Source organism: uncultured Pelagibacterium sp. (assembly GCF_963972885.1).
GTDB classification, from domain to species: domain Bacteria; phylum Pseudomonadota; class Alphaproteobacteria; order Rhizobiales; family Devosiaceae; genus Pelagibacterium; species Pelagibacterium nitratireducens.
Genome location: NZ_CAXAXY010000018.1, coordinates 1 through 40,670, shown reverse-complemented (window position 1 = coordinate 40,670; position 40,670 = coordinate 1). Strand labels below are relative to the sequence as shown.

Annotated in this window: 38 protein-coding genes and 1 pseudogene; 21 read left to right on the top strand and 18 right to left on the bottom strand. The window is 59.5% G+C overall.

Annotated features, from left to right (window positions below; genetic code table 11):
• Positions 1–591, top strand: a pseudogene (locus AACZ55_RS05235) (DNA primase small subunit domain-containing protein); the annotation flags it as partial.
• A 1-nt stretch (position 592) separates the two neighbouring features.
• On the opposite strand, the gene AACZ55_RS05230 reads toward AACZ55_RS05235, so the two are convergent.
• Together AACZ55_RS05230 and AACZ55_RS05225 are read right to left on the bottom strand one after the other, a co-directional pair.
• Positions 593–1,261 carry a Crp/Fnr family transcriptional regulator gene (locus AACZ55_RS05230; RefSeq protein WP_339643859.1) on the bottom strand — a complete coding sequence of 223 codons (669 nt, stop codon included), beginning with the start codon at positions 1,259–1,261 and terminating at the stop codon, positions 593–595.
• 88 nt (positions 1,262–1,349) lie between these two features.
• Positions 1,350–1,970 carry an NAD(P)H-dependent oxidoreductase gene (locus tag AACZ55_RS05225; RefSeq protein ID WP_339643857.1) on the bottom strand — a complete coding sequence of 207 codons (621 nt, stop codon included), beginning with the start codon at positions 1,968–1,970 and terminating at the stop codon, positions 1,350–1,352.
• 264 nt (positions 1,971–2,234) lie between these two features.
• Between AACZ55_RS05225 and AACZ55_RS05220 the strand changes: the two genes are divergently transcribed.
• From AACZ55_RS05220 to AACZ55_RS05205, 4 genes are read left to right on the top strand one after another with little or no spacing between them, the layout of a single operon-like run.
• On the top strand, positions 2,235–2,594 hold the full coding sequence (locus AACZ55_RS05220) for a response regulator (protein ID WP_339643855.1): 360 nt from the start codon (positions 2,235–2,237) through the stop codon (positions 2,592–2,594).
• A complete protein-coding gene (locus tag AACZ55_RS05215) occupies positions 2,591–3,097 on the top strand; it encodes a hypothetical protein (protein ID WP_339643852.1) in 507 nt (168 codons plus the stop codon). Before AACZ55_RS05220 ends, AACZ55_RS05215 begins: the two co-directional genes overlap by 4 nt.
• An 18-nt stretch (positions 3,098–3,115) precedes the next feature.
• Positions 3,116–4,534 (top strand): PAS domain S-box protein, encoded by a 1,419-nt coding sequence (locus AACZ55_RS05210; RefSeq protein ID WP_338610342.1) that lies wholly within the window; start codon positions 3,116–3,118, stop codon positions 4,532–4,534.
• Between the two features lie 55 nt (positions 4,535–4,589).
• Positions 4,590–5,096 (top strand): DUF2231 domain-containing protein, encoded by a 507-nt coding sequence (locus AACZ55_RS05205; protein WP_338610344.1) that lies wholly within the window; start codon positions 4,590–4,592, stop codon positions 5,094–5,096.
• On the opposite strand, the gene AACZ55_RS05200 is transcribed toward AACZ55_RS05205, so the two are convergent.
• The 6 genes from AACZ55_RS05200 to pobA form a co-directional block, all read right to left on the bottom strand.
• Positions 5,097–5,438 (bottom strand): hypothetical protein, encoded by a 342-nt coding sequence (locus AACZ55_RS05200; RefSeq protein WP_338610346.1) that lies wholly within the window; start codon positions 5,436–5,438, stop codon positions 5,097–5,099.
• Positions 5,438–7,960, bottom strand: a complete 2,523-nt coding sequence (gene ctaD, locus AACZ55_RS05195; RefSeq protein WP_339643847.1) for a cytochrome c oxidase subunit I — start codon at positions 7,958–7,960, stop codon at positions 5,438–5,440. Before ctaD ends, AACZ55_RS05200 begins: the two co-directional genes overlap by 1 nt.
• Positions 7,953–8,636 carry a cytochrome c oxidase subunit II gene (gene coxB / locus AACZ55_RS05190; RefSeq protein WP_339643844.1) on the bottom strand — a complete coding sequence of 228 codons (684 nt, stop codon included), beginning with the start codon at positions 8,634–8,636 and terminating at the stop codon, positions 7,953–7,955. The genes ctaD and coxB overlap by 8 nt, the downstream gene beginning before the upstream one ends.
• Positions 8,633–9,136 carry a CopD family protein gene (locus tag AACZ55_RS05185; RefSeq protein WP_339643841.1) on the bottom strand — a complete coding sequence of 168 codons (504 nt, stop codon included), beginning with the start codon at positions 9,134–9,136 and terminating at the stop codon, positions 8,633–8,635. The genes coxB and AACZ55_RS05185 overlap by 4 nt, the downstream gene beginning before the upstream one ends.
• Entirely contained in the window at positions 9,133–9,882 is a 750-nt protein-coding gene (locus tag AACZ55_RS05180) for a cytochrome c oxidase assembly protein (RefSeq protein ID WP_339643838.1), read from the bottom strand. Before AACZ55_RS05180 ends, AACZ55_RS05185 begins: the two co-directional genes overlap by 4 nt.
• 113 nt (positions 9,883–9,995) lie before the next feature.
• Positions 9,996–11,165 carry a 4-hydroxybenzoate 3-monooxygenase gene (pobA, locus tag AACZ55_RS05175; protein ID WP_339643835.1) on the bottom strand — a complete coding sequence of 390 codons (1,170 nt, stop codon included), beginning with the start codon at positions 11,163–11,165 and terminating at the stop codon, positions 9,996–9,998.
• A 108-nt stretch (positions 11,166–11,273) separates the two neighbouring features.
• Between pobA and AACZ55_RS05170 the strand changes: the two genes are divergently transcribed.
• On the top strand, positions 11,274–12,158 hold the full coding sequence (locus AACZ55_RS05170) for a helix-turn-helix domain-containing protein (protein ID WP_339643832.1): 885 nt from the start codon (positions 11,274–11,276) through the stop codon (positions 12,156–12,158).
• Here AACZ55_RS05170 and pcaQ read toward each other — a convergent pair.
• Positions 12,136–13,050: a pca operon transcription factor PcaQ gene (gene pcaQ / locus AACZ55_RS05165; RefSeq protein ID WP_338610356.1), complete on the bottom strand. Its 915-nt coding sequence runs from the start codon at positions 13,048–13,050 to the stop codon at positions 12,136–12,138. The genes AACZ55_RS05170 and pcaQ overlap by 23 nt on opposite strands.
• Before the next feature lie 96 nt (positions 13,051–13,146).
• Between pcaQ and pcaD the strand changes: the two genes are divergently transcribed.
• From pcaD to panC, 7 genes are all read left to right on the top strand, one after another.
• A complete protein-coding gene (gene pcaD, locus AACZ55_RS05160) occupies positions 13,147–13,956 on the top strand; it encodes a 3-oxoadipate enol-lactonase (protein ID WP_339643828.1) in 810 nt (269 codons plus the stop codon).
• Positions 13,953–14,357, top strand: coding sequence for a 4-carboxymuconolactone decarboxylase (gene pcaC, locus AACZ55_RS05155; protein ID WP_339643825.1), 405 nt, complete (start codon positions 13,953–13,955; stop codon positions 14,355–14,357). Before pcaD ends, pcaC begins: the two co-directional genes overlap by 4 nt.
• The gene (gene pcaH, locus AACZ55_RS05150; RefSeq protein WP_338610358.1) at positions 14,350–15,102 is read left to right on the top strand and encodes a protocatechuate 3,4-dioxygenase subunit beta; all 753 of its coding nucleotides are present in this window, start codon (positions 14,350–14,352) and stop codon (positions 15,100–15,102) included. The genes pcaC and pcaH overlap by 8 nt, the downstream gene beginning before the upstream one ends.
• Positions 15,102–15,713, top strand: coding sequence for a protocatechuate 3,4-dioxygenase subunit alpha (gene pcaG / locus AACZ55_RS05145; protein ID WP_339643822.1), 612 nt, complete (start codon positions 15,102–15,104; stop codon positions 15,711–15,713). The genes pcaH and pcaG overlap by 1 nt, the downstream gene beginning before the upstream one ends.
• Positions 15,713–16,774, top strand: a complete 1,062-nt coding sequence (locus AACZ55_RS05140; protein ID WP_339643819.1) for a 3-carboxy-cis,cis-muconate cycloisomerase — start codon at positions 15,713–15,715, stop codon at positions 16,772–16,774. The genes pcaG and AACZ55_RS05140 overlap by 1 nt, the downstream gene beginning before the upstream one ends.
• Before the next feature lie 165 nt (positions 16,775–16,939).
• Positions 16,940–17,782 (top strand): 3-methyl-2-oxobutanoate hydroxymethyltransferase, encoded by an 843-nt coding sequence (panB, locus tag AACZ55_RS05135; RefSeq protein WP_339643816.1) that lies wholly within the window; start codon positions 16,940–16,942, stop codon positions 17,780–17,782.
• Complete coding sequence (gene panC, locus AACZ55_RS05130) at positions 17,779–18,633, top strand: pantoate--beta-alanine ligase (protein WP_339643813.1); 855 nt, start codon at positions 17,779–17,781, stop codon at positions 18,631–18,633. The genes panB and panC overlap by 4 nt, the downstream gene beginning before the upstream one ends.
• A 5-nt stretch (positions 18,634–18,638) precedes the next feature.
• Here panC and AACZ55_RS05125 read toward each other — a convergent pair whose 3' ends face one another.
• From AACZ55_RS05125 to AACZ55_RS05110, 4 genes are all read right to left on the bottom strand, one after another.
• A complete protein-coding gene (locus AACZ55_RS05125; protein WP_339643810.1) occupies positions 18,639–21,368 on the bottom strand; it encodes a sensor histidine kinase in 2,730 nt (909 codons plus the stop codon).
• A complete protein-coding gene (locus tag AACZ55_RS05120) occupies positions 21,365–21,598 on the bottom strand; it encodes a hypothetical protein (RefSeq protein ID WP_338610368.1) in 234 nt (77 codons plus the stop codon). The genes AACZ55_RS05125 and AACZ55_RS05120 overlap by 4 nt, the downstream gene beginning before the upstream one ends.
• A 12-nt stretch (positions 21,599–21,610) precedes the next feature.
• Positions 21,611–22,003, bottom strand: coding sequence for a response regulator (locus tag AACZ55_RS05115; protein WP_338610370.1), 393 nt, complete (start codon positions 22,001–22,003; stop codon positions 21,611–21,613).
• Between the two features lie 88 nt (positions 22,004–22,091).
• Positions 22,092–23,672, bottom strand: coding sequence for a short-chain fatty acyl-CoA regulator family protein (locus AACZ55_RS05110; protein WP_339643806.1), 1,581 nt, complete (start codon positions 23,670–23,672; stop codon positions 22,092–22,094).
• 174 nt (positions 23,673–23,846) lie between these two features.
• Between AACZ55_RS05110 and AACZ55_RS05105 the strand changes: the two genes are divergently transcribed.
• The 6 genes from AACZ55_RS05105 (at position 23,847) to acs (ending at position 30,925) form a co-directional block, all read left to right on the top strand.
• The gene (locus AACZ55_RS05105) at positions 23,847–25,199 is read left to right on the top strand and encodes a substrate-binding protein (protein WP_339643804.1); all 1,353 of its coding nucleotides are present in this window, start codon (positions 23,847–23,849) and stop codon (positions 25,197–25,199) included.
• A 72-nt stretch (positions 25,200–25,271) separates the two neighbouring features.
• Positions 25,272–26,300 (top strand): branched-chain amino acid ABC transporter permease, encoded by a 1,029-nt coding sequence (locus tag AACZ55_RS05100; RefSeq protein ID WP_338610376.1) that lies wholly within the window; start codon positions 25,272–25,274, stop codon positions 26,298–26,300.
• A gap of 1 nt (position 26,301) precedes the next feature.
• Positions 26,302–27,453 (top strand): branched-chain amino acid ABC transporter permease, encoded by a 1,152-nt coding sequence (locus tag AACZ55_RS05095; protein WP_338610377.1) that lies wholly within the window; start codon positions 26,302–26,304, stop codon positions 27,451–27,453.
• A 10-nt stretch (positions 27,454–27,463) separates the two neighbouring features.
• Entirely contained in the window at positions 27,464–28,231 is a 768-nt protein-coding gene (locus tag AACZ55_RS05090; RefSeq protein ID WP_339643799.1) for an ABC transporter ATP-binding protein, read from the top strand.
• A gap of 20 nt (positions 28,232–28,251) precedes the next feature.
• Entirely contained in the window at positions 28,252–28,986 is a 735-nt protein-coding gene (locus AACZ55_RS05085) for an ABC transporter ATP-binding protein (RefSeq protein WP_339643868.1), read from the top strand.
• A 4-nt stretch (positions 28,987–28,990) separates the two neighbouring features.
• Positions 28,991–30,925, top strand: coding sequence for an acetate--CoA ligase (gene acs, locus AACZ55_RS05080; protein ID WP_339643796.1), 1,935 nt, complete (start codon positions 28,991–28,993; stop codon positions 30,923–30,925).
• Positions 30,926–31,005: 80 nt separating this feature from the next.
• On the opposite strand, the gene AACZ55_RS05075 is transcribed toward acs, so the two are convergent.
• The 5 genes from AACZ55_RS05075 to AACZ55_RS05055 all read right to left on the bottom strand — a co-directional run bounded on the left by AACZ55_RS05075 (position 31,006) and on the right by AACZ55_RS05055 (position 37,928).
• Positions 31,006–33,045: a TRAP transporter fused permease subunit gene (locus AACZ55_RS05075; RefSeq protein WP_339643793.1), complete on the bottom strand. Its 2,040-nt coding sequence runs from the start codon at positions 33,043–33,045 to the stop codon at positions 31,006–31,008.
• Complete coding sequence (locus tag AACZ55_RS05070; RefSeq protein WP_339643865.1) at positions 33,039–33,455, bottom strand: DUF1850 domain-containing protein; 417 nt, start codon at positions 33,453–33,455, stop codon at positions 33,039–33,041. The genes AACZ55_RS05075 and AACZ55_RS05070 overlap by 7 nt, the downstream gene beginning before the upstream one ends.
• 79 nt (positions 33,456–33,534) lie before the next feature.
• Positions 33,535–34,497 (bottom strand): TAXI family TRAP transporter solute-binding subunit, encoded by a 963-nt coding sequence (locus AACZ55_RS05065; RefSeq protein WP_338610383.1) that lies wholly within the window; start codon positions 34,495–34,497, stop codon positions 33,535–33,537.
• Between the two features lie 247 nt (positions 34,498–34,744).
• Complete coding sequence (locus tag AACZ55_RS05060; RefSeq protein ID WP_339643790.1) at positions 34,745–36,106, bottom strand: sigma-54 dependent transcriptional regulator; 1,362 nt, start codon at positions 36,104–36,106, stop codon at positions 34,745–34,747.
• Positions 36,099–37,928, bottom strand: coding sequence for an ATP-binding protein (locus AACZ55_RS05055; RefSeq protein ID WP_339643787.1), 1,830 nt, complete (start codon positions 37,926–37,928; stop codon positions 36,099–36,101). The genes AACZ55_RS05060 and AACZ55_RS05055 overlap by 8 nt, the downstream gene beginning before the upstream one ends.
• 216 nt (positions 37,929–38,144) lie before the next feature.
• Between AACZ55_RS05055 and AACZ55_RS05050 the strand changes: the two genes are divergently transcribed.
• On the top strand, positions 38,145–39,110 hold the full coding sequence (locus tag AACZ55_RS05050; protein WP_339643862.1) for a class 1 fructose-bisphosphatase: 966 nt from the start codon (positions 38,145–38,147) through the stop codon (positions 39,108–39,110).
• A gap of 217 nt (positions 39,111–39,327) precedes the next feature.
• On the top strand, positions 39,328–40,485 hold the full coding sequence (locus tag AACZ55_RS05045; RefSeq protein WP_339643784.1) for a Tad domain-containing protein: 1,158 nt from the start codon (positions 39,328–39,330) through the stop codon (positions 40,483–40,485).
• Positions 40,486–40,670 lie beyond the last annotated feature (185 nt).

Sequence of the window (40,670 nt, the reverse complement as noted above, 5' to 3'; positions counted from 1 at the left end):
CGGGCTCGATGGTCTGCTGGCGGGCGTGCAGATGGGGTGCTGGAATTCCATATCTGGGGCTCGCGGCGCGACGCAATCGAAAAGCCCGACAGGATCGTGTTCGACATCGATCCCGATGAGGGCCTCGACTTCGGCGATGTCAAATCCGCCGCACTCGATATTCGCGACCGGCTAGCCGATCTGGGCCTTAAGACCTTTGCGATGGTGACCGGCGGTAAGGGCATTCATGTGATTGCGCCGATTGTCCGTCGCGCCGAGTGGCCGGACGTCAAGGCGTTCGCTTCGGAATTCGCAAAACAGATGGCTGAGGAGGAACCGGATCGATTTACGGCGACACTGTCCAAAAAGGCTCGCAAGGGAAAGTTGTTTATCGACTATCTTCGCAACGAGCGTGGATCTACGGCCATTGCGCCTTACTCCACGCGGGCCAGAGAGGGAGCACCAGTTGCCGTTCCCGTCACTTGGGAGGAGGTTGAAAGCTTGACCGCCGCTAACGGGTTCTCCCTTGAAGCGGCTGTGGAGCGTTCGCGGGACAATGCCTGGCCGAGCTATGGCAAGCTGCGCCAGTCATTGCCCAAATCAGTCAGATAGTTCAGGCCGGGACCGAGCCTGGCTTGCTCGGTCGACGCAAATGCAGATAGGATGGCGAAAACAGGCCAAGTCTGGCCAAGGCGTCGAAATCAAACATTTCGACAATTCCCGATTGAAACGCGATCAGCTCTGACTTGCGCAGTTCCTGAAGCGTACGGTTGACGTGCACTGTAGACAATCCCAATACATCGGCCAATTCGCTTTGGGTCAGCGGCAGCGAAAAGCGCGGTCCCTCAATGCGTCCGACGGCTGCGAGCCGGAGGTAGATTTCGCACAGAAGATGGGCGACCCTTTCAAGCGCCGAGCGTTTGCCGATGCTGACCAGCCATTCGCGGCAAATCGATTCTTCAACCAGTGTCGTGCTCCAGAGAGCCCGCGTTGCGCGTGGCGAGGTCTCCAAGAGCGTGAGGAGGTTGGTGTTTGGAATCGCGCTCATCGACAGTGGAGACAAGGCGGCCAACTGCGGCTGTGCCCCGCCCAGTACGAACTGGCGCAAGTCAATGATGTCCCCTGGGATTAAAAGCGAAAGAATTTGCCTGCGTCCGTCCGGCAAATCGCGGTAGCGGCAGGCAAAACCGTCCTCGAGAACATGGACGTGATTTTCTGTCAGTTTGCCGGAAAGGGATGAATTTCTGCCGGAAAACTGCCGCAGCTGAGCAGGAAGGGCCATGAGGCCGGCACGGTCTGCCGGGTCCAGTGACATGTGGCTCTCGAGCCGGGCAACAAACAGTTCGGTCACGCGGTGGAATCCCCCGGGCTCATTTCACGCTCGGATACGGATTGGCGGCCAGCAGGCCAGCCAGATGAGCCGTGGATTCCACTACCATTCTGGCTGCGCTCGTCACAGTGTCGGGGATTTCACCGAGATCGCGAAAGTCCGTAGAGCCCATGGCATGTCCAACCCAGTAAGAGACGGCGTTGGGCGCAATGGAGAACCCAACGTCGTTGAGCGCCTGAAACAATTCGGCGGATACGTGATGTGCTCCATCCTCATTGCCGACAACGGCCACAGCGGCAACTTTTCCATATGTGGGCATTCGGCCCTCACTGTCTTTTTCAGATATGAAGGCATCCATGCGTTCGAGCGCACGCTTGATGACGCTGGAAGGCTGCCCCATCCAGACCGGCGTGCCGGCAACCACGATGTCGGCGGCGAGAATTCTCTCTCGGATTTGCGGCCAGGCATCGCCGTCGCCTTCGTCGGCGGTGACGCCGGGCAAAACCTGATGATCGGCCAGCCTGACGGTTTCGACAGTAATTCCATGCCTGGCGAAGCCTTCGATCAAAAGATCGATCATGCGATCGGTCGACGAGGTTTGGCCGGTTTTGGATGTCTTGAGTGTGCCGTTTAGGGCGAGAACCTTGAGTGGTGTGGTCATGTGAGAACTTAACTTAACATAGAGTGGGACATGATCCATGTTAATGTCAGCTTGGACAAATTCGGCCTCCGGTGCGGAACCGCATGGATATTCTCGCTGTTAACGGGTGGTGCTGCGAACGCGTTCCACTTGGGCGCGGGGCCAATCGCCTTAATATGTCCAATGTGTGCAACGAAGTTTGCTGTCGTTGCTTGTGCACTCGGAGCGACGGACGAGGCGGAGGAATCGATGGACGCGGATCCAATATTGTCCGGGAAGGCCATAATGATTGTGGAAGATGAGTATCTCATCGCCCTCAATATCGAGATGGCCATGGTGGAGTTGGGCGCGCGTGTGATCGGCCCGTTTTCCCAGATCGATGATGCGCTTGTGGCGCTGAAAGGTTCTGGCCTTCCAGACGCCGCCATCCTCGACATCAATATCCGGGGGCGTCATGTGTTTCCCGTGGCCGACCGCCTTCAGGAACGCCAGATTCCCTTTGTTTTTGCCACTGGCTACGACAATTGGACGATTCCCGATCATCTTTCCCATGTGCCCCGCTTTGAAAAGCCGGTCGATCCGGTTAGGCTGGTGCGTGCATTGGTGGGGCAATTCGCCGAGAGCGATAAGTCGGGGGCTGCATGAGCGCGGTGGAACACACCGTTTCGGACGCGATGGCCGGAAAATGCGTTCTGGTCGTGGAGGACGACTATGTCCTCGCGCGAGAGGTCTGCAATGACCTCAAAAATCATGGGGTCAATGTTCTGGGACCTGCGCCCACCGTCCACTATGCGAGCCTTATCATCGGAAGGCGCCGCCTGGATGGGGCGATTCTCGATATCAAGCTGTTCGGACAGGAGGTCTATGAACTCGTTGACGTGCTGATGGCGCGCGGTGTTCCGATCATCTTTGCCACGGCATATCAGCAGGACCGCATCGACGCGCGCTACCGATCGGTTGATACGCTCCACAAGCCGCTGGATTTGGGGCACCTCAGGCGCAAGGTGGCCGCTTTTAGACCCCAGCAGCCCGCTGCACCTATAACTGCCCCCGAACCTGACTCCGCGCCCGGACCCGTTCGAGCGCGGGATTCGATTGAGGACCGATGGGCACGTCTCATGTTCGATGCAATGCGGGACGGCGCTTGAGACGGCTTGGAGGCCGGTATGATTGACGACAATGGCAAAAGCCATCGCCGAAGCGGGGAGATGCTCTCCACGGACGGTGAGGAGAGGTTTAGGCTAATTGTCGAGAACGCCCGCGACTATGCGATATTCACCACCGACAGCGAAGGCAACGTCGATAGCTGGCCGCCCGGTGCGGCCAACGTCTTTGGCTGGGCCACAGAAGAGATCATAGGCAAGCCGGCGGCTTTGCTGTTTACCCCCGAAGACAGGGAAAGCGGGGCGCCGCGACAGGAATTTGAAACCGCGCTTGCGAGAGGGCATGCCCCAGATGTCCGCTGGCACCAGCACCGCTCGGGGTCACGGGTTTATATCGAGGGAAGTGTCTGGCCCCTCAAGGATGCCGACGGGGCGCCCAAGGGGTTCCTGAAGATCGGCCAGGATATGACGCTGCGCCGCCAGCATGAAATTGCGCTGATGGAAAGCGAAGAGCGGTTCCGCCTGCTGGCCACAACGGTTCCCCATCTTGTCTTCCGGTCCACGACCGAGGGTCGCAGAACCTGGGCCAGTCCGCAGTGGACCGCCTATACCGGTATGAACGACGAGGAGTCGGAGGGCTATGGGTGGCTCGAAGCCATTCACCCCGACGATCGCGAAACAGCGCTGGTGAAATGGGACGAAGCCGGGGAAGAGGGTGAAAGCTATTACGGCGAACATCGCATTCGCCGCAAGCGGGACGGGATGTATCGCTGGCACCAGACGCGCGCCGTGCCGATCCGCTTTTCCATGGACGGCCCCAAGGAATGGGTCGGGTCAGCATCCGATATCCACGACATGCGTCAGATGCAGGAGCGGCAGGGAGTGCTTGTCGGCGAATTGCAACACCGGACCCGCAATCTGCTGGCCGTCGTTCGGTCCATAGCATCGCAAACGGCCGCCACGGTTGGCTCCCTTTCCGAATTCCAGGCAGCCTTCGACCACCGCCTCGGGGCATTGTCGCGCGTTCAGGGTTTGTTGTCACGAACGGAAGGTGAGGCCGTTACCGTCGAGTCCCTGTTGCGTATGGAACTCGATGCAGTCACCGAGGACTGGACCCGCATAGAAATGGAAGGGCCGCGCGTTCTGGTCGATGATGGGAGCTTGCAGACGCTTACGCTGGTCATCCATGAGTTGAGTACCAATGCAGCCCGACACGGGGCGCTTGCCGATCCCGAGGGCCGGATCGTCATTCAATGGTTCCGGCGCGACGATAGCGACAATGGGGCCGGTGGATATCTGGTCATCGAATGGCGGGAAAAATTTTCGCCGCGCAAACCGGACGTGGGCCGTCCGCGGGGATTTGGCCGCCAGTTGATCGAGGAAGCCATCCCCTATCAGCTTGGTGCTTCAACCCGGTTCATTCTGGAGGATGCGGGCCTTCACTGTGTTCTCAGCCTTCCTCTTGATCCCCAAGATGAATAGCGGAACCGGCGCGGCTTGGGAGCATTGAGCTGTTGTAGCGGCAAAAGGGAGCATGATGAGCGAAGACAGATCAGCTTCATCGGACAGCCCGGTTATAGCAGATGTCATGGCGCAGGATGTGAAATCTGCCGTCGCAGTGGCAGGCCATCCGATTCACGCCATGATGGTCCATTTTCCAATCGCCTTGGTCTTTGCGACGCTGGGCGCCGATATTTTCTACTGGTGGACGGGTGATGACTTCTGGGTTCGCGCGGGCCTGTGGTCGGCCGGATTTGCCTTCTGGTTCGGGATAGCCGCAGGAATTGCTGGAACGGCTGAACTCGTTTTGGTCAGGGGCATTCGGGGCCGCGTCGGCAGTTGGACACATGCGATCGCTGCGATGACCTTGATCGCCATCGCCGGTATGAACTGGGGCGTTCGGCTTTTTGATCCAGAGGCGGTGTTGCCCCTGGGCCTTGGACTTTCGGTGTTGGCCGGAATTTTCACGGGGCTGGCCGGCTGGCATGGCGGCAAGCTGGTCTTTGACCACGGCGTCGGGATGATCGTCGGGCCGGACGAATAATCATATGCACATCGAAACAAAAAGGCTCGGCGCCGAAACGAAGACCGTGGCGGCGAGGGCCGCCGAACTCGCCAGCGCCCCGATCTTTGCAAGACTTGGCGCTGGGCGGTCCGCTCTGGCTGCGCGACGCCAATGGCCTATGCTCCACGCGGCGACACCCAGCGCCGCGCCCGAGCAAATAAGCGCCAGCCCGATCACTACCCAGCGCTGGACAGTCGTCGGCCACCCGAAAGCGCATCCTATGGCGTTGACCGCGTAGAGGGCCACAAAGGCAACGCTCCAAAGAGCAAACCCGACTACGATAACCAGCATATGCCTTGGTGGCACTGGCGTAGTTTCCATCACCTCACCCCTTCGAGCATACCGATAAGCGAGGGCATGAGCAGGACCAGCGCCATGCCGAGGACGCCAGTGACTGCCGTATAGTCATGCCATAGCCTTGCGAGGCGAAGGTCCAGGCTGCGGCGTGGCGAGACATAGCCGTTGCGTGCCTTGAGCAGCCCATTGAGCCCGAACATGAGGCCCCCGAAAGCATGAAGCCAGCCATAGCCGATCAACGCCGCGACCGTCGCGGCATGCGCATGACTGGTTGGGTCCGGAAGCAAGAAGACCGCCATGGACAGCACGCCCAGCACCGCCATATCCACGGTCAGCGTCATCGCCAGCATCGGGATGAAAGCCTTGCCCGCCCGGTTCAGCCCGTCGGTCATCCTCATCACCAGCGCGCCGGCGGTCAGCAGCACTGCTGCCGCGATCACCCAAAGATTGGGGGCAACGATTTCGGTCGGGGGCCAGGCGGGTGCCACGAGCCACAGATACAGCGCCCCGAAGACAAGCGAAGCGAACAGCGTGCCGTTGGCCGCCAGTGCAAACACCATTGCCCACCATTGTGTGGGCCCCTCGACCTCGGTGTCCGGCGGGGCCTTCTCGCCGCGTCCGACATCGATGGGACCTTCGTCGACCCTTGAGCCTGATCGCGCAGACCAGAAGAAAAAGCTGACAAGCGTTGCCAGCGCAAAAACCGCGGCAACCGGATAAAGCTTGAACAGCAGACACAGCACCATCACGCCGGTCAGGCCCGCCGATATCAGGGGCAGATAGGTCGGATTGGGCAGGACGACGACGTGCTCAAGACGCCCGGTCGTCATATCCACACCGAGCGTTTCCATGCGGCCCTGGCGCACAAATCCGAGATAGCCTTGCCCTGCCGCCAGTTGGGGCCCCAGTCTATCGGGATCGATGGCGTCCGCCCGCGTGTCGATGCTCGGCAGTGATGCGAATGCGTATGACGCGGGTCGTGTGGGCATCGCCCAATCGAGCGTTGAGGCCTTCCAGATGTTGCGCCGGAACCCGCGTCCAAACCTGAATTGTAGAATCATATCAACGGCAAACAGCGCAAACCCCATGGTCAGGATGAAGCCGCCAACGCTCGAAAGCAGGTTGAGCCAGTCCCAGCCGAAATTGGAGGGATAGGTATAAATGCGCCGCGGCATGCCCATCAGCCCTGTCAGGTGCATCATGAAAAATGTCAGGTTGAACCCGATAAAGATGAGCCAGAATGCCGGCACCGAGATTCGGTGAACGGTTTCGCGGCCGGTGATGTGCGGCAGCCAATAATAGATGGCGGCCAGCATTGGGAACACGAAACCCCCGACCAGCACGTAGTGAAGATGTGCCACCACGAAGTAGCTGTCATGGGCCTGCTGATCGAAAGGCACCATCGCCAGCATCACGCCGGTCAGTCCGCCGATCACGAAAACGAGGAAGAAGCCCGTGACATAGAGCATGGGAATGTCGAAGCGCGGCTTGCCATGAGCCAGCGTCGCCAGCCAGGCGAAGATCTGCACCGCCGTTGGTATTGCCACCAGGGCGCTTGCAACTGAAAAGAACGCCAGCGCCAGGTGCGGGATGCCCACCGTGAACATATGGTGCACCCATAGCCCGAACGACAGGAAGGCGAGCGCCACGATTGCGGCGATTATGGCGTGATAACCCACGATCTGGCGTTGGGCGAAAACCGGAATGATTGTCGAAAGGGCGCCCGCGGCAGGCAAAAAGATGATGTAGACTTCCGGATGGCCGAACAGCCAGAAAAGGTGCTGCCAAAGCAGCGCATCGCCGCCCCGTGTCGGGTCGAAAAAGGGGAGATCGAATGCGCGCTCGAGTTCGAGCAGGATCGAACCCAAAATCAGCGGGGGGAACCCGAACACCATCATGAGCGCCGTGACCAGCATGTACCACGCAAATAGTGGCATACGATCGAGCGACATGCCGGGCGCCCGCAGCTTGAGGATCGATACCGTGATCTCCACCGCTGCAGAAACCGCAGATATTTCTACGAATGTGACACCGAGCAGCCAGATATCGGCATTGATTCCCGGCGTATAGGGTTGCGAGGAGAGCGGGGTATACATGAACCAGCCGCTGTTGGGCGCGACACCGAACAACATGGAAACGACGATGATCGTGCCCCCGAAAAGGTAGCACCAATAGCCATAAGCCGTCAGGCGCGGGAAGGCGAGGTCGCGCGCGCCCAGCATTTTTGGCAGCAGATAGATGGCCAGCCCTTCCAGCATGGGGATGGCAAAGAGAAACATCATCACGGTGCCGTGCATGGAAAACAGCTGGTTGTAGATTTCAGGTCCGACAAAAGCCGCGTCGGGGGTCGCCAACTGGGCTCGGATCAGCATGGCCAGCAGGCCACCGATGGTAAAGAATGCGAAGGCGGTGAGCATAAAGCGCTTGCCCAACACTGTGTGGTTGACCGCTGAAAGCCGCTGCCAGCCCGGTCCTGTCCTCCAGACGCGGTCAAGAGCCTTGTGCAGGCCGATGGGCGAGAGCTTTTCGGGGGACGTGTCAGCCATCGGAAAGCTCCCTCATGAGGGTGTCGAATGCCGCGCGGTCATGAGCCTCGATGGTGAACCGCATGTCTGTATGGCCTGACCCGCAAAACTCCGCGCAGACGCCGCGATAGGTTCCGGGACGATCCGCCTGGATGCGGATCGTATTTTCATGGCCCGGTATCGCGTCGATCTTTCCGGCCAACCGGGGAACCCAGAACGAATGGATGACATCTCCGCTCGTGACAATCACATCGACGGGCTCACCGGCTGGAATGTGAAGGATGGGCGTGCCTTTCACATCTGCCGCGTCGGGATAGGAGAACTGCCACTGCCACTGCACACCGTGCGCAACCACGCGCGTCGGGGTTTGGGCGAGACCGTGCGGCAAAAGCCGCTCGCCGATAAATAGGGCGTAGGAAACCAGCGCGGTCAGCAGGATGCCCGGCATGACAAGTCCGCCCCATATGATCCAGCGCATGGGCGTCATTGAAGCGCCAAAGCCGGGACGTTTCCATACAAACCATAACAGGCCGCCAACGAGCACGAACAACACTACGGCCGCCCAGAACATGACCCACCACAGCGTAGCAACGGCCGCCGCGGCAGGACCGGCGGGATCGAGCGCGGACAGCGATCCCGCACAGCCGCCCAGGGCCGGGATCGAGACCAGCATCGATAGGATCGACCGCACGTTCACTGGAAGTCCCACCCCAGCATATTGCCGGCGATTTCCGAGAGGCGGCCGGGAGCCAGCCAGTCCGGGGTCAGGCGGGACACGTCGATATCGGGCTTGGCGGAAACGATGGCAAGGATGGCTGAAACCACGGCGAGTGTGCCTCCCGTAACGACGACAAACCGCAAGGTGGAATAGCGCGCGGTTTCGTCGAAAAGTTTCAGGATCAACAGGCCCGACAGGATGTGGATCATCACCATCACCCCCACGAAGACCAGCTTGAGGGCGAACCAGGGCTCAAATGTGGAGCGTAGAAAAATCAGACCCGTTCCGCTGCCCACGGCGACGAATGCCGCGGGAGACAGGATGACAACGTAAAAAAAACGCACCATGGCATGCAGCCGGTCCAAGGCATCTGTCTTTGCGACATCCTTGCGTTGTGCAAACAGAAACGGCAGGCAAACCAGCCCGGCAGCCCAGACTGAAATCGTCGCGATATGGACAAGCTTTAATGCGGTGATCATCGGGCAGAGCCCGAAGGACGATGGGCCACAAAGGCGTTTGTCAAACGCAGCACCAGCCAAACGCCGACCAGAAGGTACGGCACCATGGCCGGCACCCACATCAGCAGTCCCGCCAGTTGCTGGTCAGCCAGAGCCGACAGGCCAAACGGTGCAGTTGTTGCGAGGTGCGGTGCATAGACAGGGAAGGGGGTGAATACCAGAAGCGCGCCCAGCAGGCCCATCTGGGCGATGAAGGCGACAAGTGCAATCAGCGCTGCACCGACGCGGGCCAGTGGAGAAAGCACCTCGCGCCAGAGCAACCATGACGTCGCCAACAGCGACAGTTGCATCAGCCAGTAAGGACCAGCGCCAATTATCGCCCATTCATAGGCGCTTGGCGCGTGCCATAGCCAGACAGTCAGGCCATTGAGAAGGGCCAGTGCCGACATAGGCAATAGGGGACCGGTGCGCCATGGAAGGGCAATTGCAACAAGCGGTGCGATAACGCCGATAAGTATCACGTGGTGGGCCACGCGGGCGGAAAACAGCGCCGTTGTCAGATCACATAGGGGGGAGAAGAACGCCACGAAAATCAATGCCATTGCGGCCATCAGGGCGCGGCGGCCCACCGCGTCACGGCGACCCCACAACAACCAGGAGCCGAACAGCGCGATCATCAGCACAGCCGCAAATGGATCGAACGACCACCGAAACCACAAATCCTGCGGGAGCGGCGGTGGCCCGCAATAGACGTCGGAAAAGTCCATTCAGTCGGTCCCCCGTAACCGAGGCGCGCAATATGCGCCATATGAATTTTCCAATGCCTCTCGCGAAAATTCGTTCCCTTCAATGATCCGTTGGACTTAAAACGCAAACGGCCTTATGGGCGGAAACCGGTGTAGTTTTCAGCCAGCGATTGCTGCGCAATGCGCGAAGCGCCGAGATAATCGAAATCGGCGCGCTGGATGCGGCGGCCGAAATCACCGCTGTCAGGAAATGTGTGGAGGAGTTGGGTCATCCACCATGAAAAACGCTCGGTGCGCCAGGTGTTTTCAATTACTTTTCCGGAGTAGGCGTCGATGCCGGCTTTCGATCGTTCGCCATAAAATTCATTGAGCGCGGTGGCCAGTTCCATCACGTCGTGGATCGCCATGTTGAGGCCCTTGGCGCCCGTTGGAGGCACGATATGGGCAGCGTCGCCAGTCAGGAACAGTCGTCCGAAGCGCAACGGCTCAGCCACAAAGCTGCGCAGCGGCGCTATGGATTTTTCGATCGAGGGGCCTGTCTTGAGGCTTTCGGCGATGTCGGGATTGAGCCTGGCGCGCAATTCGTCCCAGAACATTTCGTCGGACCAATCCTTCGCCTTCTCTGTTGCACCCACCTGCACATAGTATCGTGACCGCGAATGAGAGCGCATCGAGCACAGCGCGAACCCTCGCTCGTGGTGCGCATAGATCAGTTCTTCGGCGACAGGTGGCTGATCGACCAGCACACCGAGCCAGCCGAAGGGATAGACCCGTTCAAAAACCGATATTGCCTGGTCGGGAACGCTGGCGCGCGACACGCCATGAAAGCCGTCGCAGCCGGCAACAAAATCGCAGTTGATCTGATGGGTTTGCCCATCCTTTGTGAAGCTAACCCGAGGTGTCTCGCCCGCGAAATCATGGATCTGGACGTCGCTGGCTTCATAGATCGACTTGGCGCCAGAGGCGATCCGCGCGTCCATCAGATCGCGCGTGACCTCGGTCTGGCCGTAGACCATGACCCTGCGTCCGATCAATTCGTTGAAATCGATACGCAGCATGTCGCCGTCAAATGACAGTTCCACACCGTCGTGGACAATGCCTTCGGCATCCATGCGCTGGTTGACGCCCATCCGGCGCAGCAGGTCCACAGAGCTCTGTTCGAGAACGCCGGCCCGAATTCGCCCGAGCACATAATCGGCGCTGCGCTGTTCGATGATCACGGCATCGATACCGGCGGTCTCCAGCAGCCGCCCAAGGGTCAAACCTGCCGGCCCGGCACCGATAATTGCAACCTGAGTGCGCATGACGTTCCTCCCAAAGTGACGGCATTCTTGCCCGATTGGCTCGCAGAGTGTGGATTGCCCACGTGATTGCCAATGGACAGGCGCGACAAAGAGTTGGATTATAGCAACATGGAAGCCATTCCGACCTATGCGCTCTACGGCGAAAACGAGAACAGCGGCGAAAGCTGGCTGCACTGGGAGACCATTACCTCCCGGTCGCGCCTGCACGGCTTCCGCATATCGCCCCATCGGCACGACCAGCTCTATCAGATCCTCTATCTCAGAGGGGGTGCCGCTACGGTCATGCTCGATGGCGATACGTTCGAGATTTCGCCTCCCACGATTGTCATCGTGCCACCACTGACGGTTCACAGCTTCGTCTTTTCTGAGGGTGTCGATGGCTTTGTTCTGACGTTTTATATCCAGGATGTCCGAAATGGGCTTGCAGACATCGGAACCGCCATGGACGGGCTGATGAGGCCGTGTATCCTCAAACCGGTTGCCGGGGTCGTGGAGACCGACGAAATCGAGCACGCCGTCGAACGGTTGATTGCCGAAGCCGACCGGAGCGCGCCGGGGCAGGTCGCAGCGCTAAGGGCGCGCTTGAGTCTGCTGCTGGTTGCTGCGCACCGGCTCGATCTTGCTGCCGCGCGAAACGATGATGCGGGAAGCGGACCCGCCGACCGGCATGCCCACGCGTTTCTGGGACTTGTCGACCGGCATTTCCGGGACACGCGCAAGGTTGGATTTTACGCAACCCGGCTGGGCATCACGCCCACGCATCTCAACCGTGTCTGCCGGCAGGTCCTGGGGCTTTCCGCCCTGACAATCATCGAGCGGCGTATCCTGCTCGAAGCCCGCCGCTATCTCCAGTTTTCCAGCTTGAGCATCAAGGAAATCGGGATTGTTCTGGGCTATCCCGATCCTGCCTATTTCAGCCGCTTCATGTCGCGGCGGCTGGGGCAGGGGCCGCAGGCGATCCGCGACGGTCTCAGCCGTCATGTTCGCGGGTAGCGGCGCGTATCGTGTGGCTCAGGATTTCGAGCGAGGCGTTGGAGGGCGAGCCCTCTCGGGTCGTCAGGCCTACCGCACCCTGAGTATCGGTGGTGTCGACGGGCAGTGCCTCAAGACGAGCCGCCGCAATTTCACGGATCACAACGCCTTCGGAAATCACCCAGACGGCATCGGTCTGCGCCACAAAGACATGCCCGAACGAATCCGAGACCGTTTCTATCGCATGGGGCAGCTCCGCCATGCCGTGCGCCAGAAGATATCGGTCGACATAGGGGCGGATGACCGAACCCGTAGGTGGCATAAGAATAGTATAGTCGCGGATGCGCTCGAAATCGAATTGATCGCGAGTGAGCAATGGGTGCCCGGAGCGGACCACAAAGCGGACCTGTTCGGAATAAAGATATTCGAACGTCAGCCCGGCCATCTGTTCGGGTGCTGCGAGCCGTCCCACGACGAGATCAAGCGTTCCGGTGCGCAACTGGCCGAGCAGGACGTGGTTTTCGCCGGTCACAATCTTGACCGGGCTCTCGGTACCTTCGGCCAGAAAGCGCTCCATCACCTTCGGCATTATGCGTGCCGAGACCGTTGGCAAAGCACCGATCCGTACCGGCGGCCCGGCATCGCCCCGGCTCAGACTGTCAATTCCGGTCTGGAGGGCAGCCACGGATGCGCCCGCGTGACGCAAGAACACCTCTCCATAGCGCGTGACCCTGAGCCCGCGCCCGTCCTTTTCAAACAGCTTCTTGTCGAGAATCTCCTCGAGTTCGCGGATGGTCTTGGTCACCGCCGGCTGGCTGACGGAGAGCACCTGCGCCGCGCGTCCCACGGAATTCTGGCGGACCACTTCAATGAAGGTGCGCAAATGGCGGAAGCGGACACGACTGTCGATCATCTGATAACCCATAATCTGAAGGTTATCTATATCGCCGATAGTTTCATTTTACAAAACCAATCACGCGCTCCAATCTGACCTTGTCGGAGGAACCTCATGGACTGCATCAAAGTCGGCGACATTGTCCTGCACTATCGCGCGCGCGCGGCCGCAAATGGCGCCGCCACGATCGTGTTCATCAATTCCCTTGGCACCGACTTCCGCATCTGGGACGCCGTGATTGCTGCGCTTGATGCCGATCTGGGCGTTGTCGTTTACGACAAGCGCGGCCACGGGCTCTCGTCATTGGGTCAAACGCCCTATTCGGTCGCCGATCACTCGGGCGACCTTGCAGGCCTTCTCGACGCTCTGGCGATATCGAAAGCCGTTATCTGCGGGCTTTCGGTCGGTGGTCAGGTCGCCCAGCAGCTCTATTTCGAGCGGCCCGACCTCGTGTCCGGGCTCGTCCTTTGTGATACGGCCGCGAAAATCGGTGAGCCCAATTTCTGGAACCAGCGCATCGAGACCATCGCCCGCGACGGGCTGGCGTCGGTCACTGATGGCATCATGGAGCGCTGGTTCAGCAAGCGCTTCCGAACCTCGGGCGATCCGCTTTTCAGCGTCTCCCGCTCCATGTTCGAGCGGCAGCCTGTCGAAGGGTATCTGGCAACCTGCGCTGCGATTGCCGGATTTGACAGGCGCGCGGACACGGCATCCATTTCGGTTCCCACCTCGGTTCTGGTGGGGTCGGAGGATGGCGCGACGCCGCCCGAACTTGTGCGCGGTTTTGCCGATACCATCCCCGATAGCGATTTTCGGATCATAGAGGGTGCGGGCCATCTGCCCTGCATCGAAACGCCCGAACCGGTTGCTGCGGCCATTGCTGCGCTGGTCGAACGGGTTACAAAAAAGGAGCATGCGCAGTGACGCAGAACAAAGGCCCAACGGCCCGCCACAGCCAGGGCATGGCAACGCGCCGCAGCGTGCTTGGCGAAAGCTATGTTGACAAGAGAGTCTCAGCCACGACCGACTTCGAGCGCCCGTTTCAGGACCTCATCACCGAGGCAGCCTGGGGGCATGTCTGGTCGCGCGACAATTGGGACAAGCGCCAGCGTTCTATCGTCACCATCGCGCTTCTGGCCGGTCTGGGTCACTATGATGAAATGGTGATGCATATCGAAGCGACCGTGCGCACCGGTGCAACAGAGGACGATATCCGCGAGATCATGCTTCATGTTGCAATTTACGCGGGCGTTCCCACTGCAAACCATGCGATAAAGCTGGCCCGGCAGGCTCTTGCGCGCATGAAGGGAGACAAGGATGAGTGACCGTTTGAGCAATTCGCGCGCAGAGGCCGGCGCCTTTATGGAACGGGACCATTCCCAGCACCCGCCCGCCTTTGCGCCAGGATACAAATCCTCGGTTCTGCGCGCGCCCAAACAATCGCTGATCAGCTTTTCCAGCACGCTGAGCGAAAAAACCGGCCCGGCTTTCGGCCACAACATGCTGGGGGAATACGATAACGACCTGATCATCAACTACGCCAAGCCCGGCGAGGAAGCCATCGGCCAGCGCATCGTCGTTCATGGCCGGGTTATTGACCAGAACGGCAAACCCGTCCCCAATGTACTCGTCGAATTCTGGCAGGCCAATGCGGGCGGGCGCTATCGTCACAAGCGCGAGGGCTACCGCGCGCCGCTCGATCCCAATTTCGGCGGCTTCGGGCGCACGATCACCGATGACAATGGATATTACTGGTTCCGCACCATCAAGCCCGGCCCCTATCCCTGGCCCAATGGGGTCAATGACTGGCGTCCGGCCCACATCCATTTCTCGCTGTTCGGCACAGGTTTTGCCCAGCGCCTCGTCAGCCAGATGTATTTCGAGGGCGATCCGCTCATCAAGATTTGCCCCATCGTCAACACGATCAGCGATCCCGATGCGATCGACCGGCTGGTCGCGCGGCTCGACATGAACAACACGATCCCCATGGATCTTCGTGCCTATCGCTTCGATATCGTGCTTCGGGGCCGCCGCTCGACCTTCTTTGAAAACCGCAAGGAGGGCAATTGATGTCAAAGCCGCTCGATTACCTCAAGGAAACGCCCTCCCAGACGGCTGGCCCTTACGTTCACATCGGGATGACTCCCAATGAATACGATATCGGAGGCGTGATCCCGGAAGACCTTGGTCTGAGGGTCGTGTCCGACGGGGTCAAAGGCGAACGCATCAAGGTCACGGGCCGGGTCATCGATGGCGGTGGCAATCCGGTTGGCGACTGTGTCGTCGAAATCTGGCAGGCCGATGCCAACGGCATCTACAACAGCCCCATGGAACACCGCTCTGGCGTTGATCCCAATTTTTCGGGCTGGGGGCGGCAACCTGCTGGGTCCAGTGGCGAATTCTCGTTCGACACCATCAAGCCTGGGCAAGTTCCCCTTGCAAGCGGCGGGTTCATGGCGCCGCACATTACCTTCTGGATCGTGGCGCGCGGCATTAATGTGGGGCTGCAGACGCGAATGTATTTCTCCGACGAGGAACAGGCGAACCAAAGCGACCCTGTTCTGGCCAAAGCCCGCATGATCGGTCGCGATAAAACCCTGATCGGCCGGCGAGACGGCAATATCGTAACCTTCGACATCTACCTTCAGGGTGAAAACGAAACGGTCTTTCTGGACGTCTGATGTCTCTTTCCCCTTTCGATCATCCGATCCTGTCCGGCTTGTTCGGTGATCCCGAACTGGTTGGACTGCTCTCGGCCCAGGCTGACGTCGAGGCTATGGTGGCCTTCGAAATAGCGCTGGCCGCGGCGCAGGCCGAATGCGGGGTCATTGCGCAAGCCGATGCGGAGATGATCGCCGGGCTGGAAACCAGATACAGAGCAGATTTCGAGGGGCTCAAATCGGGGTTGGGACGGGACGGCGTGGTTGCTCCCGAAATGGTCAGGCAGATGCGCAGCGCGCTGGGTGGCCAGGCTGCCCGATCACTGCATTTCGGGGCGACCAGTCAGGACGTGGTCGACACGAGCCTGGTTGTTCGTCTCAAGTCGATAACGGCAATCATTGGCACCCGCATTGCTGCCGTTGAAAAGGCTCTTGCGTATCTTTCCGACCGGTTCGGCGGCCGCAAGCTCATGGCCCGGACGCGTATGCAGGATGCGCTCGAGATTACCGTTGCTGACCGGATTACCGACTGGAGTGCGCCGCTCGCCCGGCATCGTCAGCGGCTTAAAGAGATCGAAGGGCGTCTGCTTGTCGTCCAATATGGCGGCGCCGTCGGCATTCTTGAAAAGCTCGGAGAAGATGGCCTGCGCGTTACAAGGGCGTTGGCAGAGAGACTAGGTCTCGGCATCACCGAAAAGCCTTGGCACAATCAGCGCGACAGCATTGTCGAATTTTCCGGCTGGCTCGGCCTCGTCTCAGGCAGCCTGGGCAAGATGGGGCAGGATATTGCGCTAATGGCGCAGAATGCCATGGGCGATGTCGTTCTGGCCGGCGGCGGCAGTTCTTCCGCCATGCCGCACAAATCAAATCCGGTTTCCGCCGAAGTGCTCGTGACGCTCGCTCGCTATGTCGCGGGGAGCGGAGGCACGATGGCACAATCTCTCGTTCACGAGCAGGAACGCTCCGGTGCGGCATGGACGTTGGAATGGCTTGTCCTTCCCCAGATGATCCTGGCAACCGGTAGCAGCCTTTTGATTGCTTCCCGCCTGCTCGAATCCGTCGAAACTATCGGGCAGGACTAACTGTGTGCGCAATTTCGGGGTCGTCCAGCCATATGTCTCTGCTCGGTTGGCTCCAATCAGCCCAAGGTCTGGGTTTTAGCTTTCCTTGAGATCGGATAGGAGAGCCGCCATATAGCTGGCACAGACGATCCGGATTTGAACCGGGGCGCATGCGGGAGAGCTCTTATGACCTATGGCAAGGCACCCAAACCACCCCAGAGCCCGCCGGGCATTCTGGCACGGAAAGGCGGTGAGCCCATTGTGTGCCTCACGGCCTATACAACGCCTATCGCGCAACTCGTTGACAGCCATTGCGATCTCGTTTTGGTCGGCGACAGCGTGGGCATGGTGCTGCACGGTCTGCCCAATACGCTCGGGGTCGATCTCGACATGATGGTGATGCATGGCAAGGCCGTCCGCCGTGGCCTGAAATCGGCACTCATGGTGGTCGATCTGCCGTTTGGGACTTATGAGGAAAGTCCCGAACAGGCATTCCGCAATGCCACACGGCTGATGCGCGAAACCGGGTGCGACGCCGTCAAGCTCGAGGGTGGAGTGCATATGGCCGAAACCATCGCTTTTTTGACGCGCCGTTCGATTCCGGTCATGGCCCATGTCGGGCTGACGCCTCAGTCCGTCCATACCATCGGTGGCTATAAGGTGCAGGGCAGGGGCGCCAATGCCCATGCGATTCTGCGCGATGCGCAGGCCGTTTCAGAGGCCGGCGCTTTTGCCGTGGTCATCGAAAAGGTGCCCGATATCCTGGCCCGGCGTATCACCTCGGACATTGACATTCCGACTATCGGGATTGGCGCCTCGGCAGCATGCGACGGACAGATTTTGGTCGTTGACGACATGCTTGGCATTTTCGCCGATTTCAGGCCCAAATTCGTAAAACGCTACGCTCAATTGGCGGATGATGCAGACCGTGCCATCTCAGCCTATGCCGAAGATGTCCGGTCGCGCCGTTTTCCGGCCGCCGAGCACGTATTCGGCGATGTGCCGGCCAGCGTTCCGGATGCTGGATGAGCATGCTGATCGTTCGTAGCGTTGCCGAGATTCGGGCGCAAATTGGCCATTGGCGCGCAGCCGGCGACAACATTGCCGTGGTGCCCACGATGGGCGCCTTGCACGAAGGACATCTCTCGCTCGTCCGGGCCGCCAAGGGCAGGGCCAAGCGCGTCATCGTCACGCTTTTCGTAAATCCCAGCCAGTTCAACAATGCTGAGGATCTGGCCAGATATCCGCGTGATGAAGCCGCGGATAGCGCGCGGCTTGAAGCCGAGCATGTGGATATGCTTTTCGCGCCCGACATCGCGGAAATGTACCCAGAGGGCTTTGCCACCAAGGTTTCGGTTTCCCGGTTGAGCGAAGGTCTTTGCGGCGCGTACCGCCCCGGACATTTCGAGGGCGTTGCGACGGTGGTCACCAAGCTGTTGCTTCAGACCCAGGCTGATTCCGCATTTTTCGGCGAGAAGGACTATCAGCAACTCAGCGTCATTCGCCGTCTTGCGTGCGATCTCGATATTCCGGTCGAAATCGTCGGCGTGCCCACCGTCCGTGAGGCGGACGGCTTGGCCATGTCGTCGCGCAATGTCAGGTTGAGCGAAACAGCCCGCAAACAGGCACCGGCCATGGCCGAGGCGTTAAGGGCCGCAGGCGTTGCCATTGAGGCGGGACGGCCGGTTTCGTCCGCCGCGGACGCCGCCAAGACGACGCTTTTGACGGCGGGCTATTCCGAAGTCGAATATCTCGAACTGCGCGATGCCGAAACACTTGAGCCGGTTTCCAAACTCGATCGTCCCGCCCGGCTGCTCGCTGCCGGCTGGCTTGATGGTGTGCGTCTGATCGACAACATTGCCGTCTTGCCAGCACACTGAGCCGCCTATTGCGCAGCACCGGCCTCGCTTTGGGTTATCAGGGGCAGGGTGATCCGGAAACAGGCGCCCTCTTCGCGGGTGGAAACCAGTTCAAGCACACCGTCCATCCTTGAGATGATTTCCCGGCTGATCGGTAGCCCCAGCCCCGCACCGGCATATGGCCCCGTTTCGCCCAGCCGCCCGCGATAGAATTTGTCGAAGATTCGCGGCTGTTCTTCCTGAGCGATCCCGATGCCGTTGTCCTCGACTTCGATGATATAGGCGCCCCTCTTGAGCCTCGAGCGCACTTCGACAACCGGAGCGATGGCGCCGTTGTATTTTATTGCATTGGAAATGAGGTTGATGAGCACCTGACTCAAGCGGTCGGGATCGGATCGCACGTAGGCGGCCGAGGCCCTGGTTCCGATCTTGACCTGCGTATTGCTCTGGCGCGCCAGTGCATCGCAGACCCGAAGCGCCTGATCGAGCGATTCTTCTGCATCAATGGGGCGGTTCTCCCAGGCGCGCTCACCGCGTTCCAATGCTGAAAGATCGAGAATCTCATCGAGCAGGGAGGTCAGGCGCAGGCTTTCCTTGTGAATGGTCGACACGAATTTGGCCCTGGAGGCGTCGTCGAGTTCCTCGTCGTCGAGCAGGATCTCGGAAAAGGCCCGGATCGCGGTCATCGGCGTGCGCACCTCGTGGCTCACCTGGCTCAGAAATTCATCCTTCTGCAGGTCCACTTTACGCAATTGCCGGTTGGCTTCCTCGAGCTTTTCTGCGGTTGCCCGCAACTGGGTGGAGGTCTTTTCCAGCTCCTGGGAATATTCGATGGCCTGCTGGGTTTCGTCGGCCATCTGCATGACCTCCTCAAGCGAGATGGAATCGCCCGAGACCACTTTGGACAACATGACATGGGCCGATGCAGCGCCGATCGACCCGGCCATTTCGCGCTCCAGCCGCCGGATGAACGACGAACTCGGTTCCAGCGTCGTCCATGGCATCCGCGCCTGCTTTGCCTCTTCGGAGAACAGTGCCACGGCGCGCTCGTGGCCCAAAACGCGACGCGCGACAAGAAACAGGTCGTCCGCCGTCGCCGATCCACGGATCGGGCTCGCCTCGTTGCTGGTGCGCCGGAAAACATTGAGAAACAGTGCAGCCTGGACATGTTCGAGGGCCGACTGGTTCGTCATAAGTGAGCCCAGGATCAAAACCGTTGTGTTGAGGAACAGACTCCAGAATACCGCGTGGGTGAGAGGATCGAGATCGTCAAAGCCGAACAGGCCTTGTGGGCGCAGCCAGTCAATCCCCCATGGTCCATTGGCCATCACCGAGGCAACAAGTGGACTTGAGGAGGCAAAGGACGGCATGAAGCTCGACCAGAGCCAGACCACAAAACCCACGGCTATCGCGCAGATGGCAGCTTTTGTTGAAGCATCACGCCAGAAAAGGCTCGCAAGTATGGCCGGAAGGAATTGCGCGACGCCGGTAAACGAGATCAATCCGATCGGCGCCAGCGCGTCTGACCCGCGGGTGAGATAGAAATAAGCGAACCCCAGCAACAGGATAAGCATGATTGAAAGGCGCCGCGCATTGAGGATCAACCGCCTCACGCCCTGTCCATCGCCGATCCCGTCACCCGAGGTCAGTCGCAGCATGATGGGCACGACGATGTGGTTGGAGACCATGATCGAAAGCGCGATGGATTCAAGGATGATCATCGAGGTTGCCGAGGAAAACCCGCCGATGAACGCAAACAGTGCTAGCGCATCCTGACCCTGTGCAAGTGGGAGCGTGAGCACGAACATGTCGGGGTTCGAGCCGACCGGCATAAACGTAAGCCCGAACAATGCGATAGGGAGTGTAAACAGGCTCATTGCAAGCATATAGGCCGGAAACGCCCAACTCGCAGTGCGCAGGTGTTTTTCGTCCGAGTTTTCGACAACGGTGACTTGGAATTGTCGTGGCAGGCATATGATCGCCGCCGCGGCCAGAACCATCATGGAAATCCAGCGGTCGCCAAAAGTGTCGCCGGCATGGATATTCAGTCCCGCCGTCTCGGCATTGGCAAAGATGGTATCCATACCGCCGCCGACATAGACGACGAACACGCCGACGGCGAGCAGCGCCGTGAGTTTGACAACGGCCTCGAAGGCAATGGCGGCCACCACGCCGTGGTGTTGTTCCTTGGCATCCACATTGCGGGTGCCGAAAAGAATTGTGAATATGGCCATGCCTGCGGCCACGCCAAATGCCAGCCCGACCTCATCCCAACCCGCCAGACTGCCGCGTCCAAATTCGGACGATCCGGCAATGGCCTCGATCGATGAGGTTATGGCCTTGAGTTGCAGGGCGATATATGGCGCGATGGCAATTACGGCCAATACGGTTATGAGCACGGCCAGGGTGCTCGATTTTCCAAAGCGCGATGACAAAAGATCGGCAATCGAAGTGATGCGCTGGTCGTGGCTGATGCGGACCAGGCGCCTGAGAATGAACCACCATCCAATGAAGACGATAGTGGGCCCCAGATAAATTGTAAGATATTCCAAGCCGTTACGGGCTGCCGTGCCGACGGCGCCGTAGAAGGTCCAGCTCGTACAGTAGACCGAAATCGAAAGCGTATAGACGAAGGGTGAGCGCAAAAATCCGCCGCTTCGGCTCCGCGTGTGCCGGTCGCCAAGATAGGCGATAACGAACAAAAGTCCGACATAGGCCACGGCAGTCGCAATGACGAGGTCGGCCGTCAGCGTCATCGGCGCTCCTCGCCCGGCAATTGATGCGGTTCATCGCGCGGTAGCGCGTAGCCGAACCATGCGGCGCCGATAACGAGAAACACCCACAGGCCGAACAGGAAAAGCGTTGCTACGGGGACCCCGGCGACAAATCCGTCGAACCTGAACAGCAAGATCAGTGGGGGCAGGGTCGCCATCGCTCCGAACAGCGTGAAAAACAGCGACGCGCCAATGATCTTACGCCGTGTCATGGCCCGTGATCTTCAACTGGGTTGCGGGTCGTTGGCGGGCGCGCCAAGCAAGCTGCGCACTGCATCGACGACATCGGCGTTGGAATAGGGTTTGGTGACGAATTTGTTGGCTCCAAGCTCCTCGGCAATGCGCCGGTCCTGCTGTTGGCCTTTGGCGGTCAGGACGAGAACGGGCAGATCAGCCGTGCTCCGGTCGGCCCGGATTTGCTTGAGAACCTCAAATCCGCTGCGTTTTGGCAGCATGATATCGAGGACCAGTACACGCGGGCGCTCTCGCCGAACGGCGTCCATGACGGCTTGGCCATCCATGACAGCACTGATCGTCCATCCCGCTCTTTTCAGAACGAAATCAAGTGCTTCAAGGATGCTCGGCTCGTCTTCTGCAATGAGAATATCGATCGCCAAAACTCCCCCTCCGAGCCCCTTCCTCCTCGGGACTCATATTCACATAACCGCAATTGCCGTCATTCGCCAAGCCCCCGCGTGTTGGGGGTTAGGCTTTGGCTGTGCTCAGCGTGGGTTCGTCGCCTGGAGCGAAAGGGGCCTCCTCGCGGCTGACGCAGTCGGTTCGCGTACACAGGCGGCAGGTTGGTCCAACCGGCACGTCGGCATCGGCGTCGCCAAGGTCCAGCCCGTCGGCATAGACAGTGCGGTCGGCATGCAGAATGTCGGTAACAAGCAGGATCGAATGGGGTAGGGCCTGGTCTGCAAAGCCGGAAGCGCGGCGCGAAACCGCTTTGGCCACGAAAAGAAATCGGGACCCGTCGGAAAAACGAACGACTTGCCGCACCAGTTGACCCGAAGACCTGAACGCACCGTACAGCGCCCAAAGGGGGCAAGCGTGCCCGGTATGGGGCAACAAAAGGCCGGGAAGAGGGAAATGTTTGGTCAGACGCCCGGCCGGATCGGAACGCAGGAAGCCAAAAGGCACGCCTTCCGCTCCCTCCGCGCGCAGTGTTACGAGCCGGTGGGCGATCTGCTCGAAGCTGGCATTGTAGCGTTCGCTCAGCGCCTCGACGTCATAGCGGAGCGTTTCCGCGTCATCGAGAAACCGCTCGTAGGGGAACAGCGCCGCACCGGCGATATAAGAAGCTAGATAGGAGCGGGCTAGGTGGCGGGCCGTCTGCGAGGAGAGGTGAGGGACCTTGACCGCTTCGGTCAATTCGTCGTCGCTGGTCAGTTCCGAGATTAGCCGAACCATTTGAAACTGGCGGGTTGATTGCGGCACGGTGTTTCGGAACCACAAGACGCCCCGCTCAGCATCATGACCAAAGGCCCGCCCTGAATTCGGCCTGGCGTTTCGCTCGACATGGACACCATGGACGGCTGCGAGATGATGGGCGATCGCCGCTTCTCCCAATGCGCCTGACGACTGCATGTCCCGGGCTATTTCCGCCCCTCGGTGCTCAAGTGCCGGGAAATAATTGCGGGCCGCGAAAATCATGTCATCGAGCTCGCGCCGCACAGATGCGGATTTGCTGACAGTGCTCGCGTGGTCGAACTGTCCGATCAGGTTCTGTGCCACAGCGGACAGTCCACGGGTTTCCTTTGAGATCGAGGAGACAAATTGCGCACGTTCGGCGCTGCTGAGGTCATCCACATCTTCAAGAATTTCAGCTGAGGATCTGACGGCGGTTATGCCCGATAGAACCTGATGGAGGAGCTGGCTGAGCAGGGGATCTGCCCTCAGTCGGTTGGCATAAGCGTCAGCGCTCGCCGAGGCTGCCATATAGGCCCGATAGAGTTTTGCAATGATGCGAGCGATGTCGGGTTGCGTTGCAACCAGGCTGCGGGCCGTCTCCATGCCAAGGCCGACATCGGCAAGGGCCGGGTCGGCGAAGGTCTCGACAAGCTCATGGATAAGTCGGTGCTCGGATTCGCCCGTAAGCTCATCAATGGGAATGTCGAGCTCAGCCGCGATGCGTTGGAGCAGCGTGCCGCCAACCTGGCGCTTGTTGGCTTCGATGAGATTGAGATAGCTGGGCGAGACGTCGACGCTGCGTGCCAGTGCGGCCTGGGAAAGTCGCAAACCCTTGCGGCGTGTCCTTATTCGAAGCCCGATTGGCGCTCGCATCCCGTCCTCGCTTGTCAACTGTTTGACATAATATGGGCGCTAATTGGTCAAAGCTTTACAAAATTTCTTATTAATTACAATAGTATATTGCTCTTGCATTAACGGCACTCGATACTTCGGCGGTGGATTTGGGACATATGGAGGTATGGCCCGCCGCACCAAAGGAGGAGATTAATGAGCGATTTGAAACGCGGAATCAGCCGTCGTCGCGTCGTCAAGACGGGCATGGCTGGCATCCTGGCGACGGGGGTTTCCCCCCTCATTCTGTCCAAGGCGGCTTGGGCGCAGGAATTTTGCAACGCGCCGACCGGTGATACCGTTACCTTGGGTTTCAACGTACCCCAGACCGGCGCTTATGCCGACGAAGGCGCCGATGAACTCAGGGCCTATCAGCTGGCGGTCGAGCATCTTAACGGCGAGGGCGATGGCGGTCTGATCCCGCATTTTTCATCCAAGACCCTTACCGGAAGCGGAATTTTGGGCAAGCGCGTCGAGTACGTGACCGGCGACACCCAGACCCAGTCCGATCCCGCCCGTGAATCGGCCCGCCGCATGATCGAGCGCGATGGCGCTGTTATGATTACCGGCGGTTCGTCGTCCGGCGTTGCCATCGCTGTGCAAAGCCTTTGCCAGGACATGGGCATCATCTTCATGGCGGCCTTGACCCATTCCAACGACACGACGGGCAAAGACAAGCGCAAATACGGCTTCCGCCATTTCTTCAATGCCTATCAATCGGGTGTTGGTCTGGGGCCGCAACTGGGTGCTGCCTATGGCAATGATCGCCGCGCCTATCATCTGACCGCCGACTACACCTGGGGCTGGACGCAAGAAGAATCGATGATCGCCGCGACCGAAGCGCTTGGTTGGGAGACCGTCGAAACGGTCCGGACGCCGGTGGGCGCTGGTGACTTCAGCCAGTATATCACGCCAGTCCTCAACTCTGGCGCCGACGTTCTGATTCTCAATCACTACGGGTTTGACGGCATCAACTCGTTGACCCAGGCGACCCAGTTCGGTCTTCGCGACCGTCAGGCCAACGGCAAGGATTTCCAGTTGGTCCTTCCGCTGGTTTCCGATCTCATGGCGGCTGGTGCCGGCTCGGCGATGCAGGGCGTTTACGGCACGTCGAACTGGTACTGGAGCATGCAGGATGAAGGCTCGAAAGCCTTTACCGCTTCATTCGGCGCCAAATTCGGGTCGCCCCCCAGTCAGGCGGCGCATACCGCATATGTCCAGACGCTGCTTTATGCGGATGCCGTGGAACGGGCCGGTACATTCTATCCGCCCGAGGTCATTGCCGCGCTTGAAGATTTCGAGTTCGACGGCATGGGCAATGGTCCGACCCTTTATCGTGGGTCCGATCACCAGTGCTTCAAGGACGTTCTGGTCGTTCAGGGCAAGGAGCAGCCATCCAACGAGTTTGACCTTCTCGAAGTGGTGAATACCGCCTCGCGTGACAGCGTCACCTACGATCCGTCGATCTTCGGCGGGGAGTTGGGCTCGGCCGACCCGCAAATGTGCTGATGCCGCACTGACGGTGGTTTGCATGTCCGGCCGCCGCGGTGGCCGGACAAACCTACATCTGGAGCCAAATCGATGGATGCGATTCTCGCGCAATTGCTCAACGGGCTGGACAAGGGCGGCGCTTACGCCCTGATCGCCTTGGGTCTCACTCTGGTTTTCGGCACTTTGGGTGTCGTTAATTTCGCTCACGGCGCGCTGTTCATGCTCGGCGCCTTCTGCGCGGTCACGTTCCGTGCCCTGATTACGATGGAAAGCGTCACGATCGACGAAACCCAGCTTTCGCCCTGGGGGGCTCCTCTCGAAATTCGCACGCCGATGGCCGAAACCTGGTTCGGCGATTTCGGCGCGGTACTCGTTGATTATTCGGTGCCTTTTTCGATTCTTCTGGCCATTCCTGTCATGCTGATCATCGGCGTGGCGATGGAACGGGGGCTGATCAAGCATTTCTACAAACGCCCGCATGCCGAACAGATCCTGGTGACCTTTGGTTTGGCCATTGTCCTGCAGGAAGTGGTCAAGGCGTTTTTCGGTCCCAATCCATGGCCGCAACCCATTCCGTCCGACCTGCGGGGCGCCACCGACGTGGGTGTCCTTTTCGGAATGCAGGCGGGCGCGGTCACATATCCGCTTTGGCGGCTGGTCTATCTTGGCTTTTCGCTCGCCGTTCTGGCTGCAGTGTTCGCATTCCTGCGCTTCACGACCTTCGGTATGGTGGTCCGTGCGGGCATGGCTGACCGCGAAACCGTCGGGTTACTCGGGATCAATATCGATCGCCGCTTTACGATCATGTTTGGTTTGGCGGCGGTGGTGGCGGGGCTGGCAGGCGCCATGTATACGCCGCTGCTGCCGCCCAATTACAGCCTTGGCATGGATTTCCTGGTGCTTTCGTTCGTGGTCGTCGTGGTTGGTGGGATGGGCTCGCTGCCCGGCGCTGTCGCAGCCGGTTTCCTGCTCGGCATCCTGCAGTCCTTTGCATCAATGACGGCAATCAAGGCCATCATTCCCGGTATCGACCAGATCATCATCTATGCGGTGGCTGTGATCATTCTGCTTGTTCGTCCCCGTGGTCTGCTGGGCCGCCGTGGCGTGATGGAGGCCTGAGATGGATTTCTTTCGACTCCCAAGGAACGAGTACGTCACCCTTGCCGTCTTCTCGCTGGTGGTTCTCACCATGCCGATCTGGCTTCAGCCGTTAGGGGCGGCCTATCCCGGGCTCATGCAGCAATTCACGATCTTTGCGATCTTTGCGGTGGGCTTCAATATTCTGTTTGGTCTCACTGGATATCTCAGCTTTGGCCATGCGGCCTTTCTGGGGGTCGGCTCCTATACGGCAGTCTGGTCTTTCAAGCTGCTGTCGATGGATGCCATTCCGGCGCTGATTTTCGCCATCGTCATGGCTGGCGTTTTTGCACTGGTCATCGGGTTTGTGTCGCTGCGCCGCTCGGGCATCTACTTTTCAATCCTGACCCTGGCGTTTGCCCAGATGAGCTATAACCTTGCCTATTCGGTGCTCACGCCCATCACCAACGGCGAAACGGCGTTGCAACTTGCTGGCTCGGACCCGCGCGTGCTCGACACCCTCTTTGCCGTCGGGACGTCATCGGCAATTCCTTCACCAAGCCTTCTGGGCAACACCTTGGGAGGCATGGGGGGATTTTATCTCTGTGCCGTGATCCTGCTGGTGGTATTCTTCATCGCCCAGAAGATATTCACCTCGCCTTTCGGAATGATGTTGCGCGCGGTCAAATCCAACCAGACGCGGCTGTCCTATACTGGCGTGAATACACGCCCCTATACGTTGGCCGCCTTCGTTATTTCCGGCATGTATGCCGGCTTGGCCGGTGGTCTGCTGGCGGTAACCGATCCGCTGGCCGGTGCCGAGCGCATGCAATGGACAGCTTCGGGTGAGGTGGTGCTGATGACCATTCTCGGCGGGGTTGGCACGTTGATCGGCCCGGTCATCGGGGCATGGCTGATCAAATTCATGGAAAACATCTTCTCGGCCTACAACGATCGTATCCTTCAGTTCTATTTCGACTGGATGCCCGACGGAATTCAGGACTTTGCAGTCACGGTGGCGTCGAAATTCGTGGGCGAGGGCTGGAAGCTGACGGAGGGACTGGTCTTCGTACTGGTGGTCGTGTTCCTTCCGGGCGGCATCATGGAAGGTGTCCGTCGCATCCGCTCGATGTTCGGCAACCGCCGCAAGCACCAAGAGACGCCGGCCAAACTCAGCACATCCGCAGCAGAATAGGAGATTGGTCATGGAAACCAATAAAAACGTCGTTCTGCATGTCGCCGATGTGCACAAGAATTTCGGTGGTCTGCATGCTCTTGCCGATATCGACCTGCAGGTCGAGGAGGGCCAGACCCACGCGATCATCGGCCCGAACGGGGCCGGCAAATCGACTTTGCTCAATGTCATCATCGGGCGCATTCCGCCCACCAGCGGCGCCGTGGTGTTCGACGGCACCGTGCTGACCGGAAAGCAGCCACATGAAATCAATCAGTTGGGTGTCAGCCGCGTGTTTCAGACACCGGAAATCTTTTCCGATCTTTCCGTTCTCCAGAATGTCATGACGCCGGCGTTCGCAAAGCGCGACGGTGCATTCAAAATCAATCTGGCCAAGCCCTTCGAGCGAGAGACAGCATTGCGCCAGGAGGCCGAAGCGACGCTTGAAGACGTCGGATTGGTCGAGCGGCGCGGTGCCCATGCGGGCTCCCTGTCGCGCGGCGACAAACGGCGGTTGGAACTGGCGATGTGCCTCATCCAGAAGCCGCGTCTGCTGTTGTTGGACGAGCCGACGGCGGGAATGAGCCGTCATGACACCAACACGACAATCGAACTGCTCAAGAAGATCAAGAGCCGCGGCATGACCAAGGTGATCATCGAGCACGATATGCACGTCGTCTTTTCGCTGGCCGACAGGATTTCGGTGCTGGCCGGAGGCCGGATCATTGCCGAGGGTTTGCCAGAGGATGTGCGCGGCGATCCACGCGTGCAGGAAGCTTATCTGGGAGGAGCGCATTGATGAACGCCGTCTCGACAAACATGAAGCCGGAAGCAGCCGTCCCTGCCGATTCACCCTTTCTCTCGGTCAAGGACGTCCACGCCTATTATGGCGAGAGCTACATCGTCCAGGGGGTGACCTTCGAGGTGCCGTATGGGCAAATTCTGGCGCTACTGGGGCGCAATGGCGCGGGCAAGACATCGACGCTGCGTACCATTGCGCGGCTCGACAATCCCAGTGTGCATCAGGGGGAGATTTGGCTCGACGGCCAGCCCATCCATGGCATGAAGGCCTTTGAAGCGGCCCGGTCCGGTATCCAGCTGGTCCCGGAAGATCGGCGGATCATTCAGGGGCTGTCGGTTGAAGAAAATCTTGCTCTTGCCCAGGTGGCGCCGGGTGCCGGGTGGGACCTCGATCGCATTTACGGCCATTTCCCTCGCCTTGCCGAGCGCCGCCGGCAGGAGGGCACGACGCTGTCGGGTGGGGAGCAGCAAATGCTCGCCATTGCCCGGGCCTTGGCCAGAGACCTCAAGCTCCTGTTGCTCGATGAGCCTTATGAAGGACTCGCGCCGGTTATCGTCCAGGAAATCGAAACCATCCTGCACGAGATCAAGGAACTGGGCATCACAACCATTATCGTGGAGCAGAACGCGATTGCGGCCCTCAAGCTGGCCGATCGGGCCGTTATCCTCGATACGGGCGAGGTGGCATTTTCGGGGAGCGCTCGCGAAGTGCTCGACAACGCCGAGTTGCGGCAAGAATACCTCGCCATTTAGGAGGATGGATATGAACAGCCAGGCCCCAATGGCGCGCCATACACGGCTCACGCCGGAGAGTTTCCAGGAGAAGTATTCGGCCTCGCTGACCGATCCTGAAGCCTTTTGGGCAGAGCATGGCAAGCGTCTCGACTGGATTGAGCCCTATACCAAGGTCAAAAATACAACCTTTGCCTATCCCGACGTGTCAATCAAATGGTTCGAGGACGGTATTCTCAACGTTTCGGCCAACTGCATTGATCGGCACCTGCCGACCAATGGTGACAAGACCGCGTTGATCTGGGAACCCGACAACCCGCAAGATCGTGCTCAGCACATCAGCTTCCGGCAGCTCCACGACGAAGTCTGCCGGTTTGCCAACGTGCTCAAGGAACTGGGCGTCAAAAAGGGAGATCGGGTCACTATCTACCTGCCGATGATACCGGCAGCGACATATGCGATGCTGGCCTGTGCCCGCATCGGAGCACCACACTCGGTGGTTTTCGCCGGCTTCTCGCCCGACGCTTTGGCCGGGCGGATCAACGATGCGGATTCTACCGTCGTTATTACCGCCGACGAAGGGCGCCGGGGCGGCAAGCCCGTCCCGCTCAAGGCCAATGTCGACAAGGCGCTGGAAGACTGTCCTGGTGTCTCGAAGGTTCTCGTGGTTGAAAACACCGGCGGCTCGATTGCGATGAAGGGCGGTCGCGACGTCTGGTGGCATGACGCCGCTTCGGGCGTGGAGCCGTTCTGCGCGCCCGAACCGATGAACGCGGAGGACCCGCTGTTTATCCTTTATACCTCCGGTTCGACGGGCAAGCCCAAGGGCGTTTTGCACACGACTGGCGGGTATCTGGTCTGGGCGTCGCTAACCCATGAAATGATCTTCGATCCGCGGCCAGACGACGTCTATTGGTGTTCGGCCGATGTGGGCTGGGTGACCGGGCACAGCTATATCGTTTACGGGCCACTGGCCAATGGCGTCACCTCGCTGATGTTCGAGGGCGTTCCCAATTGGCCCGACCCGTCGCGGTTCTGGCAGGTCGTCGATCGGCAGAAGGTCAACATCTTTTACACTGCCCCCACAGCCATTCGCGCACTCATGGGCGCCGGTGTCGAGCACGTCGAGAAGGCCGATCTTTCATCGTTGCGTCTCATCGGAACGGTGGGCGAACCGATCAACCCTGAGGCTTGGCAGTGGTATCACAAAAATGTCGGTCGGGGCCGGTGCGAGATCGTCGATACCTGGTGGCAGACCGAAACCGGCGCCTCGATGATCATGCCGCTTCCCGGGGTCATCGCGACCAAACCGGGGTCTGCGACAAAGCCGTTTTTCGGTGTCGATCCGCTCGTTCTGACGCCTGAGGGCAAAGTGATAGAAGAGACCAGGGCGGAAGGCGTTCTGGCCATAGCCGATAGCTGGCCCGGGCAGGCACGCACCATTTGGGGCGACCACGCGCGGTTCGTCGAAACCTACTTTTCGACTTATAAGGGGCTTTATTTCACGGGCGATGGCGTTCGGCGCGATGAGGATGGCTACTACTGGATAACCGGGCGGGTCGACGATGTGCTCAACGTCTCTGGCCACCGTCTGGGCACTGCCGAGATCGAGAGTGCGCTGGTCGCCCATCCCAAAGTTTCCGAAGCCGCGGTGGTTGGCTATCCGCACGAGATCAAAGGGCAGGGCATCTATTGCTATGTGACCCTCATGGCGGGAGAAGAAGACAGCGACGACCTCAGGGTTGAACTGCGCAACTGGGTTCGCAAGGACATCGGGCCGATCGCCTCGCCCGATTGCATTCAGTTCGCCCCGGGCCTCCCCAAGACGCGATCCGGCAAGATCATGCGCCGTATCCTGCGCAAGATTGCCGAAAACGACTTCGGTGCGCTGGGGGATACGTCAACGCTTGCTGATCCAGCGGTTGTCGATAATCTTATAGACAATCGCTTGAACCGATAGGAAACACGCGCCGCGGCATTGGCCGGCGGTGGGTATTTTCCAGGAAGAGAGTGGAGCCCCGGCCGTCGCCGGGGCTCTTTTCATGCGGGCTGCGGATTGGTCCGGTCGTTGCGCCAAGCCAGCCAGGTATTGTGTCCCAGGATCGCAATGCAGCCCAGGAACCCGGCAATCTCGGCCGCCGGATAGGGAGACAGGCATCCAATGCCGCCCAGGCAGAGGAACATTCTGAGAATGAGATGCATCCGGGTCTGGAAAAACCCTTCGAGCACAGCAACAAACGCCACGGTGCCGACCAGCGCCAAGGCGCCGTTCCAGACGACAGTGGGAAGTGGTCCACCTATGATGATTTCTGGGTTGAACACCATGAACATGGGAATGATGTAGAGGCCCTTGGCGAACTTCCAGGCCTGAATACTGGTCTCCATCGGCCCGCTTCGTGCTATTGCTGCCGCTGCAAAACCGGCTAGCGCGACCGGTGGTGTTACATTGGAGTCCTGTGAATACCAGAACACCACAAGATGCACGATCAGCAACGGAATGCCGAACTCCTGATTGAGGGCTGGCCCCACCAGGATGATGATCACGATATAGGCTGCGGTGACCGGCAGACCGAAGCCGAGGATCAGGCTGGCGATAAGCACGAGCAGGAGGGCCAGCAGTACGTATCCGCCAGAGAAAGCGAGCATCATCGAGGTGAATTTCAGGCCCAGCCCGGTCAGGCCGATAATGCCGACGATAATTCCGCCGATGGCGCAGGCAATCGTAACTGTCAGGGCGTTGCGCGCGCCGACCTCGCAGGCCTCAACCAGCTTCAGCCCTCCTAGCCTGAGAGCCTCACCAATCGCGGGCCGTTCGGTGCCATTCTCGCGCGGTGCGAAACGCAGCCAGTCGTAGCTTCCCTTGAGGACAGCGACGATCAGCACCGAAATAACGGCCCAAAAGCCAACCCGCATTGGCGACATGCCAAGGATCAGCAAGTACATCAGGATCGCGAGTGGCACCATGAAGTGCCAGCCATTCTTCATCACCTCGCGCACTGAAGGCAATTCGCTGGCCGACATTCCTTTCATGTTCTGCTTGATGGCGATGATGTGGACGAACAGATAGACCGTGAGAAAATAGAGAAATGCCGGAAAGATTGAGACCAGAACGATGTGAAGGTAGGGAACCCCCGTGTATTCGGCGATCAGGAACGCCCCGGCGCCCATCAGCGGCGGTGTTATCTGTCCACCGGTTGAAGCGGCTGCCTCGATGCCGCCAGCCTGAGCCGGCTTGTATCCAAGGCGCTTCATCAGTGGGATGGTGAAGGGCCCGGTGGTGACCACATTGGCAATTGTCGAACCCGAGATCGAACCCATCGCCGTTGACGCAACGACCGCTGCCTTGGCCGGTCCGCCCCGGCGGCGTCCGGTTGCGGCATAGGCAAGTTCGATGAAGAACTGGCCGGCCCCGGTGACTTCAAGCACGGCACCGAACAGCACGAAAATGAAGACGTAGGTTGCGGCAACACCAAGCGGGAGCCCGAAAATCCCTTCCTGTCCGAGATAGAGCTGTGCTGCCAGGCGATCGATGGGATAGCCCCGGTGACTGAGAATGCCGGGCATGATGTCGCCCAGCCATGGCAAGGGACCATTGGGGCCAGCCATGGCATAGAGGATGAAGACGATACCGATAATGGTAATGCCTTTGCCCACCACGCGCCGGCTCGCTTCGAGCAGGGTGATAACCGCGATTACGCCCACGGTGACGTCGGTCGAACTCCAGAACCCGGCCCTGTCGATGATGTCGTTGAGAAAAACAGCGATATAGAAGCCCGATACGATCGCCAGGGCAAAAAACGCCGTGTCGATCAGGGCTCCTATTGGGCCTTGCTTACGGTGCGGGCCGGCGACAGGGAACACCAGAAAGGCGATCATCAGGATAAAGCCCAGATGGATCGAACGCTGATAGAAAAGGCCGAGTGGGTTGATGCCCGCCGTGTAGAGCTGAAACAACACCAGAGCGACCGACAGAATTATCACCGCAAGGCGAATGGGCCAGGGGCGCTCGACCACGGCACTGGCCGGCGGCGGAATGTCGGGCGCCAATCGGCCCTTCTGCCGGAAGGTTGATTTCAGCATGAATTTTCTCCCTCGTGTCCTGCGCTATTCAGGACGATGCGCACGGCTTGCCGTGGCGCTATGGCAGACAAGTTCTCGTCTCGCTGATTCAGGATGATCCTGTGGTCGACCCCTGGTGCTCCGACCCGGAGCCGAAGGCAATTGTCGGGCACGGGCTCGTCGATATTTTCGATCCAGTATCCGCCCTCGGGTGCAGAAATCATGGTGCCCCGGCCCGGAATATGGCCCAGCCCTGCTGCAAAATCGGGTTGGTGGGATCGTTCGAGTACCATTTGCCCTTGGCGCGCGACAAAACAGTCGCGGACGAGGAAATGTTGGACCGAATGATTCCAGAAAATGCACCATCGCGAGCCGTTTGCGACCGGCTCCTCAAAGATGGTTTCTCCGTCTTCCCCGAAAACTTCCAGCATAAGGCCGGTAGTTTGATCGCACAGCGCCGCGGTTGACAGGGTCAGGGCGAGCACCAGGCTCGCCCCACCCATCGTGCCGTTAGGGCCGAGCATTTTCGGGAATGTCCGCTCCGACTTCCTCGTAGTAGCGGATCGCCCCGGGATGCAGCGGGATCGGTGTTGCACCCAGAGAGAATTCGACTGTCGTGTCGTTGGCTGCAGGGTGGATTGCCCGCAGATAGTCGATCTGTTCGTGCAGAAGCTTGGTCACCTGATAGGCCAGCTCTTCGTCCATGCCGGCGCTGACGACCAGTGCGTTGGGGATGCCGACGGTCGGCGTTTCAGTGTCGACGCCTTCATAGCTGTTGGCGGGAAGAACGTAGTCGGCAAAGATCGGCTCGACGTCCTTGGCCGCCGCGATTTCATCCTCACTCAACGGAATCAAACGAATTGCGCGGGCCACGGCCAGTGACATGATCGAAGACGTCGGAGGACCAACGCTCCAGATGCCGGCATCGATATCGCCGTCGCGCAGGGCATCGGCGGTTTCGTTGAAGTTGAGGCGTTGGGCAGCGGCCAGATCCTCATAGGTGATGCCATTGGCGTTGAGGATAGCCTGGGCGTTGAGTTCGGTGCCCGAACCGGGCGCGCCGACCGAAACGCGTTTGCCGACCAGGTCGGAAAGGCCTTCGATGTCGGAATCGGCGGGGACGACGATCTGCACTGCGTTGGGATAAAGGGCGCCCAGGGACAGGATATCGACCTGCCGGCCTTCCAGCGCTCCTGTTCCTGTATATGCCTGATAGACGGTATCGCCGAGGGCGATTGCGAAGTCCGCAGCTCCCTGCTGTATCAGAGCCATGTTCTCGACCGAAGCGCCGGTAACTTCGGCAACAGCGCTGTAGCCTTCGAGATTCTCGGTGATCAGCTCGGCAAGGCCGCCACCAATCGGATAATAGGCGCCGCCGGTTCCACCGGTTGCGATGGAGAGTTGCTGTTGGGCGAACGCGGGCGCGCTCACCGCCAGCGCGCCGATTACGGCGCAGGCTGTCAGAAGTTTCATTGTATCCTCCCAATTGCAGCCCGTGGGACTGCCTGGTTCCTCTCTAGCGCCGGGCTCCCGGTCGCCACACCCGCCGCGCTTCCTCTGCATGGCCGGTAATGCATTTACTGCAATCGCTGTGCCAAACAGCGCGATGATTTTTCGATTCCAGAAAATCCTTTCATTTCAAGTGATTGGGGTTTTGGGTGACTATTTTGAATCAACGGCGTCAGCAAGAATTTGCCGATGTTTGGTAACAGCGAGCAATTTATTGCCGATGTTGGTCTTCGGCCTCCCGTCTCCGGATGCCAAGTCGCGTCATTTTTTCGTTGAGCGTCCTGCGGGGGACCCCGAGCTTTTCGATCACCGCGCTGATACGGCCGCCGCTGTCGGCCAAGGCGCGCTCGATTATACGACGCTCAAAGGCCTCGAGCTGCTGGGCGAGGGGCATGATGTCAGCAAGTTCGATGGGACGGGCGATATCGGACGCCGCAAAACTGCTCAAGCCAAGCGCATGCCGCTCGGCCACGTTTCGCAGTTCACGCACATTGCCGGGCCAGTCATGCCGTATCAGTGCATCGAGCGTGGCTCCTTTGAGTGGCCGCGGTTCGCGATTGTGGCTGCGCGCCGCTTCCCCTGCGAAATATTCGAAAAGAAGCGGAATATCATCGCGCCGGTCGCGCAACGGCGGGATGGTGAGTTCGACGACCGAAAGCCGAAAATAGAGGTCCGAGCGAAAGACACCTGCGTTGCTTTCGGCTTTCAGATCGCGCTTTGTGGCAGCGATGGTGCGAAAATCGACAGGAATTGAGCTGTTGGATCCAAGGCGTTCGATGGCGCGTTCCTGCAGCGCTCTCAACAGCTTGGCCTGCATTGTCAAAGGCATCGATTCAACTTCGTCGAGCAGGAGAGTGCCCCCGTTCGCGTGCTCGATCTTGCCGATCCTGCGGCCTGCAGCGCCGGTAAAGGCGCCGGCTTCGTGCCCGAACATTTCGGTTTCCACCATGGTATCGGGGATGGCCGAGCAATTGACGGCGACGTAATTGCCGGTCGAGCGGCGGCCCAGCTCGTGCAGGCATCGCGCTATGAGATCCTTGCCCGATCCGGTTTCCCCATAGAGCACGACGCTCACATCGGTTGCGGCGATTTCCGAAACCGCTTCGCGAAGGCGCTCGATCTCGCGCGATGTGCCCAGAATTCTGTTGCGCAAGCCATCGGAAGGGGCAGTCGAGGCCAGGTGCCGGTTTTCCAATACTAGACGACGTTTTTCGGTCGCGCGGCGGACTGTCTGGGCGAGGCGCTCAGGATCGAAAGGCTTCTCGATGAAATCATAGGCGCCGATCCGCATCGCCTCCACGGCGCTTTCGATGTCGCCCTGACCAGTCATGAGGATCACGGGTATGTCGGGATCGATTTCCAGGATTTGTCGCAACAATTCCATCCCGTCCATGGATGGCATGCGCAAGTCCGTAAGAACGATACCGTTGAGCCCTGCCGAGATGTACTCAAGAGCCGATTGGCCCGATGCGAAGCTTCGTGCATCATGACCGGCAACGCCGAGCCATTGCTGGACGGCATGACGCATGGGCTCTTCGTCGTCGACAAAAAAGACGGTTTGACGTTCAGCCATTATCGGCCACCTCGGTTGGCGATGGCGACGATGCTTCGTCCACCGCAACCAGTTCCACTGTAAGGACGGCACCGCCCTCGGGGTGGTTTGCGGCCCTGAGCGTGCCACCGAATTCGTGGATGATCTCATAGGAAATCGTCAGCCCCAACCCCAGGCCGGCCCCCGATGGCTTGGTGGTAACGAAGGGATCGAACAGCGTTTCCAGAATGGCGGGGTCAAAGCCGGGACCATGGTCTCTGACCTCGATGAAGATGCGCCCGTTTGCGGTATGCATGGAAACTTCGACGACCGGCTCTGGCGCTTCTTGCACGGCATCGATGGCATTGCGCACCAGATTGATGATCACCTGTTCAAGCCGTACGTCATTTCCGCGCGTAAAGGCGGGAACAATCGACTTCCTTATCGTGATGGCATCGGCCTGCAATTGAACGTCAACAAGGTCGAGAGCCTTGTGAACGGCCCTGTCCGCCGAAATCACTTCGGCCGGCCCCATGCCTTCCTTGCGCGCGAACGATTTGAGGTGTGAGGTGATCCGTCCCATGCGTACAGCGAGATTGTCCACCTTTTCGAGATTGTCGAGAATGGCGCCCGGGTCGCCCAGCGGCACGAAAACCCGCGTTGTGGCGATATAGGTGCGCATCGCCGTAAGGGGTTGATTGATCTCGTGCGCGATGGCGGCGGACATCTGTCCGAGCGCAGCCAGTTTTCCGGCCTGTATCAAATCGTTCTGGGCACTGCGGAGCTCACGTTCGGTGCGGCGACGCTCCTCGACCTCGACATGGAGGGTGTCGTTGACCTCACGCAATGCGCTCGTGCGTTCCGCCACGCGCTGTTCAAGATCGGCCCTTGCGGCTCGTTCGATGGCCAGGCTGCGTTGACGCTGTGCGAGATAGAACAGGATGGCGATCACCAATGCCGAGCCTGTTGCGCCGATCATCGTGCCGTCGCGTCTTGCGTCAGCGACGCTCGAGAGGTCCGTGAGCTGGTTTACCGTCCAACCGAGCTCCGGGATATGGACAGTCTGGCGCAAAAAGCTCCCATTGTCCGGCAGGCCCTCAGCCCAGACCTGATCTCCGTCGGGTGTATGCTCGTCCATCCGCAATTGTTCGATTTCGGTCCCGGCATACTGCCGGGTGCTCTGGATGCGGGTGATCGCCGTCTCGTCGACCGGCGCAAGCGAGCGGTATTTCCATTCGGGCCGGCTGGCGAGGAAGATGATGTCATTCTCATCGGTCACCATGATGTGCTCGGCGGCTCGGGCCCAAATCGCTTCGAGGTCGTCGAATTCGATCTTGGCCACTGCGACGCCGGCCGGCTGCGTGCTTCCGACAGCACGGGCGATGAAATAGCCGGCTCTTCCGGTGGTGACGCCGATGCCGAAATAGGTACCCTCACCGTTTGCTATGGCCTGCGTGAAATAGGACCGGAAGCCATAATACTGGCCGACGAAGCTTCCTTGGGTGTTCCAGTTGCTGGCTGCCAGCGTGTATCCGTCAGGTCTCATGACATAGAGTGCGGCGGGGCTACCTGATGCTTCGATCGTTTCGAGCTTGCGATTGAGCGCATCGATCACATCCGGGGCAGGCTCGGCGAGGGTGGCCTGCACGTCCGGGTCGAGCGCGAGCACCAATGGGAAATGAGCGTTTTGGGCGATGGTATCGCTGATCGTCTGAGCGACGAGTTCGGCCCTGGTTTCGCCGGTTGTGCGGGCGGTACTGAGTGCCGATCGCTCCCATATGACGCGGGTGGCCAATGCGCTGGTGACGACCACCAGCACTGCCAACACGATCTGGAGATATTGGCGCAGCCTGTCTTTCCTCATCCCGTTCGAAGGTTAGCGACGGCAGAACCTCCTGCCTAGTCCTAAACAGCGGCGCATGACGGATGGCGGGCGGTCGGATGCGAAGGGAGCGGAAGGCGAACACGCCGAACTTCGCCCGTGAGGTGGGTGGTTAGGACTTTGGTTGGTCTGGACGCCCGATGTCCCAAAGCATAAGCAGGATTGAAAGACCCATTTTGGAGGCAGCTCGTGGCGCGTATGACTCTTGAAACCTGGATCGCGCAAAGCGGTTTTGACCGAACCATCGGCGCAATTTTCGGGATGGTCGCGGACTGCGCTGTCGAGATTTCCGTCGCGCTGCGGGTGGCGTCGGCCGCCGGAGATACCGGAGCCGCTCAGGCGGTGAACGTTCAGGGAGAAGTGCAGAAAAAGCTCGATGTCGTCGCCAACGATATTTTCTTGAGCCGCGGTGCGGCCAGCGGAGTTCTCGCTGCGATGGTGTCGGAGGAACTGGACGAAATAGAACTTGTGGCCGGAGCCGGCAATGCGCGCCATGCACTGGTCTTCGATCCACTCGACGGATCATCCAACCTCGAAATCAATGGGGCGGTGGGTTCGATTTTTTCGGTGCTTGACCTGGGCAAGAGTTCAGAGATCTCTGCCGCGGACGTATTGCAGCCGGGAAAAAAACAGGTTGCCGCCGGATATGCGCTTTACGGCCCGGCCACAATGTTGGTGCTGACGACGGGGCAGACGGTAACGGTGTTCAGTCTCGATGAGGCAAGCGCCGAGTTCGTCATGGTTCGGGACAAGGTCGAAATTCCGGCGGAGGCTGCCGAGTTCGCTATCAATGCCTCCCGGCAAACGCGATGGTATGCGCCGACCCGGGCCTTCATTGACGCCTGCATTGCCGGCAAATCCGGCCCGTTCGGCAAGTCCTACAACATGCGCTGGTGTGCAGCCATGGTCGCCGATCTGCACCGTATCCTGTACCGGGGCGGGGTCTTTCTCTATCCCGAGGACGAGGACACCAGGGGCAAGGGTGGGCGCCTTCGCCTGCTCTATGAAGCCAATCCCATGAGCATGATCATCGAAGCAGCTGGTGGCGCCTCGAGCACTGGGACCGAGCGCCTGCTCGATATCGAACCTTCCAGTCTGCACCAGCGCATCGGCATCATCATCGGCTCACGTGCCGAGGTGGAACGCGCAAAATCGTTCTATTGAGGCGGTTCCAGTTGCTTAACGTCCGGTAAACCCTTTCAGACAGTTTTGCCGAAACTGCGTAAGTTTACTGAAAATCCATTCCGTTACTGTGTGATCTACGTAGAACCGGCAATGCCGGTCGCAATCGTGCGGTTTATTTGGTGCAAGAAGCGCCGGAAATGGACGAACGGGCATGGGACGCAGTTTGTTGGACTTGGTCCGGCGCGAGGATGGCGTCGTGGCGGTTATTTTCGCAGTTATGGCGATACCGTTCATTGCGATGGCCGGATGGGCCGTGGATTACGTGCGTTTGCAGCACGTGCAGGAAAAGCTGCAGATTGAAGCGGACGCCGCAGCCCTCAATGCCCTGATTGAGGACGTTGATTGGGAGGTCGTCCACGACTCCGCCATTGCCGAGCTTGGCCGCAATTATGATGGAAACTGGGCGGATGAAATCGAGGTGACCGGTGGCTGGCTGAGTGAGTTCGATTTCGAAGTCGTTGCCGAAGCCGACGTTCCGCTCGCATTCATCAGGCTCCTCCCGGGCGTTGGCGACACCCAGCATGTCCGGATTACTGCTGTTGCGCGAGTATCGGAGCCGGAGCTGCACTATAGCCCTCCCGAATTCACCGCGCTGGAATTTGAAGCCTGGGACTTCAACCGTCTATGGCTCTATTGCTATTGGCCCGATCGGCCGATCAACGATCCGACGCGGCCCCGTCGTACGCAGATGGTGCCTATCGCCGACAATGGCGGATCGGTGTTTACGCCTGATCCGGGCGATCCGCGCGACGAAGATTCCCCGATCGAGGATTCCAATCTGCGCTCGATGTACGAAACAAGGACGATGCTGGGAACCGAACAGCTGGATACACAAGAGCAGGGAATCTGGCGCCAGATCAGCGGCGGAAGCGGGACGAGCCGGCGATACACGTACCTGATGCCGCAATGTCCGAGCGGGTCCTATCTGAGCATGCGTCTCGAGAACGTGCGTGAGGCCCTTGAAGGCGTTCGGCGCGGATGGCACACAGCCGCGCGTTGGGACAGCGGCGGAACGCGTTACAATCATTATTCCGATACCGTTTCTGCCAGCGGCGGGGCCGATGACTATACCGGTCTGGGCTCGATTACGATTCTTGAGACGATCATCTGCGATACGCTCATTCAGTGCAGAACCAATCCAAGTTCCGGCGGTCTGATTCCGCCACGCCAAACCGGCAGAGACCCGCAGGAGGCCATGGAAGGGTGCACGCCCGGGCGCTTCATGTACTATGGGTGGGAAGACAGGCCACCTGAAGGTGGCGGCTCGGACCGGGACTATGACGATATTCGTGTCGTCATGGCCTGCCCGCAGGAAGTCTCGAGCGGTGAACGCAACGCGAGATTGCTCATTTAACCCTCCGGGAGGTTGCTGACGACCGTCGTCGGGGAGTGCTCTAACCCTTGCGCGAAAAACCACTTGTTTCTCATCGTGCAACCGGGTAAACGCCCCCGCAGTTCTAATTCTCGATTAACGGTTGTGAGCAATGGGCAAGGAAAAATTTTCTCGTAACAAGCCGCACTGCAACATCGGCACGATTG

Excerpts from the sequence above, each read along its gene's own strand:
- AACZ55_RS05230 (WP_339643859.1), bottom strand. The coding sequence starts at position 1,261 with ATGGCCCTTCCTGCTCAGCTGCGGCAGTTTTCCGGCAGAAATTCATCC.
- AACZ55_RS05225 (WP_339643857.1), bottom strand. The coding sequence starts at position 1,970 with ATGACCACACCACTCAAGGTTCTCGCCCTAAACGGCACACTCAAGACA.
- AACZ55_RS05220 (WP_339643855.1), top strand. The coding sequence starts at position 2,235 with ATGATTGTGGAAGATGAGTATCTCATCGCCCTCAATATCGAGATGGCC.
- AACZ55_RS05215 (WP_339643852.1), top strand. The coding sequence starts at position 2,591 with ATGAGCGCGGTGGAACACACCGTTTCGGACGCGATGGCCGGAAAATGC.
- AACZ55_RS05210 (WP_338610342.1), top strand. The coding sequence starts at position 3,116 with ATGATTGACGACAATGGCAAAAGCCATCGCCGAAGCGGGGAGATGCTC.
- AACZ55_RS05205 (WP_338610344.1), top strand. The coding sequence starts at position 4,590 with ATGAGCGAAGACAGATCAGCTTCATCGGACAGCCCGGTTATAGCAGAT.
- AACZ55_RS05200 (WP_338610346.1), bottom strand. The coding sequence starts at position 5,438 with ATGGAAACTACGCCAGTGCCACCAAGGCATATGCTGGTTATCGTAGTC.
- ctaD (WP_339643847.1), bottom strand. The coding sequence starts at position 7,960 with ATGGCTGACACGTCCCCCGAAAAGCTCTCGCCCATCGGCCTGCACAAG.
- AACZ55_RS05185 (WP_339643841.1), bottom strand. The coding sequence starts at position 9,136 with ATGATCACCGCATTAAAGCTTGTCCATATCGCGACGATTTCAGTCTGG.
- AACZ55_RS05180 (WP_339643838.1), bottom strand. The coding sequence starts at position 9,882 with ATGGACTTTTCCGACGTCTATTGCGGGCCACCGCCGCTCCCGCAGGAT.
- pobA (WP_339643835.1), bottom strand. The coding sequence starts at position 11,165 with ATGCGCACTCAGGTTGCAATTATCGGTGCCGGGCCGGCAGGTTTGACC.
- AACZ55_RS05170 (WP_339643832.1), top strand. The coding sequence starts at position 11,274 with ATGGAAGCCATTCCGACCTATGCGCTCTACGGCGAAAACGAGAACAGC.
- pcaQ (WP_338610356.1), bottom strand. The coding sequence starts at position 13,050 with ATGATCGACAGTCGTGTCCGCTTCCGCCATTTGCGCACCTTCATTGAA.
- pcaD (WP_339643828.1), top strand. The coding sequence starts at position 13,147 with ATGGACTGCATCAAAGTCGGCGACATTGTCCTGCACTATCGCGCGCGC.
- pcaH (WP_338610358.1), top strand. The coding sequence starts at position 14,350 with ATGAGTGACCGTTTGAGCAATTCGCGCGCAGAGGCCGGCGCCTTTATG.
- pcaG (WP_339643822.1), top strand. The coding sequence starts at position 15,102 with ATGTCAAAGCCGCTCGATTACCTCAAGGAAACGCCCTCCCAGACGGCT.
- AACZ55_RS05140 (WP_339643819.1), top strand. The coding sequence starts at position 15,713 with ATGTCTCTTTCCCCTTTCGATCATCCGATCCTGTCCGGCTTGTTCGGT.
- panB (WP_339643816.1), top strand. The coding sequence starts at position 16,940 with ATGACCTATGGCAAGGCACCCAAACCACCCCAGAGCCCGCCGGGCATT.
- panC (WP_339643813.1), top strand. The coding sequence starts at position 17,779 with ATGAGCATGCTGATCGTTCGTAGCGTTGCCGAGATTCGGGCGCAAATT.
- AACZ55_RS05125 (WP_339643810.1), bottom strand. The coding sequence starts at position 21,368 with ATGACGCTGACGGCCGACCTCGTCATTGCGACTGCCGTGGCCTATGTC.
- AACZ55_RS05120 (WP_338610368.1), bottom strand. The coding sequence starts at position 21,598 with ATGACACGGCGTAAGATCATTGGCGCGTCGCTGTTTTTCACGCTGTTC.
- AACZ55_RS05110 (WP_339643806.1), bottom strand. The coding sequence starts at position 23,672 with ATGCGAGCGCCAATCGGGCTTCGAATAAGGACACGCCGCAAGGGTTTG.
- AACZ55_RS05105 (WP_339643804.1), top strand. The coding sequence starts at position 23,847 with ATGAGCGATTTGAAACGCGGAATCAGCCGTCGTCGCGTCGTCAAGACG.
- AACZ55_RS05100 (WP_338610376.1), top strand. The coding sequence starts at position 25,272 with ATGGATGCGATTCTCGCGCAATTGCTCAACGGGCTGGACAAGGGCGGC.
- AACZ55_RS05095 (WP_338610377.1), top strand. The coding sequence starts at position 26,302 with ATGGATTTCTTTCGACTCCCAAGGAACGAGTACGTCACCCTTGCCGTC.
- AACZ55_RS05090 (WP_339643799.1), top strand. The coding sequence starts at position 27,464 with ATGGAAACCAATAAAAACGTCGTTCTGCATGTCGCCGATGTGCACAAG.
- AACZ55_RS05085 (WP_339643868.1), top strand. The coding sequence starts at position 28,252 with ATGAAGCCGGAAGCAGCCGTCCCTGCCGATTCACCCTTTCTCTCGGTC.
- acs (WP_339643796.1), top strand. The coding sequence starts at position 28,991 with ATGGATATGAACAGCCAGGCCCCAATGGCGCGCCATACACGGCTCACG.
- AACZ55_RS05075 (WP_339643793.1), bottom strand. The coding sequence starts at position 33,045 with ATGCTGAAATCAACCTTCCGGCAGAAGGGCCGATTGGCGCCCGACATT.
- AACZ55_RS05070 (WP_339643865.1), bottom strand. The coding sequence starts at position 33,455 with ATGCTGGAAGTTTTCGGGGAAGACGGAGAAACCATCTTTGAGGAGCCG.
- AACZ55_RS05065 (WP_338610383.1), bottom strand. The coding sequence starts at position 34,497 with ATGAAACTTCTGACAGCCTGCGCCGTAATCGGCGCGCTGGCGGTGAGC.
- AACZ55_RS05060 (WP_339643790.1), bottom strand. The coding sequence starts at position 36,106 with ATGGCTGAACGTCAAACCGTCTTTTTTGTCGACGACGAAGAGCCCATG.
- AACZ55_RS05055 (WP_339643787.1), bottom strand. The coding sequence starts at position 37,928 with ATGAGGAAAGACAGGCTGCGCCAATATCTCCAGATCGTGTTGGCAGTG.
- AACZ55_RS05050 (WP_339643862.1), top strand. The coding sequence starts at position 38,145 with ATGACTCTTGAAACCTGGATCGCGCAAAGCGGTTTTGACCGAACCATC.